47 protein-coding genes and 2 pseudogenes (1 of these 49 running past the window's edge) are annotated in these 57,671 nt (G+C 55.5%); 12 read left to right on the forward strand and 37 right to left on the reverse strand.

The window, feature by feature from the left end:
* Positions 1 to 49 precede the first annotated feature (49 nt).
* The 4 genes from Q675_RS32650 to Q675_RS32665 form a co-directional block, all read right to left on the reverse strand.
* Positions 50 to 1,300 (reverse strand): NAD(P)/FAD-dependent oxidoreductase, encoded by a 1,251-nt coding sequence (locus tag Q675_RS32650; RefSeq protein ID WP_023011693.1) that lies wholly within the window; start codon positions 1,298 to 1,300, stop codon positions 50 to 52.
* Positions 1,301 to 1,384: 84 nt separating this feature from the next.
* Complete coding sequence (locus tag Q675_RS32655) at positions 1,385 to 3,022, reverse strand: GMC family oxidoreductase (RefSeq protein ID WP_023011694.1); 1,638 nt, start codon at positions 3,020 to 3,022, stop codon at positions 1,385 to 1,387.
* A gap of 17 nt (positions 3,023 to 3,039) precedes the next feature.
* A complete protein-coding gene (locus Q675_RS32660; protein WP_227499594.1) occupies positions 3,040 to 4,380 on the reverse strand; it encodes a cytochrome P450 in 1,341 nt (446 codons plus the stop codon).
* Between the two features lie 86 nt (positions 4,381 to 4,466).
* A complete protein-coding gene (locus tag Q675_RS32665; protein WP_023011696.1) occupies positions 4,467 to 4,787 on the reverse strand; it encodes a 2Fe-2S iron-sulfur cluster-binding protein in 321 nt (106 codons plus the stop codon).
* 129 nt (positions 4,788 to 4,916) lie between these two features.
* Here Q675_RS32665 and Q675_RS32670 point away from each other — a divergent pair, with 129 nt between their 5' ends.
* A complete protein-coding gene (locus Q675_RS32670; protein ID WP_023011697.1) occupies positions 4,917 to 5,987 on the forward strand; it encodes an AraC family transcriptional regulator in 1,071 nt (356 codons plus the stop codon).
* Positions 5,988 to 6,028: 41 nt separating this feature from the next.
* Here Q675_RS32670 and Q675_RS32675 read toward each other — a convergent pair whose 3' ends face one another.
* The gene (locus Q675_RS32675; protein WP_011784139.1) at positions 6,029 to 6,643 is read right to left on the reverse strand and encodes a TetR/AcrR family transcriptional regulator; all 615 of its coding nucleotides are present in this window, start codon (positions 6,641 to 6,643) and stop codon (positions 6,029 to 6,031) included.
* Between the two features lie 258 nt (positions 6,644 to 6,901).
* On the opposite strand from Q675_RS32675, the gene Q675_RS32680 reads away from it, so the two are divergent.
* Genes Q675_RS32680 through Q675_RS32700 form a run of 5 tightly spaced genes read left to right on the forward strand, consistent with a single transcriptional unit; the run spans position 6,902 to position 12,889 of the window.
* Positions 6,902 to 7,387: a PaaI family thioesterase gene (locus Q675_RS32680; protein ID WP_031209883.1), complete on the forward strand. Its 486-nt coding sequence runs from the start codon at positions 6,902 to 6,904 to the stop codon at positions 7,385 to 7,387.
* Positions 7,384 to 7,875 (forward strand): PaaI family thioesterase, encoded by a 492-nt coding sequence (locus Q675_RS32685; protein WP_011784137.1) that lies wholly within the window; start codon positions 7,384 to 7,386, stop codon positions 7,873 to 7,875. The genes Q675_RS32680 and Q675_RS32685 overlap by 4 nt, the downstream gene beginning before the upstream one ends.
* The gene (locus Q675_RS32690; protein ID WP_011784136.1) at positions 7,865 to 8,767 is read left to right on the forward strand and encodes an alpha/beta fold hydrolase; all 903 of its coding nucleotides are present in this window, start codon (positions 7,865 to 7,867) and stop codon (positions 8,765 to 8,767) included. Before Q675_RS32685 ends, Q675_RS32690 begins: the two co-directional genes overlap by 11 nt.
* 37 nt (positions 8,768 to 8,804) lie before the next feature.
* Positions 8,805 to 9,857 carry an efflux RND transporter periplasmic adaptor subunit gene (locus tag Q675_RS32695; protein ID WP_023011698.1) on the forward strand — a complete coding sequence of 351 codons (1,053 nt, stop codon included), beginning with the start codon at positions 8,805 to 8,807 and terminating at the stop codon, positions 9,855 to 9,857.
* Positions 9,854 to 12,889: an efflux RND transporter permease subunit gene (locus Q675_RS32700; RefSeq protein WP_023011699.1), complete on the forward strand. Its 3,036-nt coding sequence runs from the start codon at positions 9,854 to 9,856 to the stop codon at positions 12,887 to 12,889. The genes Q675_RS32695 and Q675_RS32700 overlap by 4 nt, the downstream gene beginning before the upstream one ends.
* A 115-nt stretch (positions 12,890 to 13,004) precedes the next feature.
* Here Q675_RS32700 and Q675_RS32705 read toward each other — a convergent pair whose 3' ends face one another.
* The 14 genes and pseudogenes from Q675_RS32705 to Q675_RS32765 all read right to left on the reverse strand — a co-directional run.
* Positions 13,005 to 13,772, reverse strand: coding sequence for a MipA/OmpV family protein (locus Q675_RS32705; protein WP_023011700.1), 768 nt, complete (start codon positions 13,770 to 13,772; stop codon positions 13,005 to 13,007).
* A gap of 77 nt (positions 13,773 to 13,849) precedes the next feature.
* A complete protein-coding gene (locus Q675_RS32710) occupies positions 13,850 to 14,935 on the reverse strand; it encodes an aldo/keto reductase (protein WP_023011701.1) in 1,086 nt (361 codons plus the stop codon).
* 84 nt (positions 14,936 to 15,019) lie between these two features.
* Complete coding sequence (locus tag Q675_RS32715; protein ID WP_023011702.1) at positions 15,020 to 15,826, reverse strand: dienelactone hydrolase family protein; 807 nt, start codon at positions 15,824 to 15,826, stop codon at positions 15,020 to 15,022.
* Positions 15,827 to 15,970: 144 nt separating this feature from the next.
* The gene (locus Q675_RS32720; protein ID WP_023011703.1) at positions 15,971 to 16,537 is read right to left on the reverse strand and encodes a TetR/AcrR family transcriptional regulator; all 567 of its coding nucleotides are present in this window, start codon (positions 16,535 to 16,537) and stop codon (positions 15,971 to 15,973) included.
* 43 nt (positions 16,538 to 16,580) lie between these two features.
* Positions 16,581 to 17,249 carry a cupin domain-containing protein gene (locus Q675_RS32725; RefSeq protein WP_023008336.1) on the reverse strand — a complete coding sequence of 223 codons (669 nt, stop codon included), beginning with the start codon at positions 17,247 to 17,249 and terminating at the stop codon, positions 16,581 to 16,583.
* A 63-nt stretch (positions 17,250 to 17,312) separates the two neighbouring features.
* On the reverse strand, positions 17,313 to 17,933 hold the full coding sequence (locus tag Q675_RS32730; RefSeq protein ID WP_023011704.1) for a glutathione S-transferase family protein: 621 nt from the start codon (positions 17,931 to 17,933) through the stop codon (positions 17,313 to 17,315).
* A 249-nt stretch (positions 17,934 to 18,182) separates the two neighbouring features.
* Positions 18,183 to 18,629, reverse strand: a complete 447-nt coding sequence (locus tag Q675_RS0119310; protein WP_031211602.1) for a GbsR/MarR family transcriptional regulator — start codon at positions 18,627 to 18,629, stop codon at positions 18,183 to 18,185.
* Positions 18,613 to 20,046: an efflux transporter outer membrane subunit gene (locus Q675_RS32735; RefSeq protein WP_011784127.1), complete on the reverse strand. Its 1,434-nt coding sequence runs from the start codon at positions 20,044 to 20,046 to the stop codon at positions 18,613 to 18,615. Before Q675_RS32735 ends, Q675_RS0119310 begins: the two co-directional genes overlap by 17 nt.
* Positions 20,036 to 23,203 (reverse strand): efflux RND transporter permease subunit, encoded by a 3,168-nt coding sequence (locus tag Q675_RS32740; protein ID WP_023011706.1) that lies wholly within the window; start codon positions 23,201 to 23,203, stop codon positions 20,036 to 20,038. The genes Q675_RS32735 and Q675_RS32740 overlap by 11 nt, the downstream gene beginning before the upstream one ends.
* The gene (locus tag Q675_RS32745) at positions 23,200 to 24,432 is read right to left on the reverse strand and encodes an efflux RND transporter periplasmic adaptor subunit (protein WP_227499586.1); all 1,233 of its coding nucleotides are present in this window, start codon (positions 24,430 to 24,432) and stop codon (positions 23,200 to 23,202) included. Before Q675_RS32745 ends, Q675_RS32740 begins: the two co-directional genes overlap by 4 nt.
* Positions 24,433 to 24,509: 77 nt before the next feature.
* Positions 24,510 to 25,508 carry a lipid A deacylase LpxR family protein gene (locus Q675_RS32750; protein ID WP_051995635.1) on the reverse strand — a complete coding sequence of 333 codons (999 nt, stop codon included), beginning with the start codon at positions 25,506 to 25,508 and terminating at the stop codon, positions 24,510 to 24,512.
* Between the two features lie 270 nt (positions 25,509 to 25,778).
* Positions 25,779 to 26,225, reverse strand: coding sequence for a MarR family transcriptional regulator (locus tag Q675_RS32755; RefSeq protein ID WP_023011709.1), 447 nt, complete (start codon positions 26,223 to 26,225; stop codon positions 25,779 to 25,781).
* A gap of 186 nt (positions 26,226 to 26,411) precedes the next feature.
* Complete coding sequence (locus Q675_RS32760; RefSeq protein ID WP_011784122.1) at positions 26,412 to 27,251, reverse strand: universal stress protein; 840 nt, start codon at positions 27,249 to 27,251, stop codon at positions 26,412 to 26,414.
* A 101-nt stretch (positions 27,252 to 27,352) separates the two neighbouring features.
* Positions 27,353 to 27,511 (reverse strand): annotated as a pseudogene (locus tag Q675_RS32765) (MarR family transcriptional regulator); the annotation flags it as partial.
* A 203-nt stretch (positions 27,512 to 27,714) separates the two neighbouring features.
* Here Q675_RS32765 and Q675_RS38330 point away from each other — a divergent pair.
* Positions 27,715 to 28,347, forward strand: a pseudogene (locus Q675_RS38330) (transposase); the annotation flags it as partial.
* Here Q675_RS38330 and Q675_RS38455 read toward each other — a convergent pair.
* Both Q675_RS38455 and Q675_RS38460 read right to left on the reverse strand, forming a co-directional pair.
* Positions 28,300 to 28,509 carry an IS66 family transposase gene (locus Q675_RS38455; RefSeq protein ID WP_022988836.1) on the reverse strand — a complete coding sequence of 70 codons (210 nt, stop codon included), beginning with the start codon at positions 28,507 to 28,509 and terminating at the stop codon, positions 28,300 to 28,302. The pseudogene Q675_RS38330 and the gene Q675_RS38455 overlap by 48 nt on opposite strands.
* A 63-nt stretch (positions 28,510 to 28,572) precedes the next feature.
* Entirely contained in the window at positions 28,573 to 28,743 is a 171-nt protein-coding gene (locus Q675_RS38460) for a hypothetical protein (RefSeq protein ID WP_220150157.1), read from the reverse strand.
* Between the two features lie 376 nt (positions 28,744 to 29,119).
* Between Q675_RS38460 and Q675_RS32775 the strand changes: the two genes are divergently transcribed.
* From Q675_RS32775 to Q675_RS38335, 5 genes are all read left to right on the forward strand, one after another.
* Positions 29,120 to 29,968: a hypothetical protein gene (locus Q675_RS32775; protein ID WP_011784118.1), complete on the forward strand. Its 849-nt coding sequence runs from the start codon at positions 29,120 to 29,122 to the stop codon at positions 29,966 to 29,968.
* On the forward strand, positions 29,961 to 30,236 hold the full coding sequence (locus Q675_RS32780; RefSeq protein WP_011784117.1) for a hypothetical protein: 276 nt from the start codon (positions 29,961 to 29,963) through the stop codon (positions 30,234 to 30,236). Before Q675_RS32775 ends, Q675_RS32780 begins: the two co-directional genes overlap by 8 nt.
* 70 nt (positions 30,237 to 30,306) lie before the next feature.
* Complete coding sequence (locus tag Q675_RS32785) at positions 30,307 to 30,696, forward strand: hypothetical protein (RefSeq protein ID WP_011784116.1); 390 nt, start codon at positions 30,307 to 30,309, stop codon at positions 30,694 to 30,696.
* A 120-nt stretch (positions 30,697 to 30,816) separates the two neighbouring features.
* Positions 30,817 to 31,449: a recombinase family protein gene (locus Q675_RS32790; RefSeq protein WP_023011710.1), complete on the forward strand. Its 633-nt coding sequence runs from the start codon at positions 30,817 to 30,819 to the stop codon at positions 31,447 to 31,449.
* Positions 31,450 to 31,497: 48 nt separating this feature from the next.
* Positions 31,498 to 31,656 carry a hypothetical protein gene (locus tag Q675_RS38335; protein ID WP_200861845.1) on the forward strand — a complete coding sequence of 53 codons (159 nt, stop codon included), beginning with the start codon at positions 31,498 to 31,500 and terminating at the stop codon, positions 31,654 to 31,656.
* Positions 31,657 to 31,729: 73 nt separating this feature from the next.
* Here Q675_RS38335 and Q675_RS32795 read toward each other — a convergent pair whose 3' ends face one another.
* The 16 genes from Q675_RS32795 to Q675_RS32870 all read right to left on the reverse strand — a co-directional run.
* The gene (locus tag Q675_RS32795; protein ID WP_227499588.1) at positions 31,730 to 33,100 is read right to left on the reverse strand and encodes a hypothetical protein; all 1,371 of its coding nucleotides are present in this window, start codon (positions 33,098 to 33,100) and stop codon (positions 31,730 to 31,732) included.
* Between the two features lie 22 nt (positions 33,101 to 33,122).
* Positions 33,123 to 36,398, reverse strand: coding sequence for an AAA family ATPase (locus Q675_RS32800; RefSeq protein ID WP_023008344.1), 3,276 nt, complete (start codon positions 36,396 to 36,398; stop codon positions 33,123 to 33,125).
* Between the two features lie 11 nt (positions 36,399 to 36,409).
* A complete protein-coding gene (locus Q675_RS32805) occupies positions 36,410 to 37,654 on the reverse strand; it encodes an exonuclease SbcCD subunit D C-terminal domain-containing protein (RefSeq protein WP_023008345.1) in 1,245 nt (414 codons plus the stop codon).
* Positions 37,651 to 40,101, reverse strand: a complete 2,451-nt coding sequence (locus Q675_RS32810) for an AAA family ATPase (protein ID WP_023008346.1) — start codon at positions 40,099 to 40,101, stop codon at positions 37,651 to 37,653. Before Q675_RS32810 ends, Q675_RS32805 begins: the two co-directional genes overlap by 4 nt.
* A 10-nt stretch (positions 40,102 to 40,111) precedes the next feature.
* A complete protein-coding gene (gene brxL / locus Q675_RS32815; RefSeq protein WP_023011711.1) occupies positions 40,112 to 42,172 on the reverse strand; it encodes a BREX system Lon protease-like protein BrxL in 2,061 nt (686 codons plus the stop codon).
* Positions 42,173 to 42,184: 12 nt separating this feature from the next.
* Positions 42,185 to 44,683, reverse strand: a complete 2,499-nt coding sequence (pglZ, locus tag Q675_RS32820) for a BREX-1 system phosphatase PglZ type A (protein ID WP_023011712.1) — start codon at positions 44,681 to 44,683, stop codon at positions 42,185 to 42,187.
* Positions 44,680 to 45,357 carry a DUF4276 family protein gene (locus Q675_RS32825; protein ID WP_023011713.1) on the reverse strand — a complete coding sequence of 226 codons (678 nt, stop codon included), beginning with the start codon at positions 45,355 to 45,357 and terminating at the stop codon, positions 44,680 to 44,682. Before Q675_RS32825 ends, pglZ begins: the two co-directional genes overlap by 4 nt.
* Positions 45,354 to 46,466 carry an AAA family ATPase gene (locus Q675_RS32830; RefSeq protein ID WP_022992172.1) on the reverse strand — a complete coding sequence of 371 codons (1,113 nt, stop codon included), beginning with the start codon at positions 46,464 to 46,466 and terminating at the stop codon, positions 45,354 to 45,356. Before Q675_RS32830 ends, Q675_RS32825 begins: the two co-directional genes overlap by 4 nt.
* A 61-nt stretch (positions 46,467 to 46,527) precedes the next feature.
* Positions 46,528 to 47,169 (reverse strand): retron system putative HNH endonuclease, encoded by a 642-nt coding sequence (locus Q675_RS32835; RefSeq protein WP_022988844.1) that lies wholly within the window; start codon positions 47,167 to 47,169, stop codon positions 46,528 to 46,530.
* Positions 47,166 to 48,446, reverse strand: coding sequence for an AAA family ATPase (locus Q675_RS32840; protein ID WP_022988845.1), 1,281 nt, complete (start codon positions 48,444 to 48,446; stop codon positions 47,166 to 47,168). Before Q675_RS32840 ends, Q675_RS32835 begins: the two co-directional genes overlap by 4 nt.
* A 10-nt stretch (positions 48,447 to 48,456) precedes the next feature.
* Complete coding sequence (gene pglX / locus Q675_RS38465) at positions 48,457 to 50,262, reverse strand: BREX-1 system adenine-specific DNA-methyltransferase PglX (RefSeq protein WP_152525372.1); 1,806 nt, start codon at positions 50,260 to 50,262, stop codon at positions 48,457 to 48,459.
* The gene (locus Q675_RS32850) at positions 50,201 to 52,312 is read right to left on the reverse strand and encodes an ATP-binding protein (protein WP_023011715.1); all 2,112 of its coding nucleotides are present in this window, start codon (positions 52,310 to 52,312) and stop codon (positions 50,201 to 50,203) included. Before Q675_RS32850 ends, pglX (Q675_RS38465) begins: the two co-directional genes overlap by 62 nt.
* Positions 52,309 to 53,679, reverse strand: a complete 1,371-nt coding sequence (locus tag Q675_RS32855) for an SIR2 family protein (protein WP_023011716.1) — start codon at positions 53,677 to 53,679, stop codon at positions 52,309 to 52,311. The genes Q675_RS32850 and Q675_RS32855 overlap by 4 nt, the downstream gene beginning before the upstream one ends.
* Positions 53,676 to 54,902: a Shedu immune nuclease family protein gene (locus tag Q675_RS32860; protein WP_023011717.1), complete on the reverse strand. Its 1,227-nt coding sequence runs from the start codon at positions 54,900 to 54,902 to the stop codon at positions 53,676 to 53,678. Before Q675_RS32860 ends, Q675_RS32855 begins: the two co-directional genes overlap by 4 nt.
* Positions 54,903 to 55,020: 118 nt before the next feature.
* Positions 55,021 to 56,823, reverse strand: a complete 1,803-nt coding sequence (gene pglX, locus Q675_RS32865) for a BREX-1 system adenine-specific DNA-methyltransferase PglX (RefSeq protein ID WP_023011719.1) — start codon at positions 56,821 to 56,823, stop codon at positions 55,021 to 55,023.
* A 5-nt stretch (positions 56,824 to 56,828) separates the two neighbouring features.
* Positions 56,829 to 57,671, reverse strand: partial view of a DNA-processing protein DprA gene (locus Q675_RS32870; RefSeq protein WP_023011720.1) — the 3' portion only. Its footprint extends 540 nt past the window's final position; only the last 843 of its 1,383 coding nucleotides appear in the window; the start codon falls outside the window, past its right edge — the gene reads right to left on this strand; the stop codon is at positions 56,829 to 56,831.

The raw sequence follows: 57,671 nt of genomic DNA on the forward strand, positions 1-57,671 counted from the left end.
TTACTTTGTTTCGGATTAGTAAGGGCACAGCTCTACTCGGTCGTCAATTTCAATTTATGGACTGACCGCTCACCAAGGACTTCAGTTCAATATCCGGATCCTTCAACATTTCAGGATTGACCTGCCTGCGTTGTTGAACGAGGGTCTTGCCGACCATAAAAGCGATGGGCAGGTTGACCGCATCAACAGCAATGACACAGCCATCGCGGAGATAGAACACCGCAAATCCCTTGTCTTCCGGGCTTCCGCGCAGCACACGCTGATCATGATGTTGCGACAACCCCACCATCTGCAGACGCACGTCATATTGGTTCGACCAGAACCATGGAGCGCTGTTATAGGGTTTCTCCTCGCCCATCAGGGTTGCCGCCGCTGTCCGGGCCTGATCAACCGCGTTGGCGACAGATTCAAGGCGCTGCATCTTCTCGAAGAAAAGATTCCGGTGGCGGGTACAGTCGCCGATCGCCAGGATGGCGGGATCTTCTGTGCGGGTAAACTCGTCAACAATAATGCCGTCATCACAGGGCAGGCCGGCGGCCTCAGCCAGGGCGGTTTCCGGCACAACACCCACTGAAACGAGCACGATGTCGGCCGGTACAGTGCCGCCGCTCGCCAAGGTCACGCCAGCCACATGCCCCTGATCGCCCGCTTCGAAACCGGTTACCGCCGTGTTCAGCCGCAGATCCACGCCGGCGCTGCTGTGTTTGGTGTAAAAAAACTCTGAGATTTCCGGGCCTGTTACACGCTGCATAAGACGCTCGGCCGCTTCCAGTACTGTGACATTAACGCCTTTTTTGGTGGCACTGGCTGCCACCTCAAGTCCAATGTAACCACCACCCACGATGACCAGGCGCTTCCCCGGGAGCAATTCTTCACGCAGGGCATCCGAGTCAGCTATGTCGTGCAGATAATAAATGCCCTCCAGGTCAGCCCCGGGTGCGTTCAGGCTTCGGACGTGGGACCCCGTGGCCAGAACCAGTCGATCGTATTTCAATGTGCTCTGGTCCGACAGGCTGATGGTCCTGTTGTCCCGATCAATCTGTTCGGCACGCACACCAAGCCGCAACTGATGGCCGGCGTTCTCGAACACCGAGCGCGGCTTCAGGTACAGCGACGCCTGATCAACCTCTCCTGCCAGATAGTTCTTGGACAGGGGCGGCCGCTGATAGGGTGGATGTGGTTCTTCGCCCACCAGAATCACTTCCTGTTGATATTTTTTTTGCAGCAGGGTTGTCAGGAGCGCACCCGCTGCGTGCCCGCCGCCAACGATGACTGTCGTCTCTTTCTGTTGGTTTGCCATAGTCTGTCTCTGCCTGTTGTTCTCTGGGATCAGATTGATCAGAAGTCCGGATGCCAGCTGTGCGCCGGGATGCCCCCCGCAGCGCTAGCCGACCGTCTCCCCGGCATCCTCAAGTATCATCGCGGCGCCTTTCTCGCCGATCATGGTTGCCGGCTGATTGGTGTTTCCGCCGACCAGCGTCGGCATGATGGAGGCATCGACCACCCGCAGGCATTGCAGGCCATGCACGCGCAGGCGCGGATCGACCACCGCCATCGGATCAACACCCATCTTGCAGGTGCCAACCGGGTGGTACGCTGATTCACCGCTGCGCCGTACCCATGCGGCGAGATCGTCGTCATTCTGGAGCGCCGGCCCGGGCGAGACCTCAACCTCGTGGTGCGGGGCAAAGGCCGCCTGCGCCAGGATTCTGCGCACCAGATGTACCCCGCGTACCAGTCGCTCGACATCGGCGGACTCGGCCATGTAGTTGGGGTCGATCAGCGGCGCCGCAAACGGGTCGGCACTGTGCAGACCGACGCGCCCGCGCGACGATGGCCTGAGCCCGTAGATCATCACCGCGTAGCCATAACCGCTCATCGCGGTCTTCAGGTCTCGCCCGTGATCGTCGTACAGCATTGGCGCGAAGTGCAGCTGCAGGTCGGGTATCGGCTCCTCGGGCCGGGAGCGGATGAACCCGCCGGCCTCGGCGCCGTTGCTCGACAGCACGCCCCGCCGGCCGCTCAGATACGTCAGAGCGCCCCACAGCCCCTTGAGCCAGTAGCTCGGATGCATCGAGATGCTTTGGCGGCTGCGGGCGCTGACGCGCACGAACACGTCGATATGATCCTGGAGATTCTGCCCGACGCCCTCCAACGCATGGCGCAGTTCTATGCCATGCCGGGACAGTTCCTCCCGCGGACCGACCCCGGACAGCATCAGCAGTTGCGGCGAGTTGAACGCGCCGCCGCAGAGCACAACTTCGCGCCTGGCACGAACCTGCGTCTGCCCCGTTGTATCGCGGTATTCGACACCGGTGGCGCGGGTGCCTTCGAGTAGCACCCGGGTGACATGCGCGCCGCTGCAAACCGTCAGGTTGGAGCGCCCCGCAGCGGGTTCCAGATACGCCCGCGCATTGCTACAGCGTGTGCCGTCTTTCTGGTAGGCGTAGTAGAAGCCCACGCCCTCCTGCTCACTGCCGTTGAAATCTGTATTGAGCCGGTACTTCGCCTGGGTTGCCGCCTCGACAAACGCAATGCTCAGCGGATTGGTATAGCGCCGCTCGGCAACGTTCAGCGGACCACCCTGACCATGAAATTCTGCCTCATTCAGCGTAAGTTTGGGCTCGAAATGTTCCGATCGGCGGAAGTAGGGCAACACCTCGGCGTATGACCACCCGTTGCACCCCAGCCGTGCCCACTCGTCGTAGTCCCGGGCATGCCCGCGAATATAGACCTGCGCGTTCATGGCGCTGGAACCGCCAAGCATCTTGCCCCGCGGCTGAAAAAGCGCCCGGTCGTGCATGTGACGCTGCGGTTCGGTATTGAACTGCCAGTTGTAGCGGCGGCTGAACATCAGCTGCAGGAAACCCAGCGGCATGTTCACGAAAGGGTTGCGGCGGCTCTCCGGACCGGCTTCAAGCAGCAGCACAGAATGGCGACCGCTCTCCGACAGGCGGCTGGCGACAGCACATCCGGCCGAGCCCGCGCCAACCACGACATAGTCAAATTGTTCGGTCGTCATCCTGGTCAGCCTGTTCATTAACTTTTTGGTGTCAGCTGGACCATCAGCTCCGAATAGCCCCGCACGAAGTTGGACTGCACCCGCTCGGGCTCTTCGACGACTTCGATGTTGTCAAAACGCTTGAGTATTTCTTCCCAGAGGATGCGCAGTTGCAGTTCAGCCAGACGGTTGCCCATGCAACGGTGAACCCCATAGCCGAACGACATGTGGTTTCGTGCGTCCTTGCGATCAATGATGAACTGATCGGGGTTGTCAAATTTGCGCTCGTCCCGGTTACCCGACGCGTACCACATGACAACTCGATCACCCTTCTTGATGGTCTGGCCGCCCAGTTCGACATCCTGCTTGGCGATTCGGCGCATATAGGCCAGCGGCGTTTGCCAGCGGATGATTTCCGACACCATGTTCGGAATCAACTCCGGTTTTGCCTTCAATTTTTCAAATTCCCTGGGGAATTCGTTCATGGCCACCAGGCCACCACTCATCGAGTTGCGCGTCGTATCGTTGCCGCCGACTATGAGCAGCGTCAAATTACCGATAAACTCCATCGGCCGATTGATCAGGTCTTTCGTTTCTTTGTTGCTCTGCAACAGGCTGATCAAATCGAAACCGGGCTCCTCGCCTGCTGCGCGGCGCGCCTCCTTGTCCCGCCAAAGCCTGGAGAAAGACCGGGCCATGTCTGCCGCGTCGTCAAACATGGCATTTTCATCGGCAAACTCCCCGCCGGTGGCCGATGCTGCACCTGCCATTCTGTCCGACCACTCAACCAGCTTGTGGCGTTCCTCGTAAGGAAAATCCAGAAGCGTCGCCAGCATGCGGCCTGTGAGTTCCTTGGAAACAGCAGGTACCCAGTTAAAGGGTTTGTCTGTAGGCAGGCTGTCAAGCACATCGCCGGTGCGTGATCGGATCAGCCCCTCCATCTCCTTCAGGTTTTTCGGTGCCACTACTCCCTGCACCGAGCTGCGCTGCACATCGTGTTTCGGCGGATCCATCGCTATGAACATTTCCACCGACAGCCCCTCCGGAGGGTCACCGAGAATGATTTGCGGCTCGGCGGAAAACAGATCGTGACTCTTATCCACGAACAGGATGTCTTCAAACCGAGTTACCGACCAGAAGGGGCCGAAAGGACTGTTCTTCTGGTAATGGACCGGCGCCTCATCACGCAACCGTTTGAAATAGGCGCGCCACTGACCCTGCCGGTATAAAAACGGATTGCTGACATCGATGTCCTCAAGGGCCAGCGTGTTAACGTCCGGGATGGGTGTTTCAACGAATTCGGGCATCGGTCGGCGTTGGCCGAAGGTCTTCCTCTTGGCGCTCATTAAGAATTTCAGTCCCTGGATTTGCCTGTGCATCGGCACCACCCTGGAGGTGGCGTTAATCAGTCGGGACTGAATGTCGTCAAATGTTCTGGGCAGTGTTGGCATGCGTCCTCCTGTGTTCACATCTGGAACTCGGGTAAATGCACGGTCATGCCGTCCATTTCATCAGTCAGTACCACCTGGCAGCCCAGGCGCGAAGTGCTCGCCCGCTCCGGTGTCATTGACAGCATTTGTTCTTCCTCATTGCCAGGCGTGCCTGTCTTGCTGAACCATTCGTTCGTGACGATAACGTGGCAGGTACCGCAGGCGCACTCCCCCCCACAATCCCCGTCGATACCGGGAATGGCGCTATCAACAGCGATTTGCATTACCGAGGAACCAGCTTTGAATTCTACGACATGTTCAGTTTGATCATGTTCGATAAACGTAACTTTGCCCAATGTTGTTCTCCTTCCCGCATTGATGACTGACGCATATTGCTTGCCTGCCGGCACATATTTCAGGTCATTTCTTGACAAGTAGGGGTCATTTGAAGACAAAATGGCGAGACTTCAGGAAGGGGTGCATCAATGATGGTGGCGCGGAAGAAGGCGGAGGACTTGCAAAGGCCCGGTCCGGATATTCCATCGAATTACTCACGGCTAGTTGCACGTGAGCTGAATCTGACAGCCAGACAACTTCCGCGTCTGCTGCGGGGCACTGGACTTGGGGTGACGCAATTTTTGAGCGAGGACGGACTGCTTACTGTGGCTCAGCAGATACAGATCCTGCGTAATGCAATGGATCTGTCCGGCCAGCCAGAATTTGGGTTAAGGCTGGGTAAACGAATGACTCCGGCAACCCACGGAGCAATGGGGTTCGTGGCTTACAGCAGCCCCGACCTCCTCACTGCTCTACACGCGATTCGGACATTCCTGCCCACGCGCGCGAGCTTCATCCAGTTGCACTTGCAGCAAGTCGGTGAGCGTTTGGAATGTATTCTGCAGTACCTGGGGCCATTAGACGATGACATACAGCGTTGCCTGTCGGATGCGATGGTCAAGGCACTTTTCGAATTCGGCGAGTTCATGGTTGGCCGCCCTTTGCGCGAGGCTGAAGTATGCTTTGCCCATCCGAAACCCGAGTATCACGCAACGTATTCGGACTTTTTGTCCGGGCAGATTCACTTTGATTGCAGCCAATTAAAACTCAGCTTGCCGATGGCCTTGTGTCGGGAACCAAACGCCTCTGCCAATCATGAAAACTATCATCTGGCCATGCGACAGTGTGAAGCCATGCTTGCGCAACTTCAGTCCGATAAGCCAAGCTACCAGACCCGGCTGAAGAAGATGATGTTGTCCCGGCCGCCGGGAACGCTCAGTGAAGAGGAAGCGGCTGCTTCTCTGTTCATCAGCAAACGCACCCTGGCGCGTAAACTCAACCATGAAGGCAGCAGTTTTCGAAAAATCCGTGACGAGATTCTGTCTCAGCAGGCAGCGCTATACCTGCGTGACAGCGAACTGTCAATCGAGGCCATTGCCGCGTTGATGAATTATCACGACAGTGCCAATTTCAGACGCGCCTTCAAACGCTGGTTTGGCCAGCCACCTGAGCAATTCAGGCTAAACGTCAGATCACACACCATCTATACACGTGATTAACAAACATAAACCGGCGCTAATTACGCTTGGGGAGCCAGTGCCTATGTTCGTACACTTTTCCTGATTACACCATCCATGATGACGTTCCAGACAAAATCACCAATGCCGTCGAGTGTATAGACACCTTTCGGATCAAACCAGGTTGCGACCCAGTTGAGCGCCCCGAGGCCGATTAGGCGAAGCAGGCGAGCATTGACATCCTTCCGAATCACGCCTTGCTCAATCATCGTTTCGATGATCTCGGCCCAAAGGGATTCATACTGGTCACGCAAAGCGATGATGTCCCCGCGGGCCTCCGCGCTCAGTGAACGCCACTCAAACAAAAGTACGTAAACCGTATCCGAATCAACCAGCAGGGCGTGCAAATGTGCGTTGATACAAAGACGCAATCGTTCCACGGGATCGTCCGAGCTGGCGTACGCGGTTTCAACCTCTGTTGTAACCAGGTCTACTCCCCGACGCATCAGCTCAACGAGCAGCGCTTCCTTGCTGCTGTAACGATAATACAGACTTCCGGGCAGCATATTGCAGGCTTCTGCAATCTCCTTAAGAGATGTCCTTTCAAAACCTTTCTCACGAAACAGCCGGGCGGCGTTAGACAAAACATTACCCTGATCGCCTAGTTTGCTTGCAGGGGTAATCTGTCTGTCAACCATGGCTTAAACATCTCCTGAGCAATCCCGTTTATTAATCATCAGAGCAGCCATCATTCGATTCGTTTCACTGATCGTACGCCATTACACCGGTGCCGTGCCATTTGGATTAACAAAGTGTTGACTTTTGGTTGGTTGACCAACCAAACTTTGGAAACAATGCTACTCACAAGAGAACGCCATGGCAATGACCTATGACAATCCACTGGTCCTCTACACTTCCGCCCCTGCGCGAAATGCATGTCAGACTGGGCGGATCTGATGAACGATCTGAACAAACTTCAGCACAGTGACGCTGTGACGACGGCGTGGCAGTTCACCGAACAGGTTCCTCACGGCAGGGATCTGGGCATGCAAGTTGTCTCGGTAGACCAGGGCCAGGTCTGTATGCGGCTAACCCCGCAGTCATGGATGTTCGCCCATAAGGATACAAAAGAAATCTGCACCAGCGTACTTTACTCGCTGGCAGACTCCGCCGGAGGCTTGGCGGTATTCGCGGGTGCCCTGGAGTTGATGCCCATTGCCACTCTGGATCTGCGCATGGATTATTTGCGGCCTGCCATCGGCGACCGGGCCCTGTCAGCGGTGGCCACCTGTCGTCATTTATCGGACGATGTCGCGTTTATTCATTGTGACATCCTTAGCGAGGGAAATCGCGAGTTACTAGCGACGGCAAACGCCACCTTCATGCGTAACACCCAGGGACAGCAATTGCATGCAGGTGGACCAGGAAAGGAGAGCGCATGAGCACGACTGGCGATTCGGCCCCACAAATCTCAGGCACTGCGGAAAGTGCGAAAGAATGTGCTGACTGGCAGGCTCTTCTGGAGCGCATTCCCTATGCACAGCACCTCGGGCTTGAGGTTCAGCGCGGTGATGTAGGCGTATTGGTTCATTTGCCGTGTCGTGAAGCGCTGATTGGCAACTTCATGCTACCAGCCCTCCATGGCGGCGTGCTTGGAGCCCTGATCGAACTCACCGCGCGGGTGGCTGCGCAAAGCCAGGATGCAGAGACACGTTGCCCGCGCATTCTCGACAGCCACATCAATTACCTCCGCTCCGCGAAGGCCCGATCGACGTTCGCCAGGGCCGACATTATTCGGCAAGGCAGGCGCACCAGCCTGGTCCAGGTGACCTGCTGGCAAGGCGATGATAAAAAACCGATCGCCACTGGTCAGGTTCAGTTATTGCTCCCGACAATGGCCGCCCAACAAGAAGACCGTCATGGACATTAAGCACAACACACCTGAACGCGACGAATTCCGGGCGACGGATGGCGCCGATATCGCACTGTGGCGCTGGCCGCAATCCAAAGCGCGACCCACACTGCACTGGGCCCATGCCACGGGTTTCCATGGCCGCCTGTACCATCCACTGCTTGACGAGCTCGCCACGGACGTCAATGTCCTGGCTTGGGACATGCGAGGACACGGGGCCAGCGTTGGTGCAGCCAACCTGTCGACATTCCGGGGCTGGGAAACCTATTATCGCGACCTGATCGCTCTGCTGGAATGCCTGGACGAACCGGTCTGGCTTGCCGGCCATTCCATCGGTGCCACCACCAGCATCATGGCCGCTGCCCGGCGGCCTGACAAAGTGCTGGGTCTGATTCTGGCGGAACCGGTGATCATGGATCCGGTGCAGGGCCTGAAGTTGGGGCTGGCCAAGCTGCTGCGTCAGTCACATCGGTTGTCGCTGGCCGCCGGAGCGGCACGTCGGCGCAGGGTATTTGATTCGCACGCTGCTGCGCTGGACAACTATCGTGGCCGCGGTGGCTTCAAGACCTGGCCCGAAGCATGGCTGAACGCCTACGTCCAACACGCCTTCGTGCCGCAGGGTGACCAAGTTCAATTGGCGTGTGCGCCCGAATGGGAGAGCACCACCTTTGCCCATACCGAACACAACCCCTGGCCCGGTATTCGTCAGTTGCGGTGCCCGGTTATAGCACTGGCCGCGGAACGCGGGTCAACCTTCTCACCAAAGGCACAAAAACGCCTGAAGGCCCTGCTGCCTTCGGCTGACGTCAGGGTTCTTGAGGGCACGACCCATTTTCTGCCTATGGAGCAGAAGGACATCGTTCGCGATGCTATCCTGCAACTAGCTTTATCTGGATGCCGCGAGAACTGATATCCACACCTTAATCTTGCCGATCGAGACATCTGCCATGCGCTTTCTGCTGACCCTGTTTATCTCGCTGCTCATTCTGTCAGGTTGTCAGCAGTCCGCGGAACCGCCTCCAGAGGCCCGCCCCCCTGTTCCCTGGGTAAAAACAGTGGAATTGAAGGAGGCAGGTCCAACATCTCAGAGGTTTTCAGGAACCCTGCGAGGCCGCCACGAAGTTCCCCAGGCCTTTCAGATCGCCGGCCGGATTCAACAACGTTTCATCGATCCCGGTCAGCGCGTGGAAAAAGGCGACTTACTGTTCAAACTCGATTCACGAGACCTTATCGCAACCGCGGAGGGGGCCGCCGCAGATCTGAGGCGTGCAGAAGCGGCCCTGGCCATTGCCACTAATGAGCTCCAGCGACAGCAGGAACTGGTAGGACGTCAGTTTGTCAGCGAACAAACCCTGCAACGCCTTGAACTGGCGGAGCGTGAAGCACGCAGCCAGGTGGAAACGGCTTCTGCACGAAATCAGCAGGCTCAGAATGCTCTGGGATATGCGGAACTAAAAGCCGCCAATGCAGGCGTGATCACCGAGGTCATCGTTGAGCCCGGCCAGGTTGTGGGTGTCGGTCAAACCCTTGCCGTTCTGGCTGAAGATCAATCCCTGGAAGTCGAGGTCTTTTTACCTCAGGGCAGCAACCCGCCCCGGCAAGGTTATGTTCCTTTACCCAATGGCGAACAGCTTGCGGTGAATCTGAGAGAGATTGCCGGGGCTGCCGACGCCAGAAGCCGGAGCTGGCGTGCCCGATACAGCCTGGAGGGGCCCTACCCTTCGTCTTTAACGCTTGGTTCAGTGGTGAGTGTCCGGCTGATGCAGAAACAAACCACGGCCAGCCATCGTGTACCGCTGGGTGCCCTTGATGAGAGAGGAGAAACGCCGCAGGTCTGGTTGGTCTCCGACGGCATGGTGACCCCCCTTGCGGTCGAGGTTATCGATTTGGGTGAGGAGTATGCGCAGATCCGGGCCAACATCAACGCGACTACGCCGATCGTCGCATTAGGGACACACCTGCTCACGCCTGGCATGGCGGTGCGGGAGCTGGCTCAATGAGCCTGCCTAATCTTTCCGCACTGGCAGTGCGCGAGCGTTCGGTCACCCTCTTTTTTCTTTTGATGTCCGTTGTTGCGGGCTTCTACGCGTTCTCATCCCTTGGTCGGGCGGAAGACCCTGCGTTCACTGTCCGGGCAATGGTGGTTTCTGTGGTTTGGCCAGGAGCAACCCCTGAGGTGCTACGGAATCAGGTGGTGGACCGCCTGGAAAAACGAATACAGGAAGTGGCGTATTTCGACACTGTTGAAACCACCATTCGGCCCGGACAGGCCACCATGCTTATCCGGTTCCAGGATTATACGCCTAGTGAAAAAATGCCCGATCTCTTCTATCAAGTTCGCAAGCGCATGTCCGATGAAAGCCCCAATCTCCCCCGTGGTGTCATCGGCCCCATCGTTAACGATGATTTCTCAGACGTGTATTTCTCCCTGATGGCCCTCACAGCACCGGGAATGCCAATGCGTGAACTGACCCGCGAGGCAGAAGCGATACGAGATCGCCTGCAACGGCTACCCGGCTTGCAAAAGGCACAGATCCTGGCCGAGCGTCCTGAGCGGGTGTATCTCGAGTTTGATCAGGACCGGCTCAACAATCTCGGCTTGTCGGCAGAAGAAGTGTTGCAGGCGATAGAGGCCAACAATCGCCTTGAGCCTCTGGGCTTTGTTGATCTTGCCGGCCCGCGGGTTTATGTCCGCAGCAACATTGACCTGTCTGACCTTGAGCGCCTCGCCTCAGTACCTCTGCGTATCGGAGACCAAGTTATCACCGTGTCTGATCTGGCCGAGGTGCGTTTGGGCTATGAAGATCCGTTGAACTACATCGTCCGTTCCAGCGGTGAGGATGCGATCCTCCTGGGCGTCGTCATGGAGGCGGGCGAAAATGGCCTGGAGTTTGGTGAACGGCTCAGTAAGTTTGTCAGCACTGAACAGGCCAGGCTGCCCCTGGGGATGTCAATACAGACCCTGACCAACCAGGCTGAGGCCATCACTCAGGCCGTTGATCTTTTTCAGGTCAAGTTTCTGGTGGCATTGGTCGTCGTAATGGGCGTCAGTATTCTGGCGATCGGCCTGCGTGCGGGTTTAGTGGTGGGCATTGCGATTCCCGTTACTCTCGGGCTGACCTTTTTATTGATGAAAATAGCGGGCATTAACCTGGACCGCATCACCCTGGGCGCGTTGATTATCGCACTGGGCCTGTTAGTGGACGATGCGATCATCGCCATTGAAATGATGATTGTGAAGATGGAGAGTGGCTGGGACCGGGTACGGGCAGCCAGTCATGCCTGGAGCGTCACAGCCGCGCCCATGCTGTCTGGAACGCTAGTAACAGTGGCCGGTTTTGTCCCCATCGGCTTTGCTCAGTCGGGTGTCGGGGAATACACCGGTAACATCTTCTGGGTGCTGGCTTTTGCGTTGCTGATTTCCTGGGGGGTGGCGGTCACCTTTACGCCTTATCTGGGCGTCAAGCTATTGCCCGATTACATCGGGCATACTGGCCAGGACCTTTATCAAAGCGCTTTTTATCAGCGGTTGCGTGGGGTGATTGCAGCGTGTGTAAGGTACCGGAAAACCGTCGTTTTTCTCACAGTGGGTTTACTGGCTCTCAGTGCTTTCGGTATGGCAGCCCAGGTACAGAAGCAGTTTTTTCCCAGTTCTGATCGCCCCGAGGTTCTGATCAGTGTCTATGCTCCGCAGGGGAGCGCTATTGCCACCACGGATCAAAGCGTCAGACGCCTTGAAGCGATATTGATGGACATGCCGGAGGTTAAAAGCCTGTCCGCTTACATCGGTGCCGGTGCACCCAGATTCTTCGTATCGGCAAACCCCGAGCAGCCGGACCCGGCGTTTGCCAAGTTGATTGCCATCGGGCAGGACGTTGAAGGGCGCGATCACATCATCTCGACGCTGGAGGCCAAAATCGCGGCGGGTGAGTTTCCTGAGGCGAGAGTGCGTGTAACGCGTTTGCTGTACGGCCCGCCGGTGGCCTGGCCGGTCAGTTTTCGAGTGTTGGGTCCGGAACCCGATCAACTCAGAGAGATCGCGCACCAGATTCGGACTCTCATGACCGGGCATCCGAACATCGTCATGCCGCACCTCGAATGGGATGAGCGTGTGCCCACGCTCTATCTTGAGTTGGACCCGGAAAACCTGGGTTGGATGAGCCTGACCCCGGCAGAGGTCGCCCGGCAACTCCAGTTCCAACTCCGCGGAGTGACCGTCACCGAGCTACGCCAGGGCATAAGGAGCGTTCAACTGGTGGCGCGCAATGCCCGCGGTGACGTGATAATGCCCGAAGATCTTGAGATCAAAACCCGCGACGGCCGCAAACTGTCCGTACAACAACTGGGCCAGTGGCAGGTTCGTTATGAGGAACCCGTTATAAAGCGTTACAACCGTGCTCCTTTCCTGGCCGTCCAGGCGGATGTAAACGGCGCCCAGCCACCGGATGTCACCAAAGAGATCTGGAGTACGATGACAGGCCTGCGTGAACGGTTACCGGACGGTTATCGTATTGAAATTGGCGGTACGGTGGAGCAATCCGCCAAAGCCAACGCCTCCATCCAGACATTACACCCCGTGATGTTGGCGTTGATGCTGATCTTCATCATGCTTCAGATGCGTTCATTTATCGGCACATTGACCGTTCTGGCCACCGCGCCATTGGGGCTGATTGGCGCTGTGCTGGCTTTGCTGTTGTTTAATCAACCTTTTGGCTTTACCGCGTTGCTGGGACTGATTGGCCTGGGCGGCATCCTGATGCGAAACACCATGATTCTGACGCAGCAGGTGCAGGACAACTTCACAACTGGGATGGCTGCCCGGGAAGCCGTGGTCGAGGCAGCCGTCCAACGCGCCCGCCCCGTGGTACTCACTGCCCTGGCGGCCGTTCTGGCGTTTGTACCTCTGACCTTTGACCTTTTCTGGGGGCCGCTCGCTTATGTGCTTATAGGGGGCGTAGCAGTCGGCACTCTGATCACCCTACTGTTTGTTCCGGCGCTTTACGCACTCTGGTTTCGGTTAAAGGAAAAGTGAGCCAGGTGTTTGAGCTCCGAAGTAATCCTTACATAGCCGACGAAGCCAGAACCGGGAGATTCAGGGGTTACTTGCCCCTTCCCGTGACATGAATTGCCCCGGTCCCCGGAGACATTCAGAATCGGTAACTCATAAACACACCGGTGTAGGCTTGGGTAGCCTCCCCGATGTCACTGACAATCGGGCTATCCTCGGCATCGCCGGTTAATTGTGACACCCCAGCAGTCGCGGTGACCGACCATTGCGCAGACAACGAATAGGTTAAACTGCCTGTCAGGCCATACCGGGCATAGCCATCAGGGCTATAGGAGGCCAAGCCGGAGCGGGCACTTTCCGTATCGGAAATACCAAACATATCGTCCGTCCAGTCATCACTGCTATAGGTCAGGTTTGGACCCAGGGAGGCAGACCATTGATCGCTGAGCTGGTTCCGCCATCGCGCCTTAAGCACCACCTGATAGCCATCGACATCGCCGGTGAAGGGAGACTGGACAGCTGCGCTGTACGACCATGCGTCGTGAGTGTAAGCAACGCGCAAGCCGGCGATCGCGCCGCCATCAATCTTGTCCAGGCGTTCGAGATCCTCATCATTATCGCGCCCCGGAGTGTATCCAATAAAGGGCGACAGCTTCCAGTTGCCGTGGCGAATCAGGTTCCAGCCAAGACCATCGCGAATGTTAAAGTAGAAACGGTCACCATAGCTCACATTGATCGTCGGCCAGACCCTGGTTTCATAATCGTCGCTGCCAAGGTAGTCCGGAGCATAGAGCACACCGGCTCCCAGGCTGGCATCCCACTGCGTGTTTGCCAGGCTCGGGGTTGAAACGACCAACAGAGTCGTGGAAGCGGCCAGTAGCCACCGACGTTCTGGTTTCGACAACATAAACGGATTCTCCAGTTGAATAGCTTCGCTGCGCCGCCGGGGCGCAGCACGCTGTGACGATTGGGTTGGTTTCGGAATCAGGACTCGGTAGAGTCTCGGTACCCGGCCATCATTTTCATCATCCAGCCTGGGTACTCCTCCGGTATACGGCTCACCTCGTCGAGCGCATTAAGTTCTTCGCCAGACAACCGGATCTGCGCTGCCTGGATATTGGCTTTCAGCTGCTCCGGCCGCTTGGCGCCAACGATAATGCTGCTCACGACGTTTTGGTGCAACAGCCACGCCAGGGCGATCTGTGCCACGGTAACCGGCTCGCCGTCCATCTGCTTTCCGTCGGCAATCTCCCGCATCACCTTGATGACTTTGCTGCCCCGCTCACGGTCGACGGGCGGAAAGTCAAACTTGGCACGCCGGTTTTCCTCGGACACGTCCGGCCCCTCGTATTTACCGGACAGATAACCGCCTGCCAGGGGGCTCCACACCATCAGCCCGACGTTTTCAGATTCCAGCATCGGAATAATATCCCGCTCCAGGTCGCGACCCACGAGGGTATAGTGGGCCTGCAGGGATATGATCGGGCACAAGTTGCGGGCCCGGGTGATGCCGATGGCTTTCATCACCTGCCAGGCGGCCCAGTTGGACAGACCCACATAGCGCACATGGCCCTGTTGCACCAGGGTGTTCAGTGCCTCCAGGGTCTCCTCGATCGGGGTGGCCGGGTCAAAACCGTGGATCTGGTACAGGTCGATATAATCCGTTTGCAGGCGCGCCAGGCTCGCCTTGCATTCGCTCATGATGTGGCCGCGGGAAGCACCGCGGGCATTGGGGCCCTCGCCCATGGGGCCGAGCACCTTGGTGGCCAGCACGACATCTTCCCGGCGAACGCCGAGGTTCTTCAGGGACTGGCCGACGATGCGCTCGCTGGCCCCGAAGCCATAGATGTTGGCGGTATCGATAAAGTTGATTCCCGCCTCCAGAGCGATCTTCACCAGTTCGTCGGCCTGTTCCTGCTGCAACTGGCCGATCAGGCCCCAGATGTCTTCATCACCGCCGAAGGTCATGGTTCCCAGGCAGAGTTCGGAGACGAACAGACCCGAGTTGCCCAGCGACTTGTAGCCTGGACGATTGTCATCATTGAACCGCGGTAAACTCTCAGTTGCCATGTTGCACCTCCTCATGTTTTTCGGTTGGTGTTCCAGAATTCACTGTAAATACTGCCGGTTTCGGTTTGTTTGCATTCGCTTGTGTTACTCGGCGAAGATGGCCTTATAGAAACGCATAGCGCCCTCCCAGGAGCGGGCGGCAGCCTCTTCGTCATAACCCACCGGCATGCCGAACTCCTCGGCGATCTTGTCAGCACCCGGGTTGGTAAATGAGTGCAGCACTCCGGGGAAGCTCACCAGTGTCAGATCGACTTCGGCATCCTGCATCTCTTTGACCAGGCTCGCCACCTGATCCGAGGGGACCAGTTTGTCGGCACCGCCTGTGTAAACCTGGATCCTGGCTTTTACGGACCCGGGCTCAGCCTGGAGAGGGCTGCCGAGCGCACCGTGGAAGCTGACAACGCCGTCCAGATCAGCGCCCATGCGCGCCATGTTGAGAACAACGGCACCGCCAAAGCAGTAACCTTGTGCTGCAATTCGGGACGCGTCAACACTTTCGTGGTTCTTCAGGATGTCCATCGACTTCATGAAGCGCGCCTTGACCTGGTCCATGTCCTTGGTGGCTTCCTGCATGAATTGCTGGGCAGTATCAGGGTGGTCGGCTTGTTTGCCAGAGCCATACATATCCAGTGCAAACGCTGTATAGCCGGCGGAAGCAAGCCGTTCTGCCTGATTTCGCGCGAATTCATTGTGCCCCCACCATTCATGAACAACCAGAACCCCCGGGCGCTTCTGCCCGAATTCATCATCCCAGGCCATGTAGCCGGTGAAGGTCTCGTTGCCGACTTGATACTCAATGGTTCTGGTTTGCGTTTCTGCCAGTACCTGCGTACTTGCAACAGTGAGTGACAGCGTGGCTGCTGCCAGTGCTGTTTTCAGGGTGCTCATCATCTGTTTGCTCCTTTTCGCTCGTTATGAGTCAATTTGCGTAGCGATTATGTACGGGTAGACATCGACCAAAGCTCACAGGAAATGTCGCCGGGTGAGCGAACACGAATGTAATCGCTCGCTCAAAGCGCGATTCCTGTCCCGTCGTTACTGGCAGCGGGCGCGCAGCAGTCGCGTTGCGGCATCAAACACGGCGAGGTCTTCTTTGGTGCGCGCGGCGAGGTGAGCGCCTTCCAGCATCGCCAGGGTGGCCGGTGCTTCATCACTCGGATCACCGATGGCCGAGACGGTCCCATCCCTGTGTCCCAGTTCAAAGGTTGCCGTAATCCACTGCAGAACCATTGCGCGAACGGCGCCGACTCTGGCAATGACGGTGTCGGACAGGCTCTCGCGGCAGGTCGAAAAGGCAACACACAGACACACGGTTTGTCCATCATGCAACGCACCGCGGTACAGGGCAATGAGTGCCTTGAGGCGCGCAGCGGCGCTGGCATGGGCTGCGTCTATCTCGGTCAGACCCTGCTGCAGACTGGTCTGATAGCGTTCGATCAAGGCTTCGGAGAGCTTCGCCTTGGTGGGGAAATGGTAATGGATCGAGGCCTTTCGAATGCCGATGGCCTCAGCCAGATCCGCATAGCTGAACCCGTCAAAGCCCCGTGACCGAACGGTGTGCTCGGCAAGGTCCATCAGGGCTGTTCTGGTATCACGGTTCATGGTTATCCACCTGTCTGCCTTTGCAATCCCGCTATTGCCGGGCTTATACCCTCGGCGCCCCGGCAAATCGCAGGTGCCCCGTTTTCATCCAGATCTTGGCGCCGTCGTCCCCGGCCGTCAGGGACAACCGGTGTCCTTCAGGGAGGCGCAGCCAGTCATGCCTGGCCAGCACCTCGCCATTGCCGGTCACCGAGCCTTCGATTACCAGCAGCTCGATTCCGCCGGGCGCCTCAGATGTCAGTGTCGCTCCTGCTTCGAGCCGGCTGTAGGTCACGATCTCACGATCGTCCTCATGCAGCTTTGCGGTGGAAACGCCGCCGACCGGGGCGCCCAGCTCGGCCTCCATATTCTTGCTGAACTGAGTGCGGTCGGCCAGGTCGAACTGCCACAGTTTCACAAATATCGTGCAGCCCGTTTCAGAGCCCGGACTATGTGACGTGGTTGGGGGGTTGCGCACATAGCTACCCGCGGGGAAGTCGCCGTGCTCATCCTGGAACACACCATCGAGTACGATGAATTCTTCTCCACCGGTATGGGTATGCGCCGAGAAATGGCTCCCCGGCGCATAACGCACGATGGTGGTGGCGCGGGCAACCTCCTCCCCGATCCGGTCCAGCATGCGCCGCTCCACCCCTTTCATGGGCGAGGGCTGCCATTCAATCTGGTCGGAATGCATAACCACCGGTTCGGAGAAATCTGCATTAATCTCCATGTTATTCCTCCCTTTTGTGCGCTTCATGGTTTCAGCGCTTGCATTAAACCCGAAGGTTTCGGGTCATCCGGCGATTGAAGGACGGGCTGCGACTCTTGCGCGCCAGGCCTGTAGATGGGTCAGGGACTCGGGAATGTCAACCTTCGCGAAATCCGCAAACCCCAGGCCGGCAAAGGCGGTGATGTCTGCGACCGAGAAGCTGTCGCCTGCAAGAAACTCGTTGTCCGCCAGAACACTGTCAAGGTAGGCCATGGTTGCGCTGGCCACTTCTTTCTGTTTATTGCCCCACTCAGCGCATTGCCAGGTTTCCAGATCCGGACCGAGCCCCGGGGTCGCGTGGTGAAAATAGGCACCCACGGCGTTCATCAGCCCGTTTTCTGCCCGCAGATTCATCATCGCGATAAGGGCGCGCTCCTTCGGGGTTGTGCCCGTAAGGGACGGACCATCGAAGACGCCGTCGATATATTCGGTAATGGCGTTGCACTGGGCGATGCAGGTGCCATCGTCAAGTTCCAGCATGGGCACGGTGGCATCGGGGTTTTTCGTCTTGAACGCGTCGGAACGGTGTTCGCCGCTCATGACATCTACCGGGACGAATTCCACCTTATTTGTTGCGCCTTTTTCTGCCAGGGCGATGCGAACGCGGAGCGGGTTCGGGAAGCCTTCGATATCGTAAATTTTCATTGCTTACCTCTGTTGGTCATTAAGCATACGACGACTAATTTACCTATCAGTAGGTAGGCTGGCAAGAGGCAATTTAATTATTCTGCTTTGCTTTGAGCCGCTGACAAGACATTCCAAACAGCAAGGACGGTCCAGGCCTCCTCGCAGTAACACCAGCCAGGGTTGCTCTGACATAGCCAGCGTTTCACTCAGCCCCGGATGAAATCCAAGGTTAAACCTTTGATGTTATTATTTGTTATGTCCGTGGATTCAAGATTTCAGCTGCTTTAAAAGGTCTTTGGAGCTCTCATAATACAGGGTGTAGAACTGATCCAGATCAGCCAGCTTGGCAAGCGTTTGTTCATTGGTAATGGTTGCCTTGGCTTCGGCGATCACCTCCTTTCTGGCCTCGAGCCGTTTCATCTGCCCTTCCACCAAGGCAGCGTAAGGATGGGGACGAATTGCGAAAAAATCCTCGCGCTCACCCGGCATTGTTCGACGTTCAACAATGCCGAGTCTTTCAAGAAAGCACGTATTCGTACTGACGCTCGCCTTACTGACACGCAACGTATCCACAAGCTGCGACGAGCTGACCGGACCATCCGACACGATCAGTGTCGCCCAAAGTTGCCCGGCGATGCGGGAAAAGCCTTCAGATTGAGCCTGAAGACCGAGGCGCTCAATAAAACGCCTGTCTGATTCAGTCAGTGTTTTCATAATCAGAAGATTGCAATGAATTCTGCCAACCCCCGCCCAGCGCGCGATACAAATTAACCGTCGACTGCAAGTGATCGCGCCGCGTTTCCACGAGATCAAGTTCGGTTGTAAACAGGCTTCGTTCAGCGTCCAGCACCTCCAGGTAACTGGACGCGCCACCCTCAAAGCGCAATCGCGCAAGTTTAGCCGTGCTTCGCAGTGCTGCTACCTGCCGGGCCTGCGCTTCCAGGCGATCTTCGGTACCACGCACCCCGGCCATCGCGTCGAGCACCTCCCGAAACGCCACCTGAATGGCCTGACGATACGCAATCAGGGCCTGGCGTTGACGCGCCTCCGCCTGATTGACTAGTGCCTCGGAACGCCCGAAGTCCAGCAACGGGCCGACTAACGAGCCGCCCAACTGCCACGTGGATGCCGAACCCTGGAACAAGTCGCCACCGGACGCACTTCGCAGGCCCAGCAGCCCCTCGAATGAAATCCTGGGCAGAAACGCCGCCCGGGCAACACCGATTTCGGCGTTGGCCGCGATCAATTCCTGTTCGGCTGCGGCAATGTCGGGTCGCCGAACCATCAGATCTGCTGGTCGGCCTGCAGGGATACTGGCCGGAACATCCATCTCACCAATGGTATTCGCTACGGAAATATCACTACGTACAATCCGTTGTGGATCTCGCCCCAGAAGCACTGCCAAGGCGTTTCGCTGAAGGGAGCGCTGTTGGCGAAGCCTCGGAAGTTCGGATTCAGCGGCCGCAAGCTCGGATTCTGCCTGCCGCAGGGCCAATTCATTAATCTCGCCTCCTTCAAACCGGGCCCGTTGCAGGGCGACCGATTCGCGGCGGGACGACACGGTGCGTTCCGCGATGTCGATCTGACGATCAAGCGCACGCAAATTGAAGTAACCATTGGCCACCTCACCAATCACGGCCAGTCGCACGGCCTCGCGATTCGCTGCACTGGCCAGAAGCCGTGCCCGGGCTGCTTCGCTGGCATTGGCAAGCCGCCCCCAGAGATCCAGCTCGTACGATAGAACACCGCCAACCTGGATATCATTGAAGGGTTGACCACCAGTACTGTTGACGGACTCCTCACTCGGGCCCTGGCGCACCGCGGAGCCCTCCACCTCCAGAAGTGGGTATCGTTCTGCCTGCTGTCCGGTAAGGAGCGCCCTTGCTTCGGCAACCCGGGCAGCGGCGAGCTGCAGATCGTTGTTGGCATCAAGTGCCTCCTCAACAAGCGTGACAAGTGCCGGATCGCCATAGCCACGCCACCAGTCCAGAGGGAGTTTCTCGTCCGCCGAAAGTCGTGCGGACGTCCAGTTTTCCGGCATCGACGGCTCGGGCTTCTTAACAGTCGGCGCGAGTGAGCAGCCACCAAGTGACAACACCATCAAAGTGGTCAGCAATACCTTAACGGTCATCAGCCACACCTCCATTTGCCCGTCCGGGAGCGGCCGCAGCCGAGTCATCCTGGTCTCTGGAGCCACTCAGAAAATCCGTGATACGGCGGACGACCACATAGAACAGTGGAATAAAGAACGTCGCCAGTATCGTTGCCGAAATCATGCCGCCAAGAACCGCCGTTCCTATCGCAATACGGGTGGTTGCACCGGCACCACTGGCGAAAGCAAGCGGCAACACACCCATGCCGAAAGCAACCGATGTCATCAGAATCGGCCTCAAGCGCACTCGCGCCGCTTCCTTGGTTGCCTCGATCAATTTCATTCCCTGATCCTCTAACGAGCGGGCGAACTCCACCAGAAGTATAGCGTTGCGCGCAGTCACACCAACGGTGGTCAGAATGCCAACCTGGAAGAAGACGTCGTTAGGAAGCCCGCGAACCATCGCTGCAAGTACCGCCCCGAGTACGCCCAAGGGCACCGCCAGCATCACGGAAATGGGTATGGTCCAACTTTCGTAGAGCGCGGCGAGCGCCAGAAACACCACCAGTGCCGACAGCGCGTAAAGCAGGGATGCCTGGGCACCGGCCTGGCGCTCCTGATAGGACAGGCCGCTCCAGGCGCCGGCCACACCGTCCGGGAGTTGAGCGATCAAACGTTCGACCTCCGCCATGGCCTCACCGGTACTGTAGCCCGGTGCCGGCTCACCCTGAATCTGACGGGACGGAACACCGTTGAAACGCTCAAGGCGCGGTGAGCCATACTCCCAGCGTCCGTTCGTCACTTCGCTCAACGGGGTCATCTCTCCGTTAGCGGCTCGCAGATACCACGCCTCAAAATCCTCAGGCAGCATCCGGAAAGGGGCATCACCCTGAACATAGACTCGCTTGACCCGCCCCTCATGGAGAAAATCGTTAACGTATTGCGAGCCCCAGGTCACCGACAGAAGTCGACTGATCTCGGACGGCTCTATGCCAAGGGCCTGCGCCTTTTCGTAATCAATGTCCACTTTGTAGCGGGGATTGTCCGCCAAACCGTTGGGGCGCACACTCGTCAGCACGGGGCTTTCGGCCGCCAACTGCAGCAATTGACCTTGCGCTGCCATGAGCGCTTCATGCCCGATGGCACCCCGATCCTGTAAACGCAATTCAAAGCCCAGGGCCTGCCCCAATTCCGGTATCGGTGGCAAATTGAAAGCAAAAGCCCGCCCATCACGCACCAGCCCGGCAAGCGCCCGGTTCGCCCGCTGAATGATCGCGTCGGCGCTTTGCGTCTCGGGATCGCGCTCACTCCATGGCTTGAGATTGACGAACGCCAGTCCCGCGTTCTGCGCCCGGCCAGCGAAACTGAAACCAGCGATTGTGAAGAGGCCCTGTACCTCATCCTGCTCCATAAAGTAATCTTCGATAACCTCAATGGTATCGATTGTGCGCTGCTGCGTTGCACCGGGAGGCAGCTGGTACTGAACCACAACAAAGCCCTGGTCCTCCGCCGGCAGGAACCCTCCGGGCAACCGCAAAAAGAGAACCGCGACCAGTCCGACGATCCCGAAGAACGCAAAGGTGTAAATCCATGCGTGGCGCGCCGTATGGTCAACCAGCCGGACATACCCCCGGGTTATTCGCGCCAGGCCGGCTTCAAACCAGCCGAACAGTTTTTGCAACAGGGTTCTTTCATGTGTGGGCTTGAGTATCCGACCGCACAGCATGGGGCTGAGAATCAGAGCCACCAGCACCGAAAGGACCATGGCACCAGCAATACTCAGGGAAAATTGCCGATAGATTGCCCCTGTGGAGCCTGGGAAGAACGCCATCGGGATAAACACAGCAGACAGCACCACACCGATACCAATCAGAGCGCTGGCTATCTGCCCCATGGACTTGCGCGTCGCCTCCATCGGGCTCAGGCCGTCCTCATGCATCACACGCTCGACGTTTTCAACCACCACGATGGCGTCATCCACCAGAAGGCCGATCGCCAATACGAGACCGAAGAGAGTGAGCATGTTGATGGAAAAACCGAAAGCCGCCATGATCGCAAAGGTGCCCAGCAGCACCACCGGGATTGCGATCGCCGGCACCAGGGTGGCTCGCCAGCTCTGCAGAAACAGCAGCATTACCAGCACCACCAGCGCGATTGCCTCGATGATGGTCTGCACCACTGCGTCAATGGAGGCCTCCACGAAGGGCGCCGTCTGGTAGGGGTACCGAATCTCCACCCCTTCGGGAAAATATGGCTCGAGCTCCTGGAGCCGCGCTTTAACAGCCTCTGTGACCGCAAGCGAGTTGGCACCCGGCGCCAGATTGATGCCAAGGCCGGCTGCCGGCTCGCCATCGTAGAAAGTGTCAATCTGGACTGCACCGCCGCCCAGCTCAACGCGGGCAACATCCCCCAGGCGCACCCGGGACCCGTCGGGCATACTCTTGAGCAGGATGTTGCGGAACTCTTCGGTTGAGGTGAGCAAGGTCTGGGCGGTGACCGTGGCATTGAGCTGCTGGCCCTCGACCGCGGGCAGCCCGCCGAGCTGGCCGGCGGTGACCTGGGCGTTTTGCGCCTCGATGGCGGCGCTCACGTCGGCGACGGTCAGGCCGTAATTGGTCAACGCCGAAGGGTCCAGCCAAATCCGCATCGCATATTCAGAGCCGAAAACCTGCACGCTGCCGACGCCGGTTATCCGTCCGATGGGTTCCGCTAACTCGGAGCTGATGAAGTCAGCGAGATCCAGTTTGCTGAGGCGACCGTCGGTAGAGACGAATGCCATTACCATCAGAAAGCTGGTACTGGATTTCTCGACACTGATCCCCTGCTGGCGCACCACTTCCGGGAGCCGCGGTTCCGCCAGTTTGAGCTTGTTCTGCACCTGGACCTGGGCAATGTCCGGATCGGTGCCCGCCGCAAAGGTGAGAGTAACCGTAGCCTGGCCTGAGGAATCTGCTGTCGACCCCATATAGAGCAGATTGTCGAGGCCGGTCATCTCTTGTTCAATGACCTGAACCACCGTATTGGACACGGTGTCCGCCGAGGCACCAGGATAATCGGCCTGAATTTCCACCGCCGGCGGCGCCACCGACGGATACCTCTGAACCGGCAAAACGAAGATCGCCATGATGCCTGCCAGCATGGCGACAATGGCCAGAACCCAGGAAAAAACGGGCCTGGAAATAAAGAAATTAATCATTGCGCGGGGCCCTCCTCTTTGGAGGCGTTCTTCTTCGGATTATTCGTGCCACTGGCTTGCTGGTTTTGGGTGGGATGTAATGGAATATCTGCGGCAACCGGCTTCACCTTGGCTCCTGGCCGAACCTTCTGCAGACCGGAGACGATGAGACGATCCCCCGGTTCCAACCCCTTCTCCACCAGCCAGAATGCGCCAATGGCCCGCTCTGCCTCTAACTGGCGGGCGACAACTTCACCCTCCGGGTTGACCAGCAACGCGGTGGCCTCTCCTTGCGGGTTACGGCTCACGCCCTGCTGCGGCGCCAGAATGACGTTCTCCCGAACTCCCTCACTCAGACGAACGCGCACGTACATTCCAGGCAGAAGGTCTTCGTCCGGATTGGGGAAAACGGCTCTCACCGTGACAGAACTGGTGCTTTGGTTGACGGTTACATCCGTAACGTCAACGCGTCCCTTATGCGGATAGGGGGTACCGTCTTCGCGCAACAAAACAGTCTCGGCTTCATTTGGGCCGGCCTTAGAAGCCGCGCCCTCCTTCAGAGACGACCGAATTCGAGCCAGTTTTTCGACCGGTAGCTGAATATCGACATACATGGGATCAAGCTGAACCACGCGCGCCAGGACCTGGGGCTGATTGGCGGTTACCAGCGCACCCTCCGTGTACAGTGTCGGGCCAATGCGCCCGGCGATGGGAGCCTTGACCTCGGTATACGCCAGATCGATACCCGCCGTTTCGACCATCGCCTGGGATCGGGAGACATCCGCCCGGGCTGCCTCCAAGGCCGATAGCGCTTCATCACGTTGACGCTTGCTGACCGCGTTCTTCTCAAACAAGTCTGACGTACGTGCCCACTCCCGCTGCGCCTGTCGCAATTCGGCCTGTGCGCGCTCCAGTTCTGCCTGGGCCCGCTGATGGGCAGCACGGTACCGCTTGGGATCAATCTGGTAGAGAACCTCACCTGCTTCGACCTGGGCGCCTTGTTCAAACAAGCGCTCCTGCAAAATGCCCGTGACTTGCGGCCTCACTTCCGAGATACGGTAAGCGGCGGTCCTGCCCGGCAGTTCCATTGAAAGGTTCACACGCTGAGGCTGCATTTCAACAACCCCGACTTCCGGAGGCGGCGGCGCTGACCGTTCAGCCTTTGCCTGACCGGAGGAATTGTCACAACCAGCCAGCAAAAGAACCGCCAACCACATTGGCAGCATGCGGGCACCAAGGAGACGCGCCATCAAACTCTTCTCTGTCTGCATATCACTAACCTCTGAATGGGCCAAAGACTCAAAAACCGTTCGATCCATGCCTTCATTTATAACCAGGTAGACAGAACGATCGATCCAAACTGATCGACACCGTCCTTTTCCTCGAATTCTTCGCTGCGCCACAGGTAGGTGTAAGCGATCTGCCAGCGATCCCAGGTCAATGCCGCACCCACCTGGGCATCGCCAACCCACTCGCGACTATCAACGGAGTGGCTGTCCTCGAAACTGTTGCCGTCGAGCAGCAGGTTGTGTGCCACATAGCGCCCTTCAGCGGCAGCGAAGACGTACCAGCTAAAGCCCCGATCCCGCCGAAAAGAGGATTGCCCGCCTTGCGAGGGGGCGACTGACGGAATGCCGAAACTACGATCAAGCCCCTCCCCCAAACGAAACCCCAGGCCGCCGGAAGCGTAGGTATACAGGTTGCCGAGCGCGAACCCGGCAGACGGCCCATATTCAACAGTCAGCTCAGCGAGATCCTGTTGAACTAGCCAGGCACGTTCGTAACCAAAATTAATGACTGGCTCGTTGTCAAGCTGGTTGTCCCAGCCCCTCGGTTTGTCTGCCGCAATCAGTTCGTGGAAATTTCGTTGGACTACTTCAGCTCCGGAAGCCGGTCCTACGATGCCCACGTCGATATGCAGGCTGTCTGCCAAACGCAAACCACCGTGCTCCCTTTCGCTCAGTAGCGAAATCCCGCCAAACAAAAGGCCGGCATAGGGGCGGTCATCTTTAATAAGCGTTTCGACCTCTATATCTTCGGGCGTATAGATCTGTTGCCCGAGCCGGTACGTTACGCCCGCAAGAGTACTGCCAGACCAGCCCGGAATGACGTCCGCAAGACGGCGGGTCCAATGTCGATCCGGGGGCTCAAAGGCCCAGATCACCTCTACGCCGTTGGTGTATTGACCATCGCCACCGGCGGAAAAGGCATCGTTTTCCACTTTCAGGGACAGCAGGCCTTCAGCGGAAGCTGATGTCACAAGAGAACCCAGCAACAAACCTGAGCACCAATTCCGATAACGCTTTCTGCAACGTCGAGATTTCAATGAAGAGCCCTCTGCCAAGGCGGGTTGCTCAGGATGCAAAAAAACTTGCCCCAGGATGCTGACATACTTTCCGCTACGGCGACTTTTTGGTCGCCGGCCAGAAATGATGAGACGGTTGCCCGCACAATTTGTTCAATCTGTTCAGTATAAACTGAACGTAACACAATTACTGATTGACGGCTAGCCGTGATGGAATGGTTCTGCACCGGTGGAATGTGCGGAACGCTCCAACTCTAATCTTGTCGCTCGCGCTTGAAAAATGTCTCGGGTTCAGGAAATTTTGAGGTTGGCGGAATTTTCCATAACCCGTTCAAACACACGCAGAGCGACTTCCAGATCCTGGTCTTCAATGCCTTTCAGCATCTCCTCTCGCAAGAGATTCGCCCGCTCATTCAGTTCGCTCGAAAAGCGCTCACCGGTATTGGTAAGGTACAGCAACCTGACGCGCCGATCATGCTTACAGGGCCGTCGTTCAATCAGCCCCTGCTCTTCAAGGCTGTCAAGCAGACGGACCAATGTCGGATTCTCGATCGTCATCAAATGGGCTAACTCCCGCTGGGTCAATCCTTCACCACCACGCTGCAGGCAGACCATGGTGAACCAACGAGCTTGGGTAACCCCCAGGTCTTTCAGGCGCTCATCCAGTAACTTGCGCCAGCGCCTTGCCACTCGGGCATTGGCGAAGGGAAACTGATCTCGAGGGATTTGCGGGTCCATATCACTGTCCTGATATTGCTGACTCAGTAACAGTAAATCGTAAGCTAATCATTGAGGCAAGTCTGCGTTACGCACTAACCAGGTTTGCGCCAATTCGACCTGCAATTCAAGCAGGTTCTCAGGCCAGCTACTAAGGAACTTCTCCGAAGGGCTCCGTCAATAGCCCGCCAGCGCGTTCGTTTATAGTCAACGAGACACCAGCACAGGGATTGACGCTTGACAGAGTACAGTTCGAGTAGCGCTACCCAGCACCAGTCGGGTGAGCCGCGTATGGCCATAGGCGCCCATCACCAGCATGTCGGCATGGAACGCCCGCGCCTGCTCGAGTAGCACCGGGCCGACCTTACCACCGTCGACTTGTTCCAGTGTTACCTGTACGCCATAACGCGCGAGGTGGCGACACAGGTCCGCGCCGAAATCTTCTCTACACTCCAGCTCGCCATCCGGTTCATCGCAGACACAAACCACCTTCACTGCTTCTGCCTGGGCCAGGAAGGGTAACGCATCGCCGACAGCTCGTGTTGCCTCCCTGCTAGCGTTCCAGCCAACAACGATACGTCGTCCAATCCGTCCGGCCGGCCACTCGTCAGGAATGAGTATAGTCGGGCGTCCAGACCCGAAGATAACATGCTCGGCCATCCTGACCGTCATGGAAGGTTCAGGGGAGCTTTCGAAGGGAGGGACCAACGCCAGCCCTGCATAGCGCGCGTGTAGCATTAATTCCTCCGCCACCTCGCTCTCGGACAAGCGCCACTCTGCGCTAATACCTCTTGCGCGAGCCATTGCCTCAAACCGCTCCCTGACCTGAGTCTCTGCGTCCCGAACACGCACGCGATGCTGTTCGAGCAAGGCGCGCATGGCGGGGCCGGCCACAGCGTACGCATGAGGCATCGCTCTCAGTGGCGTTGCCACAAACACCGCTATCAGGCAGGCATCCCAGCACGCAGCGATGTCAGCGGCGATCGCCAGTCGCCGGTCATAGGGCCGAGCCTCTTCAAGAAAGACAACGATATCCTTAGGTAGCATGCTTCACCTCCTGGTCACGCGCTTTCCATAACCTACTCAAAAACACGCAGGCGGACCAATGTCGGATTCTCGATGACCATCAGGTGGGCTATCTCCCGCTATGTCAGCCCTCCACCATCACGCTGCAGGCAGACCATGGTGAACCAGCGAGCCTGGGTAGCCCCCAGGTCTTTCAGGCGCTCATCCAGCAACTTGCGCCAGCGCCTTGCTAACCGGACACTGGTGAAAGGAAACTGATCCCGAGGGATTTGCGGGTCCATGTCACTGTCCTGATACTTATTAAGCCCTCTCCCCAGTCTAGCGGTTGACCGCTAAGCTGGAAGGCGACCAAACACCACAAGGGAGAAGACTCAATAAACTTTATCGTAGCACCTACCATCATTATTGTGGAATCAATCTGCTGCATGCCTGTACGTCTGTATCATCAACCAGCAGGGGGAGGTGTTGCTACACAAGGAAATCAAAGGACGGCAACTTCCCGCTGGCCTACACCTATCCCAACGAGATGCGGGCCACCCGCGACCTACTGCGACGACGCTTCCGCATCGTCCAGCACGGGGCCATGCTCAAAACCCACGTGGTGAACACCACCAGCCAATACAATCCGCCACCCAATAAGGTAAACCTTAAGAATGTGGGAGTCCGGGAACAGGTTCAGGCGGCCTTTGCCGGACAGAATGTCCAGCACAACATCAATCTCGACCTGGCCATCATCGAGTGCTATCACCGTGAGCTGAGCAAGCTTGAAGAACACCTGGAGCGGCAAGCCAAACAACATAATCCCACTTCTCTGAGTGTGCTGAGGACCATTCCCGGTGTAGGGCGCATCCTAGCGCTGACCATTCTCTACGAAATCGGTGATATCCAGCGCTTTGAGTCAGTTCAGAAGTTCGCTTCCTATGCCAGACTCATCAACTGCAAAGCCGAGTCTGCCGGCAAGGTGGATCCTGGCCACCGCAAGCGACGGGGCCTCGGGCTGTTTGTTCTGTCGGTCAGGATGACACCACTTCGCCAGCATCGCCAGACAGCCGCCAGAACCAGCCGGATCTCATCTTGCCTTTTTGGGGGCCTGACCGGCCCTGGTGGCCGGCCTTGATGAGCGTTTCGTCGATGGCCAGTACCGGCTGCGCGGCACGTTGTCGGTCTGCGCATCCACAATGGGGCGCAGCAGGTCGATGGCTCGCTTGACCAGCTTGGTCAGGGTACTGCGGCTGATGGTGATGCCGGATTGCTGGATGCGCTGGTGCTGACGATACAACGGCAGGGGGACTGAAACTTGTCCACCAGCAGGCTGACATCGGCCAGGCTGTTGTGCAGCACGTTAAATAGAGCCGGTGTTGTCGCAGGCTTCTCGGTGCCCTTTGCGCCGGAACACCGGGCGTTCCACCTTCAGCACCACGTAACTGGAGGCCCGCTGGGCCAGCCGGTAGGAGGTTTTGGTGCCGAGGATGTCGTACTGGTCGGCGTCCGGCCCGATCTGCTCCGATGGCATGTGTTCAATGACTTCCACCGGCACATCGGCACTAAAGCGCAGACCAGTATCGTTCAGGCAGTCGTCATCCCGCTGTTTCTTGCATGAATAGAAACTTTTTCTCTATTGGCCCGGTCGGTTACTACCCATGCTTATAAACTGGGATAAGTGGGAAACTGGGAATTTCTGATCCTTTTCCGATTTACCAACACCTCGCCTCAACCGAAAAAAACCTACTGGCAAGTCTAGCAAGAGCGGCACTCCCGATGCACCACTGCGGATACACCGAAGTTTGTACTGACAGCGCAACACATTGATTTTATTAAATATTATTTTGATTTTCCTCTTGCATATTTGAAACTTCGTGCGAATATTTTAGAAAACGCAGGAGTTCAAAATGACCAAGTTGAAGACCATTTGTTTTGCTGTAACTACAGCCGCGCTCGCGGGTTGCGCTGTCATGCCTCGACACTATGACGACGAATCATCCCGCGCACTGAATCTGGCCCGTGCCGGCGGCGTCTACGATCAGGACCTGCGGGATTCACCAGACGGGACGCGCTCGCATCGAAAGGGTTTGCTGGTAAGCGCCCTCGACCTGGCCAGATTGGCCACCTCATTAGATGCGCCGCTTCGTCATCTTACCGGCACCCAGACGCTGTTCTTCAACGCCACTGACATCATGATGACGCCGGACAACCCTTCGGCGCGACCCAGCCTGATGGGCTGGATGCCGGAATCACTGGCGGCGAACGAGGATGACGCCTATGACCACTATGTTGCCGTTGTAGATGAGGCCATCACCCAGGCCGCCGAGTCGATGGCGATAAATGTAACGAAGCTCACAGACGTGAAGACGCCGGAGATTGATGGGAACCCGCTCATGCTGTGGTCGGTAACAGTCGAGCGATATGGCTGTGCCGATAGCAACTGCATCATCGCCTATAACATCCAACAACCGAATCACTGGAAGACACCAAGCTATGTCATCGGCCGTGAAGCAGCCAGTTACAACATCGCTGCCAACCATCCCGAGAAATATTCCCGACTGGTATTTCGGCAGTCCGGCCATGAACGTACCTTTCCTGTAGATGAATTCTATGGCGCTGTCAGCGCCGGCATGCCTCCCTGGATAGTGATGTACTTTCCACCGAACACCGTGATCCAGGACGGCGAGCCGCTCCCCTATCCGGTGTTGTATGAACAGGGCCAACAGCTGATGTTCAGGGAGCCCGACCATGAGTGACTGGCACGATGAACTTGAGTTGGCACTGCTGCCGCTGGAGGACCTGAGAGTCGATAGCGTCTACATGACTTTTGTGATCAGCAATGCCCTGAGCGAGCGAGGCATTTTCCATCAATGCCGGATCGGATACGCGGAGGACCGACTGAGCCGAATGACCACCGCTCCCCATTGCTGGGTCGAGCTCGAGCAGGACTTGAGGGCGATGACGAACGATGCCTACAGCAAGGTGAAACCGCCGTGGCTGGCCGGGCAAGCCGCAGCGGCCTGACGCCGGGAAAAACTTGCATTTTCTCAGGTTCTGGTAGCTTCGAAGTAAAGCACTATCGGGGACTGAGGCCATGGTAAGAGTGGCAAAAATCGTAACAGTGGGGCTCGCCGGGATCGGCGTTGTGGAGCTCGCCTTTAGGGGTACCGATGCAGCGCTTTACGCATGGTATTTATTGTTCGTGCTCTGGGTGGTCGCACTGTTCATTCGCTTCGCACTGGCCGTAGTCGATGCCTACAAGACGGTTTTCGCCAAGGGACCCGATGGGGAAATGACGTTTCCTGAATTCGAACAAAAGATGGCGTCGTTCAGTCGAGGCAGTGATGAGGAGGCAACCGGCGCGGGCAACAAGGCAACTTCCGGCAATGGGAGCAATGGCGGTACAGAGGGTTTCTTCGATGACGACAGAATCAACCAGATTTATCGAGCGGACGATCCGTTCGGGGAGTTTCTCGACTCTTGAGGTGGTTCCTTATGGGTACAGATCAGGAGAACCAGAGGTTCGAACCCGGTAACGGCCACCAGAACCACCTAAACCAGACCGGCCAGAGAGAACCACTTATAACAGACTGAGGAACCGACGATGTTTATTCGAGCCTACCTTCGGGCATCCACGCAGGAACAGAATGCGGAGCGAGCCCGGGAGTCACTGGTACAGTTCGCAGCCAACCACGGTCAGCGTATTGCCGCTTTCTACGTGGAGAACGTGTCCGGCGCTACTTTGCACCGACCCGAGCTGATGAAGCTGATCACAGATTCCGGTGAGGGTGACATTGTGCTGGTCGAACAGATCGACCGGCTAGCCCGCCTCAAACAGAGTGACTGGGACTCTCTCAAGCAAAAGCTGGCCGCCAAACGACTGGCCATTGTTTCCCCGGAATTGCCGACCAGTTGGCTCGCCCTGGAGAAGAAAGACAACACCGGCTTCACGGACTCTATTCTTCAGGCAGTCAACGCCATGATGCTCGACATGCTGGCTGCGGTGGCCCGAAAAGACTACGAAGATCGCCGGCGCCGCCAGTTCCAAGGCATCAACAAAGCCAAAACGGAGGGTAAGTATCAAGGGCGGCAGCGAGACCTGAAGCGCAGGCAACACATCGCCAGCCTTCTCAAGAGCGGCCACAGCTACAGCGAAATCCAGGAGATTCTGAGCTGCTCCCGGCACTTGATTGCGTCTGTCGCCAAAGAACAAAGACAGGCCGATGCTGCGGCCTGAAACCAACAAAGTGACCTCAAAGGGCCATCAACCATTGGAGACCTGAATATGCTGAACCTATCTGCCACATTGATTGCATTCCTGAGCTTTGTCGCGGTTGTGCTTTTTATCTGCGTTATCGCCTACCGCAACGCCGAGCGACTGGAAGCGTTTGTGGAGCGAAAGTTTCCAAAAAGCGCTTCCCGACCTAACCGTAGCCACGAATAAATATTGGGCAAACTGTTGTTCGCTGCCGTTTCCATTATCCGCAGTCTTCGCGCTTTGACTCAACCGGACAGGTTCATTCCGGCTGCCAGGAGCAATCTACCCAGTGCTCTTTATAGCGTTTCACAAAGTTTTTCATCTCGCGAATGTTAGCGGCAGGTTCTCGGCAGGCACGGGCACAGGTAGAAACGACATCCTGGTAGAACTTCGGAGCGACAGCCCTAACTCCGTCATAATTCATAAGCAACTCCGGAAGGCGCTCCGTGATTTTGGCTCCACGGGGCGCCATCACGAGGCTTGGGGGCTCTCCATAGGTGTTGATCAACACGTATCGCCAGCTGGGGTCTGCGGCACCTTGGCGTGGGACTATCTCACAGGGGCGTGCATCTCCGCCGCCGGATATGCCTTCATAGACTTCCTTAAGGGCCAGTGGTTTGTGGGCTATCAGGACATAAGGCCCAGCCTCTACATATCTGCCCATTCGTTCGTCGTACTCGATGCCGAGCAATGCTTCCAGGTCAAAACGCGCATGCGGGTCAAGGGACGACTTTCCCGAGGTGAACCATTGAAGTTCCCGCAGGGTGATCCCGGCACGCCTGGCAATCTCTGCAGGTGGATTGGGCCAGCACGCCACGAGGTTCTTGGCAATCTCGGCCGCGTTGTCATAGTCACTGTCGGCCCAGAAATCATCATCCTCGACGATATCCTCCGGTGCCGCCTCACCTGAAAGCAGCCAGGTACTGCCATCAAACCCATCCAGAGCCAAATATCGGGGCTTACAGGGCGGTAGCGAGGTCTCCCAGGATGACAGCCATGGACCGGGTTTCCAGTCGAGCCCACCGGTCGCTGTAGGCACCGGCAATTGCACCGGTAACGCCAGCCACTGCTGGATTCTGTCTTCAACCTCACGGTTATTCACACCTCTGTGACCACCCCTGACACGAAAGTCGTGCTCATCCTGAGCGTACCGGCAAAGAGCCTGGATGGATCCGGCAGGAGACCGGTCTTTTCCGTTGTGCTTCCTCAGCAGCCACCGGCTGGAGTCCTGGGCTGAACGCAGAGACGCTGGGAGGGATTTCTCCTTGGCGTCGGCGACCTCAACCTGGACTCCGATTTTTGCCATGTCCTCTACCAGCCTATGGCTGGCCGTCGCGATGTGGCGGTTGACCCGAAGGGTGTCGGGGCAACCACGCAAGCCTTCCGCGTTACGCCATGCATCCAGGAGAACATCCTGGAAAGCTCTGGGTTGATCGACTGGAGTGAACGTCATCCAGCGAATGGGCAACCCGCTAACAGTAATGCCATAGAGTATGAGGGGGCTGAGCCCGTACCGATTCGCGTCCTTGATCTTGATCGGGTCCCGCACTGACACAATGCCATGCTCCGGATGGTGGAAAAGGAACTTGGCAATCGCTACGTAGAAATGATGTTCTCGTGGTGAAAGCATCGCCTGTCGATTCATTTTCAAGTTAACCTGCCTCTACGGCCCGCTCTGTAGCGCTCAACCCGCCGCATCCCGGCCCCGATATCTGGCTTCTCCCGCCAGTTTGAGGTGTAACCTGGATCTGCGTGCTGATACGCTCCTTCAAGGCAGGCACGTGTGAAATAACGCCGATCAGCTTGCCGTCCTGCTGCAGACCCGAGAGAGTTTCCAAGGCAGTATCAAGGGCTTCATCGTCCAGCGTGCCAAAGCCTTCATCCAGGAACAGCGAGTCCACACGGACATTCTTGCTGGCCATATGGGACAGACCCAGAGCCAGGGAGAGACTGACGATAAAGCTTTCACCACCGGAAAGATTCTTCGTGGGCCGAATCTCCCCAGCCTGGTAGTTGTCAACCACGTTGAGCTCCAGGGGCTGAGCATCATGACGGACCAGCAAGTAGCGGTCGGTCATTTTTTGCAGTTGTCTGTTGGCGTGGCCAATCATCATTTCGAAGGTCAACCCCTGGGCAAAGTTTCTATACTTTTTACCGTCTGCGGATCCGATCAATTCGTGCAGGTTTTCCCACCTGCGACACTCTTTGCCCTGGGCCTCAATAGCCGCTTGTTTCTCTTTTATCCTCTCTTTGGCGGCCGTATTTTCGCTCAGCTTGTGCTTAAGACCGGCAATGATGTCCCGCAACTCCCTCAGAGACTCCTCGTACTCCTTGAATTGGGGTTCGAGCTCTTCAAGAGATTTGTCGGTCACTTTTCGAGCCATCTCTGTGGCCAAGCGCGTCTCCCGATCCTTTTGCCTGGCTTTCAGATCTGTTTGACGCTCATCCAGTTCATTGGCCTTAACCGCCAGCTCACCTCTCCGCTCAGAGGTCAATCTGGCTCCCAGAAACTGTTCTTCATCTGAAAAACCAACTGGCGTAAGTGCTTCGGAGAAATCAGTTTCCATCCTTCCCAGTTCCGGCTCTCGCTGGTCGATCCGCTTTCTCAGGGATTCGACATGGGCCTTTGCGGTATGCCACCTTTGCTGTAGTTGATTATGCTGATCTCTGGCCTGCCTCTCGGCAACTTCGGCGTCAAATACCGCCTTATTCAAACCGCGCTCTTCTTCGTCGGGATTCCTGTCGTCGTAAAGTGCTTTGCGCTCATCATTTCCTGCGGCAAATTCCGTTTTCAGTGTTTCCAGGCGCTCCCGTTTTTCGGCAAGGGAAGTGCTTTGGGTTTCGATAACCGCATCCAGTCTCTTGATCTCACTGTCGAGGTCGGCAACCTGTTTCTCGATGTCTGCCTTCTTCTTGACTTGGGCCTGCCATTCCTTCAGCCGTGCTTTGAGGGTCTCGAGCAGCGATGAAATGTCCGTTTCAGGGATGTTCTCAATACCAAGCGGCAGGAGCCTGGAGGAAACGGCGTGCCTGCGTTCGGCAAAGTCTGCACGGAGCTTTTCCAAGCTGCCCTTTACCTCGGCAAGTGTTCTTTCGGCTGCCTTTTTGTCATTAGCCGCCGCTGACTCCAGCTTTTCAGCCTCCGTCAGGTTTTTACGGGCCAAGCTTTCAGCTACTTCGAGCTTCTTGATGGCGGCTTCCTGATCCTCGGCTTTGTTGATCAGTTTGGTCAGCGCTTCAATCTTCTGTTCGGTTTCATCAGAGGCAGGCACATTCCCTTCCGCGAAGGGATGCTCGGTGGCCCCACAAAGTGGGCAGGGCTTGCCGTCTTCCAGTTTCGCCCGGTGATCTTCAAGCTCCGCTATTTTCGTCAGGAAGGCCATTTCACGCAGCAGAGTTTCCTTCTCCGTGCGATATTCGCGCAGCAAGCGGCCCCCCAGTAGCTGGCTCAAAACATCTTTGCCTTGCTGAAGCTGCTTTGATGCGTCCTCCAGCTCCTGCTTCCGAATGCCGGATTGCTTCTGACAGTCGTCGAGTGACGTTGTCGCCTGTTTCAAAGCGTTCTCGGCCGTTTCTTGATCGCTCTCTTTTTGAAGGGCTTCGCTTTGCCTAAAGAGCAGGCCTCTCAACTGCTCTTCAACACCAGCCAGGCCGCCGATCAGCCATTCATCCCGGGCATGCTCCTTGAGATACCCTTCAACAAGCTCCAATGCCTGTTGGGCCTTAATACGCTTCTCCTGTTCCTTGAGCCGGGTTTGTGTATCTGCGTCAATCTTTGCCGAATCCTTCTTGCAGGCCTCATCACCCGCCGTAACTGCCTTTTCCTGATCGGCAAGCTTCTGATCGAGGGAGCGAACCTTTTGCAATATCGGTGCGGCCGCTTTCAGCTCTTCTTTGGCCCGAGCGGTTTGTTGCTCAGCCGCGCTCATCGTCTCGGCTTGCTCCTTGGCGGAGGATTCCAATCCAGGGAGCGCCTCCTCCTCAGTTTTCAATGCCTCTCTGTCATCTGCCTGCTGTTTGCGGGTGGCCATAAGCGTTGCATATACGCCATCAAGCGAGGAGGCACTCAAAGCCCGGTTGAGCCTTTCACGATCGGGCTTGAACGCCCTAATATCAACATGCAGCTTGCTATCCTCATCGGCAAGATTGACGATTTCCTTCTTTAATCCATCGATGATGGAGAGCCAGGCAATGGCCTTTCCGGCCTCGGCGGACTTGGCGGCGAGGTCTGTTTCCTCCTTCTGCCTTGTCTCGAGTGTCTGCGCAATCTCTTGTTCCTGCTCCGGCTCGAGAATCGCGATGCCTGCTGTTTCAGCCTGCAGTAGGCTCAGCTTTTCTCGCTCTTCTCGCTGTCGCTCATGGACGCGAACGGATATCTGGCTGTAGATCTCTGTGCCCGTGATCTGCTCCAGGATCGGAGCCCGATCATCCGGTGCCGCCTGAAGGAACGCGGCGAAGCCGCCCTGGGCAAGCAACATGGAACGGGTAAAACGATCAAAGTCCATACCGGTAGCCGACTCGATCTGGTCGGCTACACCTCTCATCTTGGATTCGAAGATCTCGCCGGAATCAGCATTGGCAATTTCATGTTTCGGAGCCTGGAGCTCGCCATCCGGCTTCTTGCGTGCCCGATGTTGGCTCCAATGACAGCGGTAACGCCCACTCTGGGTTTCGAAGGTCACCTCGGCAAAACATTCGCCGGTCTGCCGGGACATGATTTCGTTTCCGCTCTTGGTAACCTTGTTCAGGCGAGGCGTCCGCCCATAGAGGGCAAGACAGATAGCATCGAGGATCGTAGTCTTACCCGCGCCGGTCGGGCCGGTAATGGCGAAGATGCCGTCAGACGCGAAGGCTGGGTGCATCAGGTCGATTTCCCACTCGCCTACCAGGGAGTTCAGGTTTTTGAAGCGTACCTGCAGTATTCTCATCGACAGCCCCTCTATCCCGCTTTCACGTCGTCTTCATAGAGAGACGAAACAGTTTCCTGGTAGGCCCGTAGCAGTTCAGGCCGCTGGTCTTCAGGCACTTCATGAACGGCTAGGCAGCGCTCGAACACGTCGTTCACATCCAGGTCGTCGAGTGTCTCCTCTTCATGGATTTGTCCCAGCACGTGGTCGATGATGCGGTTGTTTTTGATCCGGAGGATCTCCACTCCAGTGCCAGAGACGGCGGTCTCCAGACGTTCGCGCAGGTCGCCAATGACCTCCTCACCTTCGTAGATGACTTCGACCCAGCCTTGAAAGTCTGTTGCCGACAGCTCGAGCATACGGCTTGAGATGCTCTCCCAGTCTCCCTTAACGCGCTCCAGCTTTTGAAACACTGGCACGTCGATCAGTTGCACGGATGGCGGCTTGCCCTGGCCCTCTTCATGATTAAAAACAACCAGGCAAACGCTCTTTTGCTGTTTTGCCTCCCCGAACCCCATGGGCAGAGGGGAGCCACTGTACCTGATGGTCTCTAGGCCATTCACCTTCTGAGGGACGTGGAGGTGTCCAAGCGCCAGATAGTCAAAGCTCGCTGGAAAAATCCCGGCCGTCACATGAGCCAGGGAGCCAACGTAGAGTTCGCGTACACCATCACCATCGATGGTTTGTCCGCCGGCAGTAAACAGGTGCCCCATGGCCACAATGGGAATATCCACTCCGAGTTCCTCACGTTTCTGCTCAGCGAAGGCGGCGACTTCGGCGTAATGAGACCGGATCCCCGCAAGTAGTTTCCGCTCCTTGTCCTCGACACTCTCACCCGCCTCCGCCACCCGGATATCCCTGTCCCGGAGGTAGGGCACGGCGCAAACAATCAGCTCCGGAGCGTTCAGCTCACTGCGGAGCACCAGCACTTCGTCTTCCAGGGACTCAGAGCTACTGCCGACCACGTGGACATTCAGCGCTTTGAGCAGCTCCCTGGGGGCATTGAGGAAGGAAGGCGAATCGTGGTTGCCCGCGATGACGACAACATGCCGGCAGGATGAGGCAGCCACCCGGCACAGGAACCGATAATAGAGCTCCTGGGCACGATTGCTCGGAGCGCTGGTGTCAAAGACATCACCTGCCACGAGCAGTGCATCGATTTCGTTTTTCTGAATCGACTCAGCCAGCCAGGTAAGAAAATTCTCGAACTCCTCATACCGCTTTCTGCCGTAAAGGGTGCGGCCGATGTGCCAGTCGGATGTGTGGAGGATTTTCATTGAGCCTCCACCGCTGTCTGTGGTTCCTCAATAGGCTCTTCAGTCACGCCGATACTTTGAAGTAACGCGGCATACTGATCAGGGTCCTTTTCCTTAATCTTCCGCAAGATGAAATTTGCTGTGGTCTTCATCTCAGGAACATCGATAGGTAAAACACTTCGTTCAAATACACCCGCCAAATGGGAAAACTCATTATTGATACGATCCGTAAGTGATGCGGCCAAGGCATCATCTCCAAAAAACCGCGTTAACTTGTCATCTTTCTCTACGGCATTTGGATATTTGTAGTACAAGAATGCCTCAAGAAACTTACGGGCATTGTTCCCAAAGTTGTAGTAGCAATCATGATTTTCATCACTCTCGATCTGTGCGTGGGCACATTTATAAATTTGATGAAACAAGAAATTGAACTCAGTAACATAGTCCTTAAGGTATCGAGGCATCAACGTGATGTTGCTGGTCTGATTCGTTCGCGTAATGATGAGAAATTGAGATTTATTTTTGTTCATCGCACCAGGAAGCCGCTTAAGATACTTCAGAAAATCCAGGTTGTGAGTCGATATAAATAACTGCTTAAAGCGGTCGCGTTCTTTTTCCTCCTCGCCATCTTCATATTTCTCCGGGGTTACAATCTCTGCATTAATAAGGCTGTAGACAAAAAATATATGGTTTGCATCAAGACTGGATATGGGATCATCAATCCAGATGATAGGCTGATTACCTTTAGTCTCGATATCATCAAGCTTTGCCATGAAGTAACAAAAAGCTATCAGGCTACATTCACCCTCACTTAGGTGGAATGCCTGCTTGCCGTTGCGTGTTACTTCAAACCGGTATCCCGATGAAGTATCTCCGGGATTTTCTTCAATGGCTCTGAGTGAAAGGGACTGGTGGCCGAAGAAGTTATTCAAATAGTCGTTAACCCGGTCAGCACCCTTGCTTTCATCTTTCAGTTGGGCCTTCAGTTCACTGATCTTTGCTCGTTTTGTATCAAGCTTTTCCTTTACAGAGTTCTTAGCTTCCTCCGCTTTTTCCATTGCCTTATTCAGCACGTCAATGGCTGTGCATTCTTCTTCATATTTTATGTCGTTAACGAATGTATGAACTTCATGAAGGCGGAGTGAAGCGCGCGCTTCCGATTGATCCTCGCTCAGCGAAGCAGTGAACTCATTTGATTTTTTCCTGAGCTGTTCAAATGAATCTCTAACCGAATTCAAAGAATCCTCAACGGACTCAGGTTCATCAAATGTTAGAGGAGTGAAGATTTCATTTTTCCGTTTTTCGGCCTGTTCTTTAATAGAATCCAAGCTTTCACAATAAGCAGCGGATTTAGCTGACAACTGTTCTGAAAGCGAATCCAAATCCATGGTGAAGTTAGAATAGAAATCCGAATTCTTGATTTTCAGTAGACTGGGAAGTCGTGACCTCTCACGTTCAATCGATCCAAGCAGGTTATCCAGCGCTTGCCGAAGCTCTTCAGACTCCTGATTGAAATGCTTGTCCAGTTTTTCCCATAAATCTTTCGGTAGGTCGCTACCACAAAATGCGCACTTGTCTCTTTTCCCTTGATGATGCTCGCGACCAGTCCTCACCCATGTCGCCAATGCAGCATCGTTTAGTAATTCCTGAATCGGGTCAGATGCCTGAATCTTTTTTTCAATTAAATCTTTAGCCTTTGATACTATCGCGGAATATTGAAGGTTAAAGGATGATGATTCTGGGATTTCCGGCTTGGGTTCTTCTCTGAGAAGGTCATGAAATTGGTCTACCTGTTCATCAGTAAGCGGGGAATAAGTATCTCTGGTAACAGTAGCGATATCTGCTTTAATTTTGGGAACATTGTAGTTGGCATCGCCAAACGATTTGTTGTGCTTAATTCCCGAGCCTGCCTTATTGGCTTTATCCCGTAACTTTGTCTCCAATTCTGTCGACTTATCGCCATGGGATTTTTTGGCTTTTTTGAACTCATCCTCAGCACCAAGGAGGTCACCAAGCAGACCTGATTTATCCTCTTCGCTTCCGAGTTCAGCTTCATGCTTTTCTATCTCTTCCTCAAGCTTGGCATTATCTTCTCCCAATATGGCGAACGAGTTTATGGCCTGCTCGTCATCAACGATGAAATGCAGATTATCTCTGACAAAATCTTCATTAAAAACCCGAACCACTTGGCCATGGCTATTCAATGAGTTTTGCGTGGCATTGGTGCCGCCATTGAAAGATAGCTGAAATTCAGGCGAGCTATATTTTTCGGAGACTGAACCGGTTTCGAGAGCCCTAAAAATCCGTGATAAAGTTGTTTTTCCGGAGTAGTTTCGGCCATATAAAATGTTGATCTTTCTAAATTCAGCAACATTATTGCCTTCATCCCTTACAGATGAAGCCCATCGAAAGTCCTGAAAGACCGCCATGTCTTTGATCGATTCTATTCTCTTTACCTCGCCGCTCATCTCGTCCCCCCTAATTTTTTTGTTCTTGCCTGATAAACGTCACCTCAAAGGCCTTGCTAGACCGAAACTGCTGCAACCGGTTGGCAAACGCGAAGGCTTCATTCATCTCGTAGTGCTGGAAGATGTCCAACCCCCGATCCAGCGATATCTTCCAGCCGTGGTCCGTAACGATATGACGGGCGTGAATGGTGCCGCTTTCGTCAAACGCCCAGGTGAAGTCGATGCCCACGGTGCGAGCGGATTCCTGGATTTTTTCAAAACTCTCGTCTTGCAGGTCACCCTTGAACTCGTCCCTGACGGTGACGAGGTGAACCTCCACTTCATCTTCTTCGGCCTTGTTCTTCACGATGGCTTCGAGAAACTCCATGAAATTGCGGATCTGGTAGAAAAGCCGGATGTAGGGGTCTGTGACGGTGATCTTGCTGGCTCCTTTCAGGTATGCGCCAAACAAGCCGTCGAATGAGATGCCCTTCTGATTTTCCTGGAAGGTCAGGTGCTTTTCTTCCAGTACTGGCTCGGGGGCATTCAGCTCTTCTGGCTCGACACCTTTAACGTCCGCTGTTGGCTCGGGTTCTACTCCCTCGTCATCAGGAGTCGAGACCGTCTGGTGGTAGTAGCCTGGGTACTCTTCCTCCTCAAGTGTCGTGACCAGTATTTCCTGGCCTTGTTGATCCTGATAGGAAAAGCGTACTTCGCCGTAAGTAGTATCAATCCGCTGTAACTGGTCCTTGACCCGCTTGCGCCCCTCGATGGCAAAACGCAGCACTTCTTCAACCTCATCCCTGGTTGCTCCGCCCTGGGGAAACAGGATCTTCATCAAGCCGGAAAAGGTCTTGTTGATACCGTCCCGGTCACGGGTCGAGATATCAGAAGAAAGGGTAAAGTGCTCCCGGTACTGATCGGAATAATCGTAGTTCCGCATCGAGCGCAGGATTTCTGCAAGGTAGTCCACCACGAAGCCATAGCCGTCGGAGAACATCTCGCCCCGGATGATATCGACCTCCCACCCGGGGATGTAGAAGTGGATTCGGTCCAGAAAGGCAGAATCGTAGAACTTGTCCGGCAGCTCATCGAACAGGTCCGAATGCTTCAGCATGTAAGGCACGGTATGCCGGGTGTTCCCCACGAATACCATGGACGCCTCGGCGCCCAGGGTTTCCACGCCACGGGAGAAGGACTTGTTGGCCATGTAGTTCTTCATGATGTCGACCAGGGCCTTGTCGACTCGCTTCTGTTTACCGGCGAATTCGTCAAAGGCCACGCAATCCCAGTAGCCCACCAGGCCGATTTTGCCGCTGGAGTTATTCACAAACAGCTTGGGTACGGTGACTTCACCACCGGAAACCAGGATCCCATGGGGCGAGAATTCGGAGTAAACGTGGGATTTACCCGTCCCCTTGGGGCCAAGTTCGATAAGGTTGTAGTTCCGCTCGCAGAACGGAATCAATCGGACCAGTTGCGTCAGCTTGCTGCGCCGTCCGAACATCTCCGGGTTAAAGCCGATACTCTGGATCAGCAGGTCAATCCACTCATCGGTGCTGAACTGCTGCCGCGCGGCAACGTAGGCGTCGTAGTCGAAGTGCGATAGCTGAATCGGCTTGAGGGTGGACAGAATCCAGGGGCTGACGTTCTGGTCTTCAGAAAATACGTATTCGATGTCCGCAATGCACCATACGCCGCTTACCAGCAGTTTGGGGTGGGCCTTGACGGTCCCAGAATCCACCAATACCTTCTTGATTCCCAGGTTGGAAAACTGCGCCTCGTAGGCATCCGTCTTCTCATTCAGGGCCACGCTGATCTTGTCGATCACCTTGTAGCGCCCCTTTTCCTTGATATTCGAGCGCACCAGACCGGCCTCGTTCCGGTGAACATAGTGCTTGGCCAGAATTTCCTTCACCGTTTCAATCCCGGTCTGAATCGTGGCCTCATCGCTGGTGGCGCAGTACTGGCCGAGCAGATACTCCAGCACGTATGAGGGGACGATGGCGTTGCCCTTGACCGTTTTCACCAGGTCTTTGCGCACCACCAACCCGGGGAAGTGTTCGTTGATCTTTTGGTCAAGCGTACTCATTGGCTATAACCCTCAGAAATCAAAATCGCTGGTAAAGGACCGCCGCATCAAATACCTGAGCGACTTGTATTCCTTGTAGTGGGAGGTGCCGGCGTGCTGTTCTTCCAGCTTCAGGAAAACCTCCTGGCCGTTGGCCTCGTCCGCCTTGCGGCTGAGCACAAAGCGCACCTGAAGCTCCCGCTCGCGGGGGTTCTCCGAGGTCAGGTCAAACGACAGTTCGTGACTGTCCGAAATCAACTCCCCTGACTGGGTATAAATCCCAGCCCGCAGGTGGCGAGGCTGTACTTTCTCGGTAACCGGTCCGGACTGATACAAGGTGACGGCCAGTTGGCCGGAAGTGATCACCGAGCTGGCCCCACGCAGGATGTCCACCTCAACGGCGCTGACATCACTCTGGCGCTTCTTGTTAACCTTCAGGACTGGAATCACAACCTCCTGAAGGGATGCGCCGCCATGCACAAAGCGGCTGCCAGAGCCTTTAAGACGCAGCCGGTTGATGGACTTGGGAATCTGCACTTCCATATCGCCATCCAGCCCAAGCTGCTCAGACGAGAAGTGATGGAAGGCCGGAGAGGCGGACAGCCCCTTACCCAGCACGAACCGACGGTCCCGGTAGCGAATATCATCGCCAGAAACGGCATCGCCCAGGAAATCACTCTCATCCAGCTCACGGTTCTGGTAAATAAAGCCATGGTCAGCGGTGATCAGCAGGTTATTGGCGTTGGCCGCCGTGAGCTTCTTGATCAGTCGAATCAGGTCATCCAGGGTTTGTTCTGCGGCTTCAAAGGCCTGCCCCTCTGAATGCATCTTGTCGCCGGTGTGATCGATGCGGTTGTGGTAGATGTACAGCACATCATTACCCTTGAGCAGCTCACGGCTGTCTTCCCGGTTGAGCTGCATAAAATCCTCCGCCTTGACGGCCTGGCCCCGACCATCCAAGGCGGCCTGCAGGATTTTGGTACGGTTGACCGTGCCCTGTGAGCTTTGGCCATCCACCAGTACCGTACCGGTATCGTTGTCGGCGATTGCCAGGGACTTGTTGGGCAGTAGCGCCGCCATACCGAGCTGGGTATAGCTGGGAAGGGTCGAGAGTGCCGGTTCAAGCTCCGCGCTGTAGCGATCTTCCTGCCGGATAAGGCCCAGCAGCTCATCACCAATCTCATAGCGCATGGCGTCGGAAATGATCACGCAGATCCGTTTGTCCTTGCACAGGTACGGGCGAACCCAGTGCTCGAAAAAGGCTGTTTGCTGAACGACCGGATAGGCCTCCCAGCGCGGCGCGGCATCCACGTGAACCTGGAAGCCGTCGCCCAGCTTGAGCAGGTAGTTGTTGGAATACAAATTCTCCACCTGCTCACTGAGATCGCCCATTAACGATGCCTGGCCGGACATGCGCACATGGTAGGTAAATTTGCGGTAGAGCTGATCCAACTGGAACCAGGAACGGCTGTATCGCTGAACGCCGTCGGAGAGGCTGTCCATGGTGAGACGAGCCTCACCGAGCATCTGGACAAAACGGGCCGCAAACTCAATGGCTTCATACAGGTGGCGGAACTCCCCGTACCAGTGGCCCTGGCGCCGCTGCCGTACCCACAATGCCACATCGCCACTAGTGACCGTGCGGCCTACCACCGCCCGCACCAGGTCACTGATAATCTTCTGGTCGATTAGCCGGAAGTAATCCAGCTCAACCAGGTCCCGGAAGTCCCGCTTACCCAGATCCTGCTCAATGCCCAGCACCTCGGCACACTCGGCAGACAGGGTTTCAAACCCCTGCTCGAACTGCCGGCTGTCTTTCCAGCGCTTGAGGAACACCAGGGCGTCGCCGGTCAGTTTGACATCGCCATCGGTACCCATGGCGTAGCAGGACTTGAACAGCTCGATCACGAAATCGCGCAGGCTGGGTTCACTGGCCTCGTAGCCGTAGAAACGGGTCAGTTGCTCCCACAGGAAGCTGCCCAGACCACAGCGCTCAATCAGCCGGATGCCATCATCACGGTCTTCAGCCAGTTGCTGCAGCAGGGTTTCCACCACCGAGTCCATACGGGGCTCGCTACCGGCACACACGGCCAGCATCTTCAGGCGCAGCTGGCCGGCGGTATCGTCCGGCTTCAGCAACTTCTTCAGTGCGTCCTTGCGCTTGATTGCCTGGAAAAACTCCGCGTGGGCCTGAGCTATCTCGGCGAACTCCAGGCCCAGCTCCAGTTCGGACAGCCAGATAGCCACCTGGTCGGTCCGGAACTCGCCGTGGGCCAACTGTACGTCAAGCAACCAGTTATCCAGATCCTCTGGTTGCGGCCCCTCCTTGTACAGCAAGAATTTCTGTTCCGGTGCCTCCCGCAGGATGCGATGTTTCAGGCCGTACTCGTTGTTGGCGATTTCCAGCTTCTCCACGTGCGGGATGGAAACCGCCTCGAAGTCGCTGCGCAGCTCTTGCTTGGTGTCGTACCAAAACACGATGCGATGCTTATCGAACAGTCGGCTCAGCGCATGAGTGATTTGCTGGCTCATTCTTTGCCCCCGAGCTTTTCCAGGCGCGACACCCATTCATCAAAGTGTTTGCAAGAGGCCCGTAGAGTATCGAGGCCGATGTGAGCCGCAACCGATACCCCCGATGTCACCTTGTCGTATTCCGGTATTTCTTTGAGAATTCGTTTCGATGGCGCTGTTTCTCGACCGTCATTGATGAGCTCCGGATTTTGGGAGCCGACCATCTTCACTAGATTTCCAATTGGCTGGTCGTGCTCCAGGTACTCCCAATCCAGCTTGGCCGGGTCAGCCAGAATCAGGCTTTCAAATTCATGCAACTGGATATAGGGAATAAAGTTTGGCTTGTTCATTTCATTGCCAAAAGCAGCTTCGAGCCGTTCGATCCTTTGATAAGGCTCCAGCCGTTCCGCCTCGTCAAATCCTGGGAAATCGTCTGGCAAGGCATATAAATCGAACATGCTGGTAAACCAGCATTCCTGGTTGGCGTCTTCCTTCATCCAGGTTTCGATGTCTGCTTTTGCCTTCTGGTAACTGATCAAGCCACCCCGGTATTCTTTGGCTGCCCGTTTGTCCTTGCTCGTTAACACACAGCGCGCGTCGGTGTAGACATCAAAGTGCGCCAGATGGGGTGTCAAAACCTGGTCGACGAAGGCTTTCTCGGTCTGGCCCTCTGCGGTTATGTGCAGTCGAATCACGGCTGCCCTCCCAACACATTTTTCTCCCAAAGCTCCGAGAGGCTGTACCGTTGCAACCATTCACCCAGCGCCTCCGCTTCCAGACGGTGGAACGAGCTGGCGCCGGTCTTTGAATCGCGCTCCACAATCACAATCTGCTCCGGCAGGAATTCATCCACCAGCCGTGTGGACTGGGTGGCCAGGACCACCTGCGTTTTCTGGGATGCACGTTTGATCATACCGGCAAGCTCAAGCGTGGCAGCCGGATGCAGACCCAACTCCGGCTCATCCAGAACGATCACTTTTGGAAGCAACGCCGGTGGCTGCAACAGTAGTGTGGTCAGCGCCATGAAGCGAAGAGACCCGTCGGAAATCTGATCCGGACCAAAAAGATAATCCTGGCGGTAGGTATCAGACCAGTTCAGTCGCACGAAACGGTCATTGCCAGGAAGGGTATCCAGTACGAAGTCGTTGAACTGCGGCATAATCTTGCGAATATGCCGGACAATTCGTTCGTAGTAAGGACGATAGCTGTCCGACTCCTTCAACATCTTGAGGAAGGCCGCGAGGTTGCCCCCATCGCTGCGCAGGTAGGACACATCATCAACGTACACCCGGTCCTTGATTCGGGCGGTGTCGGATGTGTCGTGAAACTGGAAGGTTTGTATGCCTCTGAGCAGACCGGTAAGCACTTTACTGGTGGGCCGATCATCCTGCCCCAGATCCGCTTCGGGGCCACCACTGGACAGAAAGTATTCCTGCGGTCTGGGGTGACCGGCCTTGTGATAGCTTACCTGTTCACCGCTGACGAACAGCCGGTCCGGCAACCCATACGATAGCTTTACATCGTAGGAGTCCGTGGTGCTGTCATCTTCCAGTTTCACGCTGAAACTCAGCGATTCGGTCACCTTTGGGCCATAAAACAGAAGCTGGCTGACGCCCTGCCTGCCAACGTACTGCTGCAGAGCACCAGTGGTCATAAATCCCAACAGCCGGAACAGTGAAATCAGGTTACTTTTCCCGGAGCCATTCGCCCCCAACAGCACCGTGACATCGTTAAAGGCAATACGCTCGTAGTCGTGATTGCTGATGGATTTAAAGCCTTTAACGGCAATTTCTTTCAATTTCATAGGTAGCCCTCCTTCATGAGCGACCTGGGATATTCATGAGAGGCCTGGGAAATTCGATTACTCATGCGGCGGCATAGTCCCCAAACAGGTATTTGATGGTGGTCCAGAACTCACCGAAACGGCCGTCTGCTCCCATGGTTAAGTAGCCCGACACGAACTGACCCAGCTCATCATGGCTCAAGCTATCATCCAGGAAAGGCTCAATTGCTCCAGCTCTCAACTCATTCAACTTGGGCAGGTCGAGGCCCAGTCGGGTAATGGTTTCACAGGCCGCCCGGTCGTTATTGTCAGCAGGTTTAATCCAACCATCACCTTCAAAACCAAACCGGGGCTCACAATTCGCATCCAGCGGAGATATCAACAGCTCGGGGTCAAACCAGTCGCCTTTCAGGTTACCGCAGTGACGGGGCTCACCCTTTCTGATCTGATTCTGGCAGGAGCACAAAAGATTGCCGTAATCCAGCGGATCCACAGTCGGGTCACTCTGAGGCTGAAAGTGTTCTATGTGGGAATCGCCCTCGGTTAACCGGCGTTCACAATAGCAGCAGATGTAACCCTGCTCCCGCATCAATGATCTCTTTACCGAGGCTTTGGGCTCACCCCTCAGGTCGCCATAGGTAGGCTGCCAGTCTTCATTGACATTGGCCAGAGCCTTCCATTGCGTAAAAACTTCAGGTTCGTGGCGCTTCTCCACATACTTCATCGGCCAATCAGCTCCTTGCGTTTGATCAGCACCTTGGCTTTTACCAGTTCCGGATCTTCGCCAATGTCTCGTTCCAATTCAGCAATGCCTTTTCTGGCAGTATCAAGCTCGCCATCATTGATTTGCCCGTAAATAGCTCGAAGAGCATCTTCCACTTGGTCAGGGCGTGTGGTCTCAAGGCCCATCAGATCTTCAAGTACCCTGTCCACCGTCTTCCCGTAGGACTCATTCGGGCGAACAATCTCCAATTCCCCGGCATCTGTCATGTTCATAAGGAACAGATTCTCCGGTTTCACATGGGTAATTACATGCGGTGAATGAGTGGAGATAAAAAACTGACAGTTCGGGAAAACCGCCCTCAAACTGGGCACCACCAGGCGCTGCCATTTCGGATGCAGGTGCAGATCAATTTCATCGATCATCACAATGCCATCTCCCAGCAGCGGATCTTCTCGCTCCGGGTTGGCTATGGCCATGCGCCTGGCAAGGTCGCCAACCATGGCCATCAAGCATTTTTCGCCATCGGAAAGCTGGTTTACCGTCAGCCGCTGGCCTTTCTTCGTTACCTCCATCCGCAGCGGTTGGCGCCTTACGGTCAGGTTTTGGAAGTCCGGCATGAAAATCTCAAGGGCCCGCCGCACCGCCGTTAGCTGCGAATCCGGGAACTCGAAATCGTCCGGCTTGATCAGATCATCTATGTATTTGCGGTTCTCGTTCTCAAGGTCTTCACGCTCCCGGAACCATTCAAAGAAAGTACGGAAGTTGGCGCCACTGGTTAGCGACTCCTCGTAAGCAGAAAGAAGCCCGAACTGATGCTTTTCTCGGATACGCAGTGGAATATCCAACACAGCGCGATTCACCGGGTAGTAAGCAAACAAGGGGATGTTTACCTTCCCGTTGTGTTCGGTGATGCCGGCCTGAATACCCTTGGCCGTTTCGGATGCAGAAATCAGAACAGAGGCCAGGTCCTTTTTGCTGTACCCCTTACGCACCTTCGCCAAGTTCCAGCCGAAGGAAGTACCCTCATCACATAGCTGAATGGCCAGATTGGCGGAGGATTCACCATTCCTGATATCGGATTCGGCAATCGGACGCCCAGACGCACCCGCATGCTTAATCCGATTCGCCAGCCAGGACAGCATGATGGCCGAGGCATCCAGAATGCTGGATTTACCCGTGCCATTCATGCCGACAAACACATTAAGCTTGTCATCCAGATCCAGCGGTAGATCTTGAGCGCCACGAAAGCGCTGCAAGGTTAGTTTGTTGATATGCATGCCTGTGCTCCTAGCCAGAGAGGCCGGTAATCTTCTTTAAAGCTTCGCCAAATTTCGGATAATTGGTCTTCACCCCGTCATCGAGATCAATTTCCACCTGTTCGGTGGCCAGTGGGTAGAGCACATCCCGCTCGTAGTCATCCAGCTCGGCGAGGGTTTTGTTGATCTTCTCGATCTCTTTCAGGGCCTTGGTCTTCTCACCCTGGGAGGCCCCGGCGCTGATACTCAGGGCCTCCAGATGGTTTTTCCGGGCTTTTAGCTTCTCGTCTTTGAAATCCCGAAGATACTCCAGCACCGTGCCCACGGTGTGAGGCTGGTAGCGGTGCATGTAGATCAACGCATTGAATGAGCCCTTGGGTGAGGAGAACAACCAGTAGATGGGCCGCTTCTTGTAACGGCGCACGTGGTCGTTATAGAAGTCCTTCAGGAAGTACTTGCGGATGTCCTTACCCAGTGCCTGCTCGACAAAGCGGAGGTTTTCCTCATAGTGTTCTTCGCCAAAAGCAATGCGAAGGAACTCACGGAAACGCTCGGTGATGTCGTCGGTGAACCAATCACCGTCAAGCATGGGGATGACATTGTCCTCATCCGCCGGGAAGCTCGGCTCAGGGATTTTCTTCAAGTAATCCTCAATAGTCTCACCCTGATTGGCTAGGATCAGCCCCGGTTTGTCTAGCGCGTAGCGGCCGAACATACAGCCCACGGCGTAGGAGACCAGATCGCGCATAGTGTCGGCCAACAGCAGCGCTTCAAGCTCGTCCTCACTTTTACTGTTGCCGTACTGGTAATGGGGGTTACAGGTAAGAGTAATCTCATCCAGTGGCACTTCGGGGGTCAGCTCATCCTGCAGGCTGTAGGCCTCGATAAAGATGCGGTTGTTTTCTTCCTCCAACCGTTGCATTTCGAGCGTCATCTCACGCCAGACGGCGCGGAGCTTCTGATAGGTTAGATGCAGCTTAGGCTGGCGGCACTCGGGTCGTATCAGTGGGAGGTTGATAAAATCCCAAGAGGTTTCATAGGAGTTCCAATCTGTTTTCCCCAGGTTGACCAATTTAATCGCCACGTTACCTGATTGAGAAAAATCGAAATTGTCAGGCAGAGGCAAAGACGACAGTTGAGAGATGTTAATATCCAAGGTTGGACTTGTGTACTCTAAAAATCTCTCAAAAGTATTACTGTTGAATAAAGAAAGAAAAGCCAAACGGCCGCTGTCCGGCGTCTTTATACTAGAACCCTTATGCCCCAATATATAACCAGCTTCGAGAAGGCGGAATGAGGGCTTCCCAGCAGTAAGCGCAGTCCAAGTTATTGTAGGGAGGAAGTACTCAGCGGATCCATCATGTCTGAATCCTGGTGACTCGCCTTTTTTCGCAGCCTCAACCATCCTGCGACCATCATTTTCATAATCTAAGATGTCGATGCCTAACCCGTACCACTTGCGGAAAGATCCACCTCGGTTATATGGAAACCATCGCGCTCCGGAAAGACGAGCTGACTCTACGCTATTAGCGCCGATACAAAGATTTTCTATCGGAACCTCATGCCATACTCGCGCAAACAGATCAGTATTGCCTGTCGAGATTCCTCGATGCAAAGATGTCATATCCGAAATACGTTTGGCACAATCAAAAGCAGAATAAATACTCGCACTTGCCCAATATGCAATTGGACACCCCGGAATCTTCTTGAATTCTGCTGCTGAAGCTTGGAAAAAATATTTGTCCGTAACTGGTTGGGTACGATTATTTGGGCTGTTACTCATCATTTTTCTCCAAATTCTGCTTCTGAGCCGGTGCGCCGACCTGCTGCCAATCATCCGCAATCGCTTTCCAATCCACCTCGCGCTCGACCACCTCGCCGTCGTTATCCTGGCCTGACCATACGGCCCAGAAATCAGGATCATCCGATTTTGGCCGATGGTGCTCAGGAAGTTGGTTCATCTGCACAAGTACCGGCAGCTCCGATGCCCAGCCGAGCAGAATGGCGTGTCGGGAGGGGAGCGAGGGTAAGTCCCGCAACAGGCCTCGCAAATTATCGGGCACAAGCTTGTGGACCAACTCCTGGTCGCGGTCGTTACTGATGCGATGCATCAGGAAGCTATTGCACTGAGAAAGTACTGTGGGAGAAAGCTCACTAGGACGTTGCGAGGACAGCACTAAGCCCAACCCGAACTTGCGGCCCTCGCGGGCGATCTTCTCAAATATCTGGCAGCAGATAGTTGCCGAATTCTGATTTTCAGCGCCGTCGTTGTAGCGCTTAATGAAGGTATGTGCTTCCTCCATTACCATTACCGTAGGTAAGATTTGGCCTCGGTTCAGGTTGCGGTAACGTTGCTGCGCCTCCAGTGTCATGCGGGCGATGACTGCTGTGATGACATGCACTACCTCTGCCGGCACCAGTGAGAGATCAATTACGGTGATGGAACCATTAGATGCTTGGTTATCTCCAATATGGCTCTCAAGCCATTCGGCCAAGGATGTCTCTTCAGTACCCGTAACGATCCGTTTGACCCTTGCATCCGATAACATGGTCCGAATACGCATAATCAGAAAATCGAAAAACTGCGCATTAGTTTCTTGGCTTGCCAGTGCCTCTAAGTGATCGGCGAACTGAGCGCCGTCAAATTCTATAGGTGAGTCCTCATTAGGACCCTCCTGATAAACTGCTCCACCTAGGGTAGTGAGGAATCCTTGAAAATGAGCGATAACTTCTTCTACCGCTGTCGCTGGAAAATCGTTGTATCCAGTTTGGCCATTCTGTTTACGGAACGTTTGTCGTGGGCGATCCAGTAGGGATTGCACTTTAGAAGCAAGAAATTCCAAGCTCTCCCTGTGATCAATGAACTCACGTGAAAATGCCTCAAGATCCTCAATAAATATCGGAAGCTTGGGTCCGAACTTCCAGCCCTCATACGTTTCACTGTTACGGACTTGCGACTTCAAGGTGATAAGGATGGAACTGAGTTTTCGGCGTAGAAGGAACACAGTATCTTCGGCGGCTTCGGAACTACTGCGCATTTCCCGAAGAGCTCTGCGTAGCAGCGGCCGTTGTGCACGTTCACTCGCCTGAGTAAATGCACTCCACTCTTCGCTATTCCAGAACCATAGCGGCACTTGCAGTTGTTCGATGCCTTCACTGGGCTCGACGGCACATACGCGTACATCACCCAGTCCTTCAAACGCATTAGCGTACTCTCCATTCGGATCGAGTACGATGAAGCGGGCGTTTGGCTTCTCGCCCCGTTTCCTTTCTGCGGCTTCCAAAGACCAACGGATCAAGCCGGCAACCGAGCAGGATTTTCCGCTACCAGTGTTCCCGAGGACAGCCAAATGGCGACCGAACAACCGGTCCGGGTCAACCGCGACTTCAGCGTTCGCGGCCAGCGGGCTGGTGCCGATCATTACGTGGCGGTTATCGCCTGACTCGACGATGGCGCGTAGTTGATTTTGTGTGGGGAGCAGGACCGAATCACCCACGGTGGGATAGCTCTCGACACCGCGCCGGAAACGATAGAATTCCTTACCTTTTTCATCTCTGCCGTCATAGAACAGACAGCCCAGCGGATTCAGGCTCATCTTGCGCAAAGGATAGGGTAAGTCCACCAGACCAAAGTCCTGCATGCCTCGGCGTTTGGGGTACTGAGAGCGCTCGATAGTGATCCACTCCACCTGGGCGACCAAATGGCCTTCATCACTGGGAATAAGCACATAGCCGTTAATGCGAGGAAATGGGCGCGGTGTGCCGGTATTGAGCGCAACACCGTCGGGAGCCTCGATTTCCAGAAGGACTTTGATTTCATCGGGCGAGACAAAGTCAATGGTCCCGATGCGCAGAGAGTCAGCGTAAGCCAGTGGAGACAGACTCATAGCGAGCCCTCCCCGTCAGTAAATTGATCCTTTTCTGTATGATTTGGCTGTTCCGCTCCCCACCGTTGTTTAAGCAGCTCACTCATACGGAAAGTTGTCTTGTCGATGGCGGCCTTGGGCAAGTAGTTTTCAGTCAGTGTGCTCAGGTCGGCCAGTGCCGGACCGATCAGCAAACTAATCTGTGATGGCCTGCCTATCTCCTTGTAGGTCTGCATGATGCGACCGAGCGGGTCGTCGTAAGAGATAACGACCAGATGGGTTGAGGGGATGGTGAGCATATCTCGGATTACGCGATTGATATGCTCATCGCCAAAACTGTAACCGTAGGTCACCAGTGTACTGTTAGGACGGCACACGGCTGCTGCGAGATCGCGAAACAGCTCCACGTAGGGGTAATCTGCGGTTTCTCTATCCTTGGCTGCGTTTGGATAGATCATTAATTTCTGGGCAGTGGCGTCACCAAGACCAGGTGCTTGTAAATAAGGGTCGACGCTGCCGGCGCCGAAAGGCAAACCGAAGCGGCGAATGTCTTTGCCGGTCTGCAACCAGTCCACCGAGCCATGCAACTTGGTATAGCGCGCTACGCCTTCCAGATAGCGTGGCTCACCGCGAATACCGGGTGGGTTGTAGTGCATGTCCAGATCCAGGCGTGAAGAGCGGAAGATCGGCATGAGGTTGCCCAGAAAACGGTCCAGCAGATGCAGGCCGGCCAGCTCTGCTCCGGCTTCGATCAGCCGGTCGTAGTTGGTGGTGAAGATGTTCAGGCGGTCACGAACCCCGGTGCGGCTTGCAAAGCTCATCAGAAAGGTGACCAGCGTATTGAAAGCCTGCTCGCGCCTTGCTTCTTCCGACGAAGCAATTGACGTTTCGTTTTTCAGTATCGAGGCTGAAAAATCCTCAAGGGTTTTTTCGATACGCTCTTTCAACGCTCCGCTCTTGTCCGATTCGACGATTTCCATGCCACGCAGTAGTTCGTTCGCAACACGCAGATCATCCTCGATATTGGCTTCCGCTCGCCCCACCTTGGGCGCTTCTTTGTCTGCCGCTGCAAAAATTTTCTCGCCTAGATCACCAAAGTCATATCCAGTTCGATCCATTCCATGTGCACCAGAGCCCGTAGCAATACGGTGCACGGCATGGGTTATTCCGGAACCAATCAACAGCGAGAGGTGCTCCGACTGAACCAGAGAAGTAAGCCAAGGCTCGACGCGGTTTCGCAAGTCTTTCTGGTCGAACTCGTCGGACTTCAACCAGGAAACATGTTTTCCCGGCTGCAGCCTAAAATTGTCGCCGTCCGCAGCAAACTGTAATGGCCCATGGTCATCTCTAACTTTTAGGATATTCAGCGGTTCTTTTTTCTCGCTCATTGTGCACTTCCTTCAGATACTCGCTGCTTCATCATGGCGATGATATTTTCCACTCTGCGCAGCAGGTCATCGTAGGTCATGATGTCGACCATGTTGGCGTATTTGCGGCGGATGATTTCGAAGTCAAAACGCTGCTCGTCAGTGAAGTCTTTGTCACGCCCCAGCAGGATCAGGGCCTTGGGGTTTGTGATCTTCATTTGAATATCGACCGGGAGCTCGCTCTTGTGCTTTTTGTATATTTCCTGCTCACCGGTACAACCCCACTTGCTGAGGTGGAACAGGTACTTTTCGGCCTGCATGACGGCTCCGGCCAGTTCGGTTCTCGGTGTATGGTTGTCCCGGTACTTGTGGCGAGATAGCAATGCATTTGAAAATGGCTTCTTGACCTCGATAATATCGACGCTCCCATTGGCATCAACCAGCATCAGGTCTATGTAGCGGTTGGTTGCCCGGCCCGGCTTCGAGTAAAAGTCCTTGATCTGGACGTTTTCCAGCACAGCGATGTACTTGGGGAAGATGAAAAGCAACAGGTCCAGGATTTTCCTCTGCCAGTCCTTTTCCTGGTGCTCCTCAGCTGTCCGCAGCATCTCTTTCAGCTCGGCGTGGATGTATTCGAACTTTTGCAGCTCGAAGGTCTCTAGAAGATCTCCCCGAGATGAGGTGATAAGTCTCGGCTTTTTCTCCAAGTATTTGTTGAGGTGCTGCTCTGCATCCGAAAGGGTTCCGAAATAATCCTTTAGCACTCGGGCGATACGTGATCGGGCGTAGTGGTTCAGTTCAGTGCTTGTCGGGAATGTCTTCAGGAGTTGATCAAAATCGGCCAGCGGAATCGCGCTTTCGTCCGAGCCACCTACTATGATGGGCTCATCGATCAACTCATCAATTTTTCGGAAAACCGATATATCCCGGTTTGCAACAAAGGTTCGTGGCTCTAGTTTCATTGTCCTGTCTAGGCGCAAGTCGTGCTTCAGCCCCAGAACGTCTTTGTTAACTTTGTAATAGTCACCCTCGGATACGCCCAGCACGAATACGCGTTCACTGTCGTCGTCAATCTGGAGCGGCTTGCCAATCGAGGCCAGACCGGCGTTTGTGAAGGTGAACGTTCTGCGCAGCGTGACGCTGCCATCCTGTCTGAGCTTTTCATCCAGCCAGCGGGTATCGTTAAATCGATCAGGCTGGTAAGTCAGCAGCAAGCGGGCTTGCTCCTTGAATATCCTGATCACAGCCTGCCTCCTCTGTCCGCGTTTATTTCGTCCACAGTAGTGTTGGTGCCCGACCAGAACTTTATGGCGAGGTCGGTGAAGGTGGCGAAATCGTCGGAGCGGAAGTTACAGGTCATGCTCACCGGCTCCGCTCAACGGCCTTGGCCATCATGGCCATCTTCTCAGCTTCCGAATTGCCATCGACCAATCGGAGAAACGCGCCTCTATAGTTTGGCTTATGGGTGTTCTCGAGCACGAAAGCAGTCGTTGAGACCACTTCGCCACCGATGCTGTCAAAGGCTCGCGCGCCCAGATGGGCCATCGATAAAATAGTGTGCTGATTGAGAATGCGGCCGCGTAAAGCTTCAAAGGAAGACAGAAACATCCAGCTCTGCATCGTGATCATGGCGACAGCGCCGCCAGTTACCGCCATATCCAGATTACGTTCTATGAACATGGCAAACAGGTCGGACTTGCTCTTTGGGTAGTTCTCCTTGGCCCAAGCGCCGAGCCGCCCATTCATACCCTTGCCGCCCATATAGGGCGGGTTAGCGACGACCACAGCGTAGCGCGGGCTCAAGACTTCAGCCATGTGCAGTACTTTTAGTACTTTGCTATGCGTGTCGGCCAGGAACAGGTTACTACCCAGATTCTTGGTCTCCAGCTCGGCCAGCACGTCAGTCACGTTGGTAAGCTTGGGCAAGATCAGGGAGCCGAAGTTGTCAGCCTCCTCGAACTGTTGCAAGGTTTCACGTAAGCCCTGGGTGAATAGATCGCGGCCTACGGCGCTCATGTACTCTTCCAGTTCATCCGGAGTGAAGCTAACTTTTTCCAACACGCAGATGTTGGGCTTGATGCCTTTGTTGAAAAAACGCCGCTGACGCGCTCGGGCTTTCATGGTCAGAGCGAAGGCGGCCAGCTCACCGGCGCGCTCATCCAGCTCAATACCGTAAAGGTTGTGTGTCAGAATCTTTTCCGGAATTTCGGACGGCTCGTAGCCTTCTTCTTCATAAATGGCGTAGAGCAGATCGAAAGCATAGGTCAGCATATGGCCGGAGCCGCACGCCGGGTCGCAGACCTTAATGTCTTCCGGGCCGTTGATTGTCAGGAAATCGGTTTCGGCTTCGTCCGGAGCAATGTAATACTTGAGCCGCTCGATCAGCCGTGAGTTTGGTCTGTTCAGCATCCACAAGCGGCCGAGGGAGTTGTCCACCAGATAGCGCACAATCCAGTGCGGCGTAAAAAGCTGGGTGGCAGCGGGGATATTGGCCGGCGTGATTTTCTGGTTTTTCTTCAGCGCCTCGAATACTTGATCCTTTTTCTCAGAAATATAGAACTGGTATAACCAGCCAATCACCTCAACATCTTCACAGGCGTCCGGTGTCATGGCTTCGCGGGTATAGGCCAGAATGGAGTTGCCTGAGAGCAGATCATCCGGCATCAAAAGCTCAGTGTAATCATCAATGCGCTCGAACAGGAACGGCATCGCGCTGTGCCAATAGTTACAGGCGGCGACGACTAGCAGGCGGTAGGCTTCCCCCTGGGGATCCTGGCTTGGCGTTTTACCGTCCAGCAACGCGAAGATCTTCTGGCGGGTTGACTCCGACACCATTTCTTCATCGATATGACCCATTTTGGCATCAGCCAGGATCTCGGGCTGGAATTGCCCCTCAGCAGGGGAAACAATGCCAATGCGGTTATAGCGATTGACGTCCATAAAACGCAGCGCGCAGAACCGGTTGAACCAGATGTATGCCACCCGCTCAATAACCTGCTCTTTGCCTTGATCGGTTACCGCCTCTTCCAGCTTTTTAATCGCCTGTGGCCTTTCTCGCCGGGCGGGACTCTCGTCGGCCAATACCAGTTTGAGCTTGGCTGTGACCTGTTCGAGCAGGCTCCGGCGAGCGAATTGGGCGAATTTTTTAAGTTTTGCAGTTTCCATGGAGATTACTGATCCTCGAACATCTTGCGCTGATTGTCTTCCACCCACTGATACCGAACCGGGCGATTTAGCTTGGTCACCTTGTCATCCGCGACAGCCTGTTTTAACCATTCGTTAAGCTGGGTTTTGTGAAGCTGTGTAGCTTCCAGCAATTCATCAATGGTTTTTGGTGAGCCTGTTTCATTTCTAAGCATCAGGAGAAAGTGGTCGTACAAGGAAAGCTGCGTAAGAGCTGTTTTTTCTTCGCATTGGTCACTCGAAACCGGCGAGGGGATTGCGTGTTCCTGCTTCGGTGAAGGCTTGGAAGCGTCTTCAGTAGTCTCTTTGACAACCTCATTCGACGCTACTTCGTTTTCTTCTTGTTGGCCTGTCGTGTGAGCCAGAGGTTCGTTTACAGTTACCTCGGACACGGTTTCTGTCTGGTTTTGAGCAAATAAATCAGCACCCTGATCTGCAGATGAGTCTGCGGTTCGCAGCAAGTGGTCAAGGTCGATTTCAGCGAAATTTTCAGGTAGCCATTTAGCGCCTTTTTGCACCAGTGCGGCATTGCCGGCCTCCGGGTCGTCGGTAGGCTTGATCCACATGGGTACCCAGTTGTGCTTTATGTTTTCTAGCACCCCGTTCCAGGTTCCACCTGAGGTTCCGGAATGCACAGCAATGGCTGCATCCGACAGGCAATAGATGTACTTGTTGCGCTGCATGGCATTGCCCGCATTGAAACCGGCCTCAGGATAAAAGGGTGAGAGGAGAACCAGATTGTTCGCCATCAGGTACTTTCTGTACTTGGCGGAGGTGGCGGCGCGCAGCAGGTCATTGGCGAGAACCCCAATTGCTGTACCTTCAGATTC

This window comes from Marinobacter sp. EN3, from assembly GCF_000475315.1.
Classification (GTDB): domain Bacteria; phylum Pseudomonadota; class Gammaproteobacteria; order Pseudomonadales; family Oleiphilaceae; genus Marinobacter; species Marinobacter nauticus.

Bases quoted from the DNA above. Each gene is read 5' to 3' on its own strand.
- Q675_RS32745 (WP_227499586.1), bottom strand. From the start codon at position 24,432: ATGGCGCGTCTCCTTGGTGCCCGCATGCTGCCAATGTGGTTGGCGGTT.
- Q675_RS32800 (WP_023008344.1), bottom strand. From the start codon at position 36,398: ATGAGAATACTGCAGGTACGCTTCAAAAACCTGAACTCCCTGGTAGGC.
- Q675_RS32670 (WP_023011697.1), top strand. From the start codon at position 4,917: ATGATGGTGGCGCGGAAGAAGGCGGAGGACTTGCAAAGGCCCGGTCCG.
- Q675_RS32695 (WP_023011698.1), top strand. From the start codon at position 8,805: ATGCGCTTTCTGCTGACCCTGTTTATCTCGCTGCTCATTCTGTCAGGT.
- Q675_RS32690 (WP_011784136.1), top strand. From the start codon at position 7,865: ATGGACATTAAGCACAACACACCTGAACGCGACGAATTCCGGGCGACG.
- Q675_RS32805 (WP_023008345.1), bottom strand. From the start codon at position 37,654: ATGAAAATCCTCCACACATCCGACTGGCACATCGGCCGCACCCTTTAC.
- Q675_RS32730 (WP_023011704.1), bottom strand. From the start codon at position 17,933: ATGAAAATTTACGATATCGAAGGCTTCCCGAACCCGCTCCGCGTTCGC.
- Q675_RS32760 (WP_011784122.1), bottom strand. From the start codon at position 27,251: ATGCTACCTAAGGATATCGTTGTCTTTCTTGAAGAGGCTCGGCCCTAT.
- Q675_RS32850 (WP_023011715.1), bottom strand. From the start codon at position 52,312: ATGAGTCTGTCTCCACTGGCTTACGCTGACTCTCTGCGCATCGGGACC.
- Q675_RS32785 (WP_011784116.1), top strand. From the start codon at position 30,307: ATGGTAAGAGTGGCAAAAATCGTAACAGTGGGGCTCGCCGGGATCGGC.
- Q675_RS32705 (WP_023011700.1), bottom strand. From the start codon at position 13,772: ATGTTGTCGAAACCAGAACGTCGGTGGCTACTGGCCGCTTCCACGACT.
- Q675_RS32655 (WP_023011694.1), bottom strand. From the start codon at position 3,022: ATGACGACCGAACAATTTGACTATGTCGTGGTTGGCGCGGGCTCGGCC.
- Q675_RS32795 (WP_227499588.1), bottom strand. From the start codon at position 33,100: ATGCTTTCACCACGAGAACATCATTTCTACGTAGCGATTGCCAAGTTC.
- Q675_RS32660 (WP_227499594.1), bottom strand. From the start codon at position 4,380: ATGCACAGGCAAATCCAGGGACTGAAATTCTTAATGAGCGCCAAGAGG.
- Q675_RS32810 (WP_023008346.1), bottom strand. From the start codon at position 40,101: ATGAGCGGCGAGGTAAAGAGAATAGAATCGATCAAAGACATGGCGGTC.
- Q675_RS32700 (WP_023011699.1), top strand. From the start codon at position 9,854: ATGAGCCTGCCTAATCTTTCCGCACTGGCAGTGCGCGAGCGTTCGGTC.
- Q675_RS32835 (WP_022988844.1), bottom strand. From the start codon at position 47,169: ATGAAGTATGTGGAGAAGCGCCACGAACCTGAAGTTTTTACGCAATGG.
- Q675_RS32735 (WP_011784127.1), bottom strand. From the start codon at position 20,046: ATGACCGTTAAGGTATTGCTGACCACTTTGATGGTGTTGTCACTTGGT.
- Q675_RS32675 (WP_011784139.1), bottom strand. From the start codon at position 6,643: ATGGTTGACAGACAGATTACCCCTGCAAGCAAACTAGGCGATCAGGGT.
- brxL (WP_023011711.1), bottom strand. From the start codon at position 42,172: ATGAGTACGCTTGACCAAAAGATCAACGAACACTTCCCCGGGTTGGTG.
- Q675_RS0119310 (WP_031211602.1), bottom strand. From the start codon at position 18,629: ATGAAAACACTGACTGAATCAGACAGGCGTTTTATTGAGCGCCTCGGT.
- Q675_RS38460 (WP_220150157.1), bottom strand. From the start codon at position 28,743: ATGCCATCGGAGCAGATCGGGCCGGACGCCGACCAGTACGACATCCTC.
- Q675_RS32650 (WP_023011693.1), bottom strand. From the start codon at position 1,300: ATGGCAAACCAACAGAAAGAGACGACAGTCATCGTTGGCGGCGGGCAC.
- Q675_RS32725 (WP_023008336.1), bottom strand. From the start codon at position 17,249: ATGGAGATTAATGCAGATTTCTCCGAACCGGTGGTTATGCATTCCGAC.
- Q675_RS32755 (WP_023011709.1), bottom strand. From the start codon at position 26,225: ATGGACCCGCAAATCCCTCGAGATCAGTTTCCCTTCGCCAATGCCCGA.
- Q675_RS32685 (WP_011784137.1), top strand. From the start codon at position 7,384: ATGAGCACGACTGGCGATTCGGCCCCACAAATCTCAGGCACTGCGGAA.
- pglX (WP_023011719.1), bottom strand. From the start codon at position 56,823: ATGGAAACTGCAAAACTTAAAAAATTCGCCCAATTCGCTCGCCGGAGC.
- pglZ (WP_023011712.1), bottom strand. From the start codon at position 44,683: ATGAGCCAGCAAATCACTCATGCGCTGAGCCGACTGTTCGATAAGCAT.
- Q675_RS32840 (WP_022988845.1), bottom strand. From the start codon at position 48,446: ATGCATATCAACAAACTAACCTTGCAGCGCTTTCGTGGCGCTCAAGAT.
- Q675_RS32790 (WP_023011710.1), top strand. From the start codon at position 30,817: ATGTTTATTCGAGCCTACCTTCGGGCATCCACGCAGGAACAGAATGCG.
- Q675_RS32855 (WP_023011716.1), bottom strand. From the start codon at position 53,679: ATGAGCGAGAAAAAAGAACCGCTGAATATCCTAAAAGTTAGAGATGAC.
- Q675_RS32720 (WP_023011703.1), bottom strand. From the start codon at position 16,537: ATGAACCGTGATACCAGAACAGCCCTGATGGACCTTGCCGAGCACACC.
- Q675_RS32715 (WP_023011702.1), bottom strand. From the start codon at position 15,826: ATGATGAGCACCCTGAAAACAGCACTGGCAGCAGCCACGCTGTCACTC.
- Q675_RS32710 (WP_023011701.1), bottom strand. From the start codon at position 14,935: ATGGCAACTGAGAGTTTACCGCGGTTCAATGATGACAATCGTCCAGGC.
- Q675_RS32830 (WP_022992172.1), bottom strand. From the start codon at position 46,466: ATGAAATTGAAAGAAATTGCCGTTAAAGGCTTTAAATCCATCAGCAAT.
- Q675_RS32680 (WP_031209883.1), top strand. From the start codon at position 6,902: ATGAACGATCTGAACAAACTTCAGCACAGTGACGCTGTGACGACGGCG.
- Q675_RS32740 (WP_023011706.1), bottom strand. From the start codon at position 23,203: ATGATTAATTTCTTTATTTCCAGGCCCGTTTTTTCCTGGGTTCTGGCC.
- Q675_RS32780 (WP_011784117.1), top strand. From the start codon at position 29,961: ATGAGTGACTGGCACGATGAACTTGAGTTGGCACTGCTGCCGCTGGAG.
- pglX (WP_152525372.1), bottom strand. From the start codon at position 50,262: ATGATTGGCAGCAGGTCGGCGCACCGGCTCAGAAGCAGAATTTGGAGA.
- Q675_RS32775 (WP_011784118.1), top strand. From the start codon at position 29,120: ATGACCAAGTTGAAGACCATTTGTTTTGCTGTAACTACAGCCGCGCTC.
- Q675_RS38335 (WP_200861845.1), top strand. From the start codon at position 31,498: ATGCTGAACCTATCTGCCACATTGATTGCATTCCTGAGCTTTGTCGCG.